A 57,671-nucleotide genomic window follows, 5' to 3' on the forward strand; every position below is an offset into this window, starting at 1 on the left:
GTGTATCCGGTATTAGCATCCGTTTCCGGATGTTATCCCAGCCTTGAAGGCAGGTTGCCTACGTGTTACTCACCCGTCCGCCGCTAACCCCGTTGAAAGCAAGCTTTCAACGAAATCCGCTCGACTTGCATGTATTAGGCACGCCGCCAGCGTTCGTCCTGAGCCAGGATCAAACTCTCCATAAAATGACTCATTACGTACTAGTATTGCTATTCTTTCACTTAAAAAAGTGAAAGGGCAGATCGCTCGTTGTTCAGTTTTCAAAGAACAAATTCTATCTTGCTGCCTGCCGTTTTAGCGGCCGGAATAAGAATATACCATGGCCCAGAAATATATGCAACCCCTTTTTTCAATAAATTGAAATTTTCATTAAAATTCCTTCTTTCCACAGCTGCCTGCGGAATAACAAATTCCATGGGAATGGCTAATGACAAGATGCTGTAGACGAAAAGGTCCGCCATGTTTTTGTGCAGGAGCGAATCGTATGAGCTTATATGTCAGATTCAGGGCAAGAGATAGGAGAATGCGTTCACCACTGTCACGAATCCTCTTCTATTATAGACATGCCAGATGCTGCCGGATATAGATGGAATTTTACCTTGCAGCTTTTCCGCTTATGAAGAAGCATTAGCTGGTATCTACTTTTATGGAAAAATAGAGTGTCGTCCCCTGCTCTTCTGAAATATCGACCCATATGCGGCCATTCATCATTTCCACCAATCGTCTGGAAATAACCCATTCTAGTCCCAGTGCCGCCTGATCGGTGCCTCGATGCGAAAAGCTCAATGCGGCGAAATTATGCAGCAGCAGCTCTATTTTCTCAGTTGGAATCCGGGTATGTGTTCCTCCTATCTTAATAAGCAGTTCCATCTCATGCTCGCTAACGTTTGACTCACCGGGTTCGATCGATAGTGATATTATGCCCTTGGTCGTATATTTAAGTGCATTTCCCACCGCCATGACCAGGATCTGGCAGATTCGCGCCTGATCCCCGAAAAGGGCAGCAGGCATGTGCGGGCTAATTCTGCTCTCCAACCTTATCCCGTTCCCCGTCAATTGACCGGCAAATCTGTCCATAATGTCATCGACACAGCCATACAGGTCGAAAGGAAGATGGTCCAGCAGCATGGTACCTGCTTCGATCTCCGCCAGATCCACCACATCGTTCAGAAAGACCATCAGCTCTTCGCCGCTGAGTTGCACGATTCTGGCATAATCCTGCTGCTCCTCCGACAGATCCGTATCCTGCAGGAGGCTGGTCATTCCGATCACTCCATTCAGGGGCGTGCGGATGCCATGGCTGATCATTTTCAGGTAAAGACTTTTTTCCGCATTTGCCTGTTCAACGCTTTCCCGTGCCCTCGCTGCCAGTTCCTTCATTAGCTGCAATTCTCCCTGCAAGAGATCCCATTCCACAGCATAGCCAATCAACGCGGACATGGAGCTTAACAGCACTGCATCCTTGTCATCAAAAACACGGGAGGAGCTGTCGTCCAATGCGCACAATGTGCCGAATATACGGCCGTCGCCGAGTGTAACACGCACACCGATGAAGGAGCAGTTCTTCAGCGCAGTAGTCAACGGCTTGGCGGACGTCAAGGGATGCTCAGATACATTCCCGATCATCAGTGCCTCCATGCTCCCTTCTATAAGAAGCGGACAATAGGAGTGCTCATAAGGTAGAATTACTCCTTCATCCAGCAGAGCTTCCTTGCGGTTGTGGACTTTCAGCATGATCGTCGATTCCTTGTCGCTTGCCGCCAAGTAAAACGTGCTTGCCTGGAGTAATTGATTCATGGTCTTCCATACTTGTTCTATTGTCTCATCCAGTCCACGATAATCCAATTCGTCACCTGCTTTCTTTAATTGTTAGCCGAAAAGCACACAAAAAAAAGCCAAAGAAAGCGATCACGCTTTTCTTCGGCTCCTGACTAGCGTATATGAAAAATATATCTTGTCAATTTGACCACGTATTTAATTTTTAAATGTATACACAAGAATGCTTTTGTCCCTCTCAAATTTCCAATCGAGGAACAATCCTTCAACGGTTTTCCCAAGAATCTGCTTCATATCCACGTCATGGGCAAAGTGATGCTTCTCCAGCACGCGTTTGGATATCCGAAGCGTTCCTTCATAGCCCAAATCCAGCAGCTGCTTCTCGATCTTGATCAGCAATCCATAGCGGATAATGATCAGCGTCCGGGAATTCGTCCAGTAAGAATGGATGCGGTCCGGAATTTTCTCGCAAATTTGGGTTATATGCCCCACTCTTTCATGAATTGCATCTTTGCCTTCGTAGCTGTCATCTTCATTATTTTTTTCACCGGAAAACAATCCCACCATAATTCCCGAGTGATGCTCCAAATCCCAGTCATAAAAAAATTCCTCAATTTCCTGATGAAGCGTGTCCTTAATATATTCATTCAAATCGGGGATTATCGAATCCATTACCAGCTTGCGCGTGTCCCGAAAGGCCTCTTCCTTCTGCTGATGGAGCATCAGCTTCTCGACCGGTCCGATAAAATTGCGAAGATGCATGGTAATGCACCGTGAATCATAAGAGATATGGATGGATTCCGGTCCTTTGCCAAAGCGATCGCGCAGCAGCTTGCTGATAAAACTTGATAATTGGCTTGATATCTCTTTTTCTTCCAAGAATATCCGTCCTTTAGCTCCAGACTTATGCCCCGTGCCATCATTCAGTATACATCATTAATGGGCTGACAACCAGATCCGTCATTTCGGCCCTGTCCGGATATCTGTCGCGCGAAGGCGTTGGTGGCAGATTTTGTGTTTCTACTATAAATCGATAGGTTCACGTTTTTAAATTTGGAAGTGACGGCCTGCCACTATCATATCTCCCCTTGTCCCTGTAACCAAATAAGGGAAAACTGAATAAACTGAAGGATCGCGCAAGCATCTTACAGCAGCTTCACCAGATTGGAAGTTTCATATGGATAAGAACTAATCATAGAAAGGAGACTTCATTTGAGCAAAGTTTCAGTCATCATGACAAGCTATAACAAACCGGCCTTTGTCGGAAAAGCCATTGAAGGCATTCTTGGTCAGTCCCACGCGGATTTCGAACTCCTTTTAATGGATGACAATTCAAATGAGGAAACCGATCAGGTCATCGCAGCTTATCTGCAGGACAGCCGGATCCGCTATGTTAAAAGTCAAACAAAAGATATTGCCGAAAGGGCGGCTACCATCCGGTATGCTTCTCTTATCAATCAGGCAATTGACCTGTCAACAGGAGATTATATCACGTATATTACGGATGATAATGTGTATCGTCCGCAGAGACTTGAGAAAATGACAGCTTTCCTGAGCGAGAATCCCGAGGCGAACATCGTCTACTCCTCATCCATTACCAATCATATTAAAGATGACGGCACAATCACCAAATCGGTGTTCCGGCCTGCCGGGCGTCTGACCTGGCTCGCTCCCTGTGCGGTGGATCATTGCTCCATTATGCATCGCAGCTCCATCCTGCCCAGGATTTATGAACGCTGGGGCTCCTATTGGGATGAGAATCCTGAATATTACCGGATTGGCGATGCCAGATTTTTTTGGAGACTGAATCATTATTGGCCTTTCCATCCTTTGGATGAAGTACTGGACGATAACTATATGACGGAGGGATCCTTTCACAGCCAGTTGTTCTCCAGGGAAAAATCGCAATTTATTCAGCTTCTCCCCCAGCAGCTTGACTGCAGGGAGCTGCGTGAGTCGCTCAGGCAGCAGCAGTCAGGAAAAATCGGATGAGCATCTATCTGCGTAATTATTGGGCATTGTTCAACGAATTCATCGAAGCCTTTGAGAGCATCAAATATAAGCATATTCCTTTGGGACTGTTATCCAATTTCTATCAATATTTGAGCGATGACATCAAAAGGTCAATGAGTGAAGCACAGTTTCAGGCCGTTTTGAAAAATCCCGTTACCGGTGACCAGGAAATTCAGCCTTTATTTGACCGGTATATGACGCCGTTCGTGAAACAGGAGGCTCCCTGTGAAGGCGGGAAAATTCTTGTGAACGGCACGTATCACCGTTTTCAGCCCAGCGTTTTTCTGGAGCGCTTTGACCCGCAAACCACCATGCTGTTATCCCGCGGCAAACCCTATCTGGGAATTCCGGTTGTTACCTTGAGTCATTATGAAACGGATGTGTCCGATACAGTGCGGGAATTAACGGAGGCTTGCGCCGGCCTGTTTGCACAATATGCCGATCATCCGATCTTTCGCGACCAGCAGTTTCAAACCAGAACGCTGGACGATATTCCGCGGATGATTAAAGCGATGTCGTCTGTGGAAAAGATGCTCCAGAACGTTCCGGTGTCCTGCGCAGTCGTCGGGACGACAGAGGATCTTACAAGCCGTGTTCTCTGCCTGGTCGGGGCATCCATGGGAGTTCCCTCGGTATGTCTCCAGCACGGAGTCATTATGGGAGAAGAAGCCTTCCTTCCTGTATTTGCGACTGTCCAGGCGGTTTACGGGCAGTATGAAATGGATTGGTATGCCGGCAAGGGGACCCGTCCCCAGCAAATCAAAATGGTGGGGCATCCCCGTTACGATGTCATTTATACGCGGGCCCGCATGCCGGCTTCGAATATTATCCATTCGTTGTCGTTGCAGCCGGATACAGCCAAAATACTCATGATTACGCAGCCGCAGACGAACAAAGCCTTATTCACCCGGTCGGTAAAACTGATCGTGCAGTCCCTGAATGTGGAAGTCTTGATCAAGCCGCATCCCTGGGAGAAGAAGAAAGGCCTGATTACGGAATATCAGCAGTTGGAAACGGAATTCCCCACAGTCCGGATCGTCCCTTCAGAAGTGGATCTATACGACCTGATTCCCCACACTGACATCGTGGTTATGGAAAATTCTACGGTGGGACTGGAAGCCATGTTATTCGGCAAAGCCGTTATCGTGTTCAGGGACCCGGATGCTGAAAAACAGTACAGCTATTACGACGATATGCATCCCTTCATCCAACTGACGCCGGAGGGTCTTGCCGGTCAGATCAAGGAAGCGGTCGGCAGTGCAGCATTGCGGAAGCAGCTCCAATTGAAAATAAAGCAGTTTGCCGATTATGCCTATCCCCTGAAATTAGCGGGACCTGAGCTTCTGAAGCTGCTTCATGAATTATCAGGACATCCCCCTTCACCTTCACCTTCACCTTCCAATCCTATAGTCAAGGAAGGAATGCTGGTCAAGAACGGCAGTCAGCAGGCAAGCAAAATTGAAAACGGCTGTTTGCGGCCCTTCTCATCGACCGATGTATTTCAGCAATCCGGATACAGATGGGATGATGTGTATCAGATCGACGATCGGCTCCTGTCGCAAATACCCGCCGGTGAAATGATTTATGCGGACAGCACCGGGACAGAACCATCCGATACGCACTGTGAGCTGTTCCCTGCAGAAGGGTGCTTGATCAAAGGTTCGGGGCCTGAAGTCTATCAGATCGAATCAGGTTTGAAGCGCCTGCTTGTGGATGCGGATTTGCTTCGCTTGGACGCTCCGGGGGAGGTCGTCTATCACATCGACGACCGGATTCTGCAGCGGATACCAACGGGCTTACTCCTCCGGAAATAAAAAGAGGAAAGAATGTGTTTGCGATCGATAAATTAGCCATAACGGGCGGGAAGCCCGTAAGAAAAAAGCTGTTGAAATATGGCGGCCAGTGGATTGAAGAGGATGATATCCGCGCGGTTATGAACATCCTGAAAAGCGACTTTCTCACCACCGGCCCCTCCGTGGCGGAGTTTGAACAGATGCTGGCGGAGTATGTCGGCGCCCCCTATGCCGTAGCCTTCTCAAGCGGAACAGCCGCTCTCCACGCCGCCTGCTGCGTGGCGGGAATCGGCCCCGGCGATGAAGTCATCACCACTTCCCTGACCTTCGCCGCAAGCGCCAATTGCATCTTGTACTGCGGGGCAAGTCCGGTATTCGCCGACATCGACGAAAACACCTATAATATTGACCCTGCCTCTATTGAGACCAAAATAACGACTAAGACCAAAGCGATCCTGCCCGTGCATTTTGCAGGCCAGCCCGTTGATTTGTCAGCCATTATGGACATTGCCGCAAGGCATGGCCTGATCGTGATTGAGGATGCGGCTCATGCGCTTGGGGCCGAATACGGCAGCCAAAAAATTGGCAGCGGGGGAAATATGGCCTGCTTCAGCTTTCATCCGGTCAAGCATATAACAACAGGCGAAGGGGGAGCCGTCACCACCCATGATGCAGCTTTGTACGAGAAGCTGGTTCAGTTCCGGAGCCACGGCATTATCAGGGACCCCGGCAGCCTTACGCTGCAGTCCGGAGCATGGTATCACGAAATGCAGTTTCTCGGCTATAATTACAGGCTTACAGATTTCCAGGCCGCTCTCGGAATCAGCCAATTCCGCAAGGTCGACCGCTTTCTCAGCCTGCGCCGCGAATATGCGTCTCTATATACGGAGGCTTTCAAGGATATGAGGGAGCTGAGCCTCCCTTCCCAGTCTCCAGCTTCTCTATCGTCCTGGCATCTCTATACGATACGCTTGAATACCCGTTGCTTGAATGCGGACCGAAGGGATATCTATGACGCTTTATGGAAGGAAAACATTGGCGTTAATGTGCATTACTTACCAGTTTACCTACATCCCTACTATAAACAGCTCGGATATGAGACGGGCCTTTGCCCTAAAGCGGAGCAGCTGTACGAGGAGCTGCTCACTCTACCCTTATTTCCCAGAATGTCGCGAAAGGATGTTAATGATGTGATCACGGCACTAAAAAAAGTGCTGCATTATTATTCTAAATTGTGAGCAGGGGAGCAGGTCCTATGAAAATAGCGGCTATTGTCCAGGCAAGAATGAATTCCACCCGGCTGCCCGGAAAAGTCCTTCAGGAGGTACTGGGCAAACCCCTGCTCCGCTATCAGCTGGAGCGTGTGAAAGAATCGGCATTCATCAGCGATTTGATCGTCGCCACGTCTGTCTCAGCTGCGGATGACCCGATTGCCGCGTTATGCCAATCGCTTGGAGTCAACTTTTACCGCGGCTCTGAATCTGATGTATTGGAGCGCTATTACGAAGCGGCTTTGCAAAGCGGCGCTGATATCGTCGTCCGTCTTACGGGAGACTGCCCGCTGCACGATCCCGGCATCATCGATCAGGTCATTCAAGCTTACCTGGACTCGCCCGCTTCCTATGATTATGTATCCAATACTCTCCAACGGACCTTCCCGCGCGGTCTTGACACAGAGGTGTTCTCAATCGATGCCTTGACCAAGGCCCACGCGGAAGCCTTCGAGGAATCGGATCGCGAGCATGTTACCCCGTACATTTACAGGCATCCCGATTCCTTTGAAATCCTGCAGCTCACCAACAGGCAGGATTGGAGCCGCTACCGCCTGACCGTCGATACGCCAGAGGACTTTCGACTCATTCGGCTGATTCTGGAGGCGCTCTACCCGTCAAATCCCCTTTTTGGCATGGAGGATATTCTGCAGCTTCTGGACCAGAACAAGGATTGGAGCCGATTAAACTCGCATATTGAGCAAAAAAAATGGTAAACAGGCCATTATGGAGGTGAGGATACATGTTTATCCGTGCTGATGCTTCCATTGAAATGGGAACGGGTCATATCATGAGATGCTTGACAGTGGCTGAAATGTGGAGGGATTCAGGAATTCAGTGCCAGTTTATTACCCGGGCATTGCCGGGTGATTTGAATCATTTCATTACACAGCAGGGGTTCACGGTCATTTCCCTTGCCGGTCTCGATGCTTCGGCAGGATGGGAGGAGGACGCGGATCAAACCCTTGCCATACTGGCTCCTTATGCTCCCGTCGACTGGATTCTGGTGGACCATTATAATCTGGATCTTGCATGGGAGCTGAAGATCAAGCCCTTCGTAAACAAACTGGTTGTCATTGATGATTGGGCGCACAGGCGGCATGCATGCGACCTGCTTATTAATGCCAATATTTACGATGAGGCTGCAGCTCATACACAGAGAGCGAATGTGCCTCCCGGCTGCCTGACCTTACTCGGCCCCTCCCATGCCCTGCTGCGGAACGAATTCAGGGAAAGGGCCAAGATACCCCGCGTCAGGGACGGCAGCATCCACCGGATTCTTGTAAGCTTCGGAGGCAGCGACCATACGAATCAGACAAGTAAAATATTAAGAGCCTTCAAGCAGCCGGGATTTTCTTCTATCCAAATTGATGTCGTCATCGGCCGGGCCAATCCGTTCCAGGCGGAAATTCAGTCTTTATGCGCCGGTCTGCCCCAGGTGCAGGTACACCTTCACAGCGATGACATGGCCACCCTGATGCAGAAGGCCGATCTTTGTATAGGCGCTGTGGGGACGACCTCATGGGAGCGGTGCTATCTGGGACTTCCGGCACTTTGTTTGACGGTGGCCCATAATCAATCGGATGCAGCGGCATTCCTGCACCAGGCAGGTGCCGTTATTCATCTTGGATGGTTTGAGAACGTCACAGAGGACGATATCGCCCGATCGGTGAGACATGTCATGGAGCAGCCTTCGATTGCTGCTGACATGTCTGTCAAAGCCAGACGCATCATGAAGGACTACGACCGGCATGCAGCCATGCTCATTCCTGCATGGTTATCCAACGATAAGGCGGTGAACACGGATGAATGAAATCATGATCGCAGGCAGAAAAATCGGCTCTGCTGCGGAGCCCTTCATCATCGCGGAAATGTCCGGCAATCATAATCAGTCACTGGACCGCGCCCTCCAAATAGTAGAACAGGCCGCAATGTCCGGCGCGCACGCGCTGAAGCTCCAAACCTACACGGCAGACACGATGACCTTGAATATCCAATCCGGTCAATTTCATATTAATGACAAGGCGAGCTTATGGAATGGTCAGTCCTTATACGATTTGTACAATCAGGCCTATACCCCCTGGGAATGGCATCAGGCCATCTTTGAATACGGGCGCAAGCTGGGCTTGATCGTGTTCAGCTCCCCGTTTGATGAAACGGCGGTTGATTTTCTGGAGACGCTTGGCGCCCCCTGTTACAAAATTGCTTCTTTCGAGAATACGGATCTCCCGCTCATACGCAAAGCAGCATCGACCGGGAAGCCCGTTATTATTTCAACCGGAATGGCCACTGTCTCTGAATTGCATGAAGCTGTAACGGCATGCAGGGAGGCGGGCTCGGGGCAAATCATTTTATTAAAATGCACCAGCGCTTATCCGGCGCCGGTCGATCATTGCAATATTGCGACAATTCCCCATATGCAGCAGCTGTTTGACTGCCCTGTCGGCTTGTCCGATCATACGCTTGGCATGGGCGTAGCCATTGCCAGTATTACGATGGGAGCCTCTGTTATCGAGAAGCATTTCACGCTGTCGCGGCAGGAGGGCGGAGTGGATTCGGCTTTTTCCATGGAACCGGCTGAGATGAAGCTGCTGGTGGAAGAGTCCGATAAAGCCTGGCGGGCGATGGGAAAAATTGCATATGGCCCTGATGAAGCCCAGCAGGCATCGCTCCAATTCAGAAGATCCCTGTACGCGGCTGCGGACATTAAGAAAGGGGAAGCTTTCACCAGGCAAAATACAAGAATTATCCGGCCGGGATACGGCCTTCCGCCCAAATATTATGAGCTCATTCTGGATTCCAGGGCTGTGGCGGATATTGATGAAGGGACCCCTTTGAGCTGGGATCTGATAATAGGAGGCTGAAGCGGTATATGGATATCCGGGAGGCGACGGCGGAGGATGCACAGCAGCTATTCGATTGGCGCAATGAACCTGCGGTTAGAGAAATGTCCTTGGAAAGCGGTCCGTTGGATTGGGAGACCCATCTACGCTGGCTTAATAAGGCACTCCTGAACGAAGATCTGAAAATTCTGATGGTTATGGAGGAACAAGAGCCGATCGGCACTTTCAGACTGGAGCGTCTGGCCCCGTCGCTTGTCCTCATCAGCATCATATTATCGCCTTCATCCCGGGGGAAGGGTTATGGATCTTCAATCATTCAGGCTGCATCGGCAGTATGCGAAAAATATTTCGGCAGCGTGACAATCCGGGCTTGTATTAAAGCCGGGAACAGCATTTCGCAAAAAGCTTTTGCCAAGGCGGGCTACCAGCTGGATGCTTATATTATGGAATTCCGCTGCTGAATGCCTTATAGGTGGATGAACCAATTCATATAGACGAGTTCCCTGAGCATGACCCATAGCATATTCTGTCATTATCTGGACTATCCACCAAAAAGGAGTGGTGAAAAACATGGGTTTGCGTAAGTCACGTCTCCATTCCACTTGCCGTAAACCAAAGGGCTATCGAAAAATAAGGATTGTCTCCAGCTGCCATAAATCAAAATTGCGCAGGAAAAGAAGTAAACAAACCTGCAATTCAAGCCTGAGAAGACTTCAGGCGCAGGTGCTTGCTTCGTCGGCCAGCCTGGAGCAGCTGACTGCAAGCGTTTCGTCCATGACGACATTCGTGAACCAGACCCGCAATGACGTGAATGTATTGCAAAATGAGTTCACCGCTTTGTCGGCAACGAATCAGGATATAAGAGAACAGTTCATAGCCAGAATAGGCACGACGATTAATATCGAAACACCTGCCGGATCCGTGACTGGTCTGCTCATCGCCGTTGGCGACGATTATCTGGAGATTCTGGAAACTTCCGGAACGACTGCGATTGTCAGAATTGCAAAAATCAATTCCTTCAGCTGATTCCAATTAAGGAGAGAGGGTCTTAATCATGAATTTTTCCGGTATTATGACAACTTTCATCGGCCGGAACGTTGAGAGCTTTCAGGAGGGACAATTTCTGACAGGTAAGCTGGTCGGCGTTTCCGAAGGAAACTTGATCATTCAGGTGGTTCAGAACATCTACTCCCCGGTGTCGGGGCAGGCTCATGTGCTGATTCCAAATATCGATTTTGTCCGCATTCTTCCATAGCTGACCGAAACCAGTGCCTCCATTGCGCATAATTATCCTGGTTGGAGCGGGTGATGCTTGTATGGCGGAGTCTGCGGTGGTAGAGAACATTAGGGACATGCCGGGCGGAAAAAGAACGGGACATGCGGCTGAGCATCTGGAAATCCTCGTAAAGCCGCCCATCAAATATGCCTTCTTCCCACCAGCCGCCGATCTCTCTTAGAGCGGTCAGGCGATAGAGACGGGGAGCAATGGGCGCTGCTTCATCCAGGAGCCGCTTCTCGTCCAACTCGGACATGGATGACACGGTTCGCCTGAAAAGGAGCTCTTGGTTGGAGCGCATCAGCCATTCATCGTGGTTGGCGTAAAGAACGCTTATACCGTCTGCATCCGCAATGGATACAGCCAGGGTCTGCAAACAATCAAAAGCAAGCCAGTCGTCGGCATCCAGCTCCAGAAGCCAGCTCCCCCTCGCAGCTGCAGCCGCCTGGTTCAGGCAGCAGGATTTGCCCTGGTTATGTTCGCTGCGCAAAAGCCGCACACGGGGATTCTCCAGAAACTGCTCCAGCTTCTCGGCCGTCGCATCGCCGGATCCGTCATCCACGATGATCAGCTCCCAGGATGAAAAGGATTGTTCAAAGACACTGCGGATGGACCAGGGAAGGAAATCAGCGCTGTTATACGTGCAAATAACAATAGAGAAAATGGGGTCCTGTTCAACCGGGCTGACAGGCGAATTGTCCCTTGTCAGAAGCGGAGCAATGCGCGGCCACTGGTCCTTCTCTTTTCTCCAGGATGGAGAATATGAGATGGGCTGGCTCCTCAATCGCGCCGCGGGGAATTCCCTCCAGCTCCAGTCTGCCGACAAGCGATGCATCATTTCATACAGTACATAGCCGCCAAATGGAAGCCAGTCCCTGGCGGCAAAGCCTCCGGCGACCAGCACCGCAGCCTTGCGCCAAACCACCGGTCCCCTGGAAGCTGAATGCCTGTCATCTCCTGGCCTTATGGCAGTGTCTCCGCTGAGACAGAGTCCTGCATGATGGAAGGCAAGCTCATCCAGACAGGATTGAAGCTCCGACCGGAAACCGGATTCCATTCGCTCACCTGCCAATAAAGTAAGAAAAAAGGGCTCGGCATCCCATGTAATGGCTTCATTCAGGAATTCGCCGGGATGGCCTTCGATCTTATGAATGGACCAGGAGGGCGCTTCTTGTATAACCGTTTCCTCTGTCATTTCGGCCATAAGGGAACGGCCTTCCGGATTTAAGATGAACACGTTCACAGTCCCACTTTCCCTCCGATGGCAGAAGGCATAACGGCGGCTTCTTTCTTATCTAATATATGGCTATCTGCGGAGATTGGTTCACTATTTCTTTTAACCCTAAGCTAAAGCCAGTGCGGGAATAAACAATCCTCCAACCGCCATGGGTTAAAGCTTGACCATTTAATATTCCTTGACAGGAATATTCCAAAAGGGGTATATTTAGTATATAAATTCCATCGATCAGTCCCGGTAAGCTTGTGCTGGAACACCAGGCCTCGCTATAATGAATACTTGGGCAAATTAAATCGTTTGAGAGTGGGTTGAGGCTATGAATGCATTGACTTTCAGTGCTCTTGCTGAGCCCAACCGTTTAGACATTGTCGAGCTTCTGCGCGACGCTCCTCTCCCCGTGGGGGAAATTGCCGATCGGCTTGGGCTCAACCAGCCGCAAGTATCCAAACATCTTCGCGTATTAAGCGATGCCGGACTCGTCGAGGTGCAGCCGGTCGCCAATAAGCGGATTTACAAGCTGCGTCCCAAATCGCTCATGGAGCTGGACGAGTGGCTGGAGTCCTTCCGCCATATTTGGGAGGAGAGGTTCGACCGTTTGGATGAGTATCTGCGCGAACTGCAAGAAAAGGAAAAGAACAGCAAAGAGAAGGATTAGTTCCAAATCAAACTGTTGTCCAAAAAATCACCCCGCCGGAGCACATCTTCTTCCTCGATGTCTTCTCGGGCGAGGAAGGCAAGGGCGAAACACGGGATTCCCTTACCGAGCATTTGCAGGAAATCCAGCGCGTATCATTACCCGGATTTCGCGCACAAATCAGGCTGCCGTCAACAACGGCAGCCTGATTTTGTCGTTACTGCAACACTAGTTGAATATAGGCAGATCTCTAAACCCGGTGCAGCTTGCCCTCTGCCCGGCGCAGCTTGGCTTCCTGCCACAGCGTACGCCACTCATCAGCTTGTGTCAGCACCAGCTCCGGCTGCTTCTCGCTTCTTACCGCAAAGGATGGATGGATGGAGCGCCCGGACTGCGCCCCGAGCTTGTGGTAGCGCAAATCAAGCGACCAGCGTACGATGTCCGAGGTATTCGTCGTCCCGCGGTGAGGGGTATATTTGTTCATAATGACAATGCTGCCCTTGCGGCATTCGGCCAGCACCGGCTGAACATGGGGCAGCTGCTCGGGAACAATCGTCGTCCCCCCTTCTTTGCGATGCTTCAGATATCCCAGCTTGGAGACCTCCGGCATCACTTCCATACAGCCCGTCTCGGCGGTTGCATTCACAAGCGGCAGCCAGAACGTGATGATTTCCGAAGCATCGGAGTCCACGCTCGTAACGGCGCAATCCTGGTGCCACGGCACATTCTGGAAGTAATCCGGCTCCGCATTCGCTCCCGGCTTCCAGGGCAGCTTGGCCCGCAGATGCTGAATCGGATTGCAGCTCAGCTCGCTGCCGAGCAGGCATTCCACAACGTCCAGCAAATGATCGTTCCCGAGAAAGCGGAAGATGGCATCGCCAAGGTAATCGCTGATGTCAAAGGCTTTGCCGATAGCGGGGCACTGCGCATGCAGCAGGGCAAAACGCCGCTCGAACGATTCATGCTCATGGAGCTCAGTGATTTTCCCCTCGGTATGCAGGGCCCTTGCCCGTTTATCGATCTCCTGCTCCAGCTCGTCAATAACCGGCTGCAGGTCTTCGTCCGTCAGCACATCCTCGGCAATCAGATAGCCTTCTGTCTGATAATGAATGATTTGATCAATGGTAAGTCCCTTCATTTCCTTCTCCCCTTCTCATGAAAGATGCGGTTATAATGGCATCATAACAAGTATGCGAGGGACGTTGAAGGTAAAATCTACCCGCATATGCGGACTATATTATCCTATAGTTCGTCGGAGCCCTGCCATGCTGCTGCCGGAAAACACGGGCAAAATAGGAAGCATCCTCATAACCCAGCATCTCGGCAATGGCATACACAGGCAAATCGGTATATAGCAGCAGCTTCTCGGCTTCGGTCATGCGTACCCGCTGCAAATAAGTCATGGGAGACTCTCCGGTATGCTCCTTAAATATCCGGCAGAGATAATTAGGCGTCCAATGCGCCAAATGAGACAGCTCTTCCAGCGTGATATGCTCCTTCATGTGGGCTTTCATATAATGCTTCAATACCGCAACGGTCTCCGCACCGGATCGCGCGCTTTCCGTATCGAGCCTGGCAATGCGCCAGAGCGTTTCCTCCGTCCGCAGCATCAGATCTATCACCATCAGCGACAAATGCTCGGGTGTAACATAGTTCAGCGAAGGCTCAAGCAGCCGGTGAAAGCCCTCCAGCAGGAATGGCTGCAAAAGCGGCGGCACCGGAACCGGCCCGTCTCTCATCAAGTCCGGCAGCGCCGAGCCTCTTTTCTCCGAAATCCAGTCCAAAAAATTGGCCTCAAATGGCTGTCCCTCACCATCGAGGACGAGAAAGGTGCATTCCAGATTGGAGAGCGGCCTTGCCTCGTCGCCTTGAAATTCATGCCATTCATTGGGATTTATAATATAAAGCAGCCCCGGTTCCGCTTTGCTGCGCCGGTCATCCACCGCAAAGCTGCCTTCTCCCTCCGTAATATACATGAAATGAAATACGGGATGCCGATGCCGTGTGGTAATACTGCCTGTGCGATGCTGCTGCTTGTCTGTCGTAACATGTTCAACCCGCAGTTCCCTGCCGTTCATTAGAACACGAATGCTCATTTTTCGAATAAACCTCCGCATCGGGAAAGGATAAGGATCATGGCCAGACGTTCTTTCCTTACTCTAGCATAAAAGAGCAGGGCACGAAAACTGCGTGCTTCATGCCGAGGGCCGCGGCGAACAGAAATAAAAAAAGTCCTGTCCCTGGAGGAGGGCAGGACGGATTCAAACGCTCATGCGGCCGACCGCCGTCATGCAGCGCCGCACCGCGCGCTGGGAGCTGCGCGCGGTGCTTTATTGGCATTGCTTCATTATAGCTGCGAACATGGCCGCAGCGGTCCCGCTGCCAGCCGTCATATAATTATCCCTGCTGCTGGTATCGAAGCCCATCCATATGGAAGCCGTCAGTTTGGAGGTGTAGCCGACAAACCACAAATCACGGTTGGCTTGTCCCGTTAAGCCGTCAATATCCAACTGGGTGGTTCCGGTCTTGCCGGCTGTCCAGCTTCCGAGCTTCGCCTTCCGCCCCGTGCCATGATCGACCACTTCTGTCAGCAGCCGGGTCATATCGGACGCCGTCTGACGCGTCATGACCTGCTTGTTCAGCAGTGGACTGGCATAGACCGTATGACCATTAGCATTCTTGATCAGTTTGACAGCATGCGCTTCGTTGAAATTGCCGTTATTGGCAAATGCGCTGTAGGCCTGGGCCATGGCAAGCGGCGACACCCCGTCATGAAAGCCGCCCAGTGCGGCAGCCAGATTGCGGTCCTGATTCCCCAGCCGGATGCCCAGATTCTCCGCAAACGCAGCCGCCGCCGGTAGCCCTACCTGATTGAGCAGCCAAACCGCCGGGGCATTAATCGATTGCTCCATTGCCTGCTCCATCGTCACCGAGCCCAGATAACGGCCGTTAAGGTTCGCTGGCTTATAGCTGCCGTAAGCAACGGGCTTATCCTGCAGTCTGGTCTGCGGACGGAATTCACCGGATTGCAGTGCCGGCCCATAAACCAGAATCGGCTTGATGGCCGAGCCGGGCTGACGGGAAATATTCACCGCGCGGTTGAGATCGCCCTGCCTATAGTCCCGCCCTCCGGCAAGCGCCCTTATTTCCCCCGTGCTGTTATCCAGGATAACAGCCGCCCCTTGCACCTGCTGCGTCACTCCATCCTTCGGAAAATAACGATCCTGCCGGAAAGCCCCTTCTGCAGCCTGCTCATAGCCCGGATCCAGTCCCGTTACAATGGTGTAGCCTCCTGTCATCAGCTTCTCCCTGGTCAAGCCCGTTACAGCTTCCGCTTCCTGAAGCGCATAGTCCGTATAGGCGGCATAAGTACGATCCGGTGCGGCCGATTCAGGAGGCACATATTCCACGCTCTTTGCCTCCAGCATCTGGGCCTTGCTGATATATCCCTGCTCATGCATCAGAGTGAGCACTACAGCCCGCCTTTCCTTGTTCCGCATGGCGTCGTCAACGGGGTTGTAAACCGAAGGCCCCTTCGGAATGGCGGCTAGCGAAGCAATCTGCCACAGCTTCAGCTTGCGCAGATCGGCAGTGCCAAAATACCGCTCTGCCGCAGCCTTCACCCCGTACTGCTGCCTGCCCAGATAAACATGATTGAGATAGAGCGTCAGCAATTGCTGCTTGGAGTATGCCTTCTCCAGCGCTCCGGCAATCGCCGTCTCCAGAATTTTGCGCGAGAGCGTCTGATCTGTAGTGAGAAATACGGTTCTGGCCAGCTGCTGCGTCAAGCTGCTTCCGCCCTGTTCGATTTCTCGCGATGCCAGATTGACGCGCACCGCTCTGGCAATACCGATCCAGTCCAAACTGCCATGCTTATAGAAGCGGCGGTCTTCGGTTGCAAGAAAGGCCTGCTGCAGGAGGAGAGGAATTTCACCGTCCGCTGCTGCCAGGCGGTTGCCGTGCCCCGGGGAGATGAGTTTCTTGACAGGAGCGCCGCTGCGGTCCGTGATCACGCTCGTAGTCACCGCCAGCAAACGCTCCGATTGGCTCCGCAAAATATATCCGCCTGTCATCGTCATGCCCAGATAACCGAGGAGCATGACGACGATGCCAAGGATGCATAAATCAAAAACAAAATACCCCCGCCGCCGCTTGGCAAAGCTGCGGGAAATCTGGTTTACCATTGCCCGCCATTGATGCAGCCGCCGCAAATGCATATCCACCGGCTTAATGCAGCTCCTTCGCGTGATGCATGGGCAGTATGCGGATTTCGGTTAACTCATCCATTTTACCGTCTTCATCTGCGGCTGCAGGTTTATCCCCGCCGGCTGCATAGAGCTGGCAAAGCTCCGCCAAATCGGAACGAATTTTGCCTGAGCGCCAATAAAAGAACAACAGAAACAACAGGCTTCCGGCAAGCAAAGCAGTCGGGTACGCCCCGATATGATTAATGATCCAATTGAACAGTTTCACATAGGGCGCATCGTATTGCAGACCCGCATGATAAAAAAAAGCGGCTAAGCGGTATCCCAAATAGAGCAGTATCCCGCTCATCAGAGCGCTGGCTGCTCCGACATACAAGAATTTGAAACGAATTCTTCTGAAAATAAACTCCATACCTTCATCGCCCCCATCTCCTGCTTTTAAGGACATTTTACCGGAGCGATCTTAAGGTTATGGTTATGCAGTTCTTAACTTTTCCTTAAACCGGCAGGAAGAATGCGATTAATTCCCCATAGCTTGCGCTGCATTCACTGAATGACAAGAGGCTCCGCCGACAGCTTCCGAACTCCCGATACCCAGCCCATCTCCCTCAGACGACGTACTTTTGGAATCACCAGTCAGCTCCCATTCCGAAAGCTGTCGATAAAATGGAGGGCGCCCGCCGATAAATAGCGGTCCTTCATCCAGACCACGCCCACCTCGGACTGAAAGTCCGCGTCCTTGATCTCCAGCATCCGTACAACATCCGACGGGAAGGAAGACATGACCGATTTAGGAAAAATGGTGGCGCCGATCCCTTCGGCAATGAGCGACATTATAATGGCCACACTGGAGCATTCACAAATAATGTCCGGCGCGAAGCCGTGACGGAGACATTCATTCATTACCTGCTCATGCATCCATGTCGTTTGATCCGTCTTCAAGGTCAGATATGGAAAGTCCGCCAAATCCGCCATATGAATGGATTCCTCTTCCGAATAGGCCGTCCATGAGCCTGGAATTACAACAACGAACGGGTCGGAGGGCAGCGGAAGCACGTCGTACCGCCTGGGGTCGTGCAGCGCCTCGAAAGGCAGCCGGGCCACAACCAGCTCAATAGCCCGCTTCTCCAGCTGTTCCCCCAAATAAACATGATCCCCTTCCAGAATCTTGAAGGTTATCTGCGGATACTTGTCCCGGAACGACTGGATGCGCGGCGGCAGGAGTGAAATACAGGACACTACCGAGCCGATGGAGAGAAGTCCCCTTATGCCTTCCCCGGTTTCCTTCACTTCCCTGACCGCTTCCTCGAACTGGTTCAGCAGCAGCTCGCCCTTCTCCTGAAGCAGCTTGCCGGCCTCAGTCAGCTTTAAACGCTTGCCGCTCCGGTCGAACAATCGTACACCCAGTTCTTCCTCGATCAGCTTGAGCTGCCGGCTCAGCGGAGGCTGTTCCATGTTCAGCTGCCTGGCCGCGCGTGTAACCTGCCCTTCTCTGGCGATGCTTAGAAAATACCTCAGCTGGCGAATATCCATGATTTCACCCCATATATACCGATAAGGTATGATAAATCAATAAAATAGATATTTTTAATATATATCATGAGATGATAGCATTCAATTAGAGGATTAATGCGCTTTACATCTAAGGAGAGATGAATATGATTCAACCGATGGAGATCCAGCGGACGACTATGAAGAAGGAAAAACCGGATCAGCGGCAGCTGGGATTCGGCGTCCATTTTACCGATCATATGTTTATCATGGACTATACGTTGGAGAAAGGCTGGCATCAGCCGCGAATTGTGCCTTATCAGCCGCTGTCCATAGACCCTGCGGCAAAGGTCTTCCACTACGGGCAAACGATTTTCGAAGGATTAAAAGCCTACAAGACCGAAGACGGGCGGATCCTGCTGTTCAGACCGCAGAAGAATTTGCACCGCCTGAACACTTCCGCCGGGCGTCTGGGGATTCCGCCGCTTGACGAGGAGACTGCGCTTGACGCCCTGCAGCAGCTGGTCGCGGAGGATCAGGACTGGGTTCCTTCAGAGCCCGGAACCTCGCTTTATATCCGGCCTTTTGTCATCGCCACTCAGGCTGCTCTGGGCGTAGACCCTTCCGCGCATTATCAGTTTATCATTATCATGTCGCCAGTCGGCTCCTACTACCCGGAGGGCATTAATCCAGTCAGGATTCATGTGGAATCGGAGTATGTCCGCGCCGTGAAGGGCGGACTCGGCGAAGCCAAGACCGCCGGCAATTATGCATCAGGTTTGAAAGCCCAGGTATCTGCCAAGGAAAACGGCTACTCCCAGGTGCTATGGCTCGACGGCGTTCACCGGACCTATATCGAAGAGGTTGGCAGTATGAACGTGTTTTTCAAAATCAACGGGACTATTCTTACACCGGCGTTAAACGGAAGTATTTTGGACGGCATTACGCGCAGCTCCATTATCCAGCTCCTGAAGCATTGGGGGATCCCGGTCGAAGAGAGGAAAATATCGATCGAGGAATTGTACGAGGCCGGCGAGCATCTGGAGGAAGCGTTCGGAACGGGCACGGCAGCCGTTATTTCGCCAATCGGGGAGCTTAACTGGAATGACAATAAGCTCGTGATCCACGGCGGCCGGACCGGTGAGCTGTCAGCCAGGCTGTACGATGCTTTAACCGGCATTCAAAATGGCCAATTACCCGATCCCTTCGGCTGGATGGTCCAGGTCAACCGTGAACCTTCGGTTGCTGCGATCACGGAGACTACAGGATGACGGCAAAAATAGAGCAGACTCTGGAAAACGCTTTACGAAACTGGAAAGCCATGTCCAGATCCGGGAATGAGGGTGCGGAGGAAGCTGCCGATCAGTTTGAAGCCTCCTTTTACCTGTTCATTGATGCTGTCCGCGAGTGGTTTCACGGGCTGGATCAACAGCCGCAAACCTTGGAGGAGTTTCTGGAATTACCGGCGGTTCGGCATATTCTAGAACTGCTGCCGGCCCCGCTGCATCTGAATTTTGAAACCGAGGCTGAGCTCATCGTGGATCACATCAGCAGAATCGACGAAGACAAATATGATGAATAAGGTTTATAATGGAAGGTGTATTTTAATTGTATGGGAGGAATGATTCATGAGTATTCAACAAATCACGGACACAACAGTGCTGAACAATGGTGTACATATGCCATGGCTAGGAATTGGTGTATGGCAGGTTGAAGAAGGTGAGCAGGTCATTCATGCCGTACAATACGCCATCGAAGCAGGCTACCGCTCCATTGATACCGCGGCGGGCTACAGGAACGAAGCGGGTGTCGGCGCTGCAATCAAGCAAAGCGGCGTACCGCGGGAAGAACTGTTCGTGACCACCAAGCTGGCCAATTCGGATCAGGGCTACGAGGCCACGCTGCGCGCATTTGAAGAAAGCCGCCGGAAGCTTGATCTGGAATATCTGGACCTGTATCTCATTCACTGGCCCGGGAAGGACAAGTATAAGGAAACGTGGAAGGCTTTTGAGAAGCTGCATAAGGATGGGTATATCCGCGCTATCGGGGTGAGCAATTTCCAAGTTCATCATCTGGAGAGCCTCAGGCAGGACAGCGATACCGTTCCGGCGGTCAATCAGGTGGAGTTCCATCCCCTGCTGAGCCAACGGGAGCTGCTGACCTACTGCAGACAGAATCAGATCCAGCTGGAAGCATGGAGTCCGCTGATGCAGGGCAATCTGGATCTTCCGCTGATCACGGATCTGGCCAGTAAATATAATAAAACGCCTGCACAAATTATTTTGCGCTGGGATCTCCAGCAGGGCGTTGTCACCATTCCCAAATCCGTCCGCGAGGAACGTATCCGGGAGAATGCCAATGTGTTTGACTTTACCCTCTCGGCAGAGGACGTTCAGGCCTTGGAAGGCTTGAACAAGAACAGCCGTTTCGGTCCAAATCCGGACGAGCTACTTTTCTAGATCCATGCAGAGAACCTTATAACTGTTGATATTTCGAAAATAAGGCAGGCCCAGCAACGGCAACGTTGCGGCCTGCTTTTTTGTATTCCATCCATTAGCTTCCATCTGATCCGATCAGACCGCTCCAATAACCGGCCATTCCAGCTCAAACCCGTTATTGCGCAGGCGGGTCTGGAAATTTGCCAGCAGGTCCGGCGTGTTTCTCACTTCGCGGGGCTTTATATTTTTCTCTGCGCAGTAGGCTGCCAGCATGCCCGCCGCTTCTCCAATATTCCACTCCACCGGATGCAGACGGTAGCAGCCGTTGGTGATGTGGGTTGTACCGATATTTTTGGCAGCCGGGATCAAATTATTGACCCGGACCGGAATGAGCGCGCCCAGCGGAATCTGGAACGGCAGCGAGGGGATATCGATAAATGTCCGCAGCGCGGTGCTGGGATGCAGATCGATCCGGTAGCTTCCGATGCCGACGGTATCACTAAAATTCTCCGCTTTTCCGTCGGGGCGGTTTTCCGGACTGACATGCTGCTCCAGAATGGTAAATTCGGCGCGAATACGGCGTCCTTCCCGGATATACGGCGCCTGGGCCAGACCATGCGATGCACCGGTGACATCAGGACGCGGCCGCAGGCCGGGATAACCAATCCCTCCGTCAGGGCGGGGCGCTTCCTTCTGCATCCAATACAGAAAAGAAAGGCTGAGCTGCTTGGCATTTTCCAGATGGCGGTGTCTTTCTTCAGGGGAAACGTCGGTAATGGCGCCCAGCCAGTAGTCGTTTTGCGGCCAGTTGACTACACTGATGTCCGTCGGATAGGTCCCCGGCAGAAAATTGCTACGGTCTGCCAGTCTGCGGTAGGTGAACAAGGGGTTCGCACCCTCGCCTGGCATAAGCACATAGGTTACAGGCTCAAGCGTGGATGGCGAAGGGACCGTCCAGCCCAGCTGCGGAGCTGGCCAGAAATCTGCCTGATAATTCCTCCAGAAGTCATATTCTCTGGGCCTTGCGATCGTGTAATCTTCCCCCTCTGCATAGTCGAGTGCCAAACAATGCGTAAACGCCTGAATATCCTGCGGGTTTGCCGGACCTGAGAGCGCATGGGCCTCTCCTGTTTCGTCTGCCGATTCTGCTCCTGTCACGTATTCCACACCGGCGAGCGGCAGCAGGTCCCCTTCCTCCGTTGCATCGAGAAAATAACGGCCTGTCAAAACCAGATGATCCCCTTCCCGGCCGCGTACGGTCACCGAGATGATATCGTCCCCATCCGATTCGGCTTTCACAGGCTCGTAACCGGTCCAAATCTGCAGCCGTCCGCTGTGCACATAAGGCGCCAGCATATCTCTCAGCACAGCAAGAGCTGTGCGCGGCTCATGGGACAGCCTGCTGACCCATGCATTCCCCGGGTTGAAGGCCGCCCGGGACCTGGACTGCTCCGTCAGCGGGAAGTTTCTACGGTAATAGTCCCGTACTGCATTCCGATAGGACCGGTAGCTGGCCGTGCAGCCAAACTGCTCTATCCAGCGGGGCTCATCCGGAGGCACCACCTGACTGGTCAGCTGCCCGCCAATCCAGTCCCAGACCTCGGTCATGACAACCGAGCGACCCGATCTCGCTGCTCCCAGCGCGGCTGCGCATCCTCCCGTTCCTCCGCCGATAATGACAATATCCGCTTCAATATGCTTTTTCATGTGACTCCTCCTCATGAATTTGGTAACTTTTTACAGCATAACCCACTAACCTCTATTTGTACCCCAAACCATTCATTGTTCAATCAGTTGGAGCTTACTTGTTCTTGGATATGAAGGAAGAGACCTGAAGGGGAATAAGCCCTCCTGTCTCCAATATTTAAATCACTACAATCCATTTGACAATGCCCTGTCAATTCGTCATACTACTGTCATATGAACAATCTAAGCCCACATGGAGAAACATTCACTGAACTTGTTCTAGCCGTATTCCGGGTGAACGGTCTTCTGCTCGAGGCAGGGGACCGCATTACGCAGCCCGTTGGTCTCACCAGTGCCCGCTGGCAGGTGCTCGGCGTTGTCGAGCATGGCCCGACTCCAGTCGCTCACGTTGCCCGCATCATGGGATTATCACGCCAGAGCGTGCAGCAAACCGCCGATACGCTGGAACGCGACGGTCACATTATGTATCACGAGAATCCGCATCACCGCCGCTCCAAGCTGATGGAGATCACGCAGAGAGGACGTGAAGCACTTGCTTATGTGGAGCAGCGGCATGCGGACTGGGCCAACGAAGCAGGAGGGAGTTACACACTCGAAAATCTGCAGGAGGCAGCCAGGCTGCTGCTTCAGGTAGCTGATCGTCTTGAGCAGAATGCCGCTCCATCACAGATTGAAGAGATTTGAAAGGGGATAAACCATGACACAGGCGAAGCCGCTTAAAGAAATTCTTCAGGAATCCAGGGGGAACCGCATCGATGCGATCGCGCAGCATATTGTGGAATATATCGACGGAAACTGGCAGGCCGTGCTCAGGAACAATGCGGAGCAATTGCTCAAAGCCTATAACGAGGCGGGCGATATGGCGTACGGAACGTATTTGAACCTGCTTTATCTCCCTGTCCACAAACAGTTCAAGGAAGCCGGAATCCGGCCTGAGCCCAGACTCCCGGGTGAATTCGACATCTCCAGAGAATGGGGCAATGCGGAGGAAAGCGACCAGCAGCGCTGGATGTGGAGTTCCATTCATACTCAGGACGGGGAAGCGCTTGGCACCCTCGTCACCATTGTGCATCACGACCATACGCGGTTTCACATTCCCCGCAAGCCTGGGATGATCGCTCTGATAGAGACAGCGAAGGCGGACGTCACATCAGCCCTCTCTCTCCTGTCCGAGGATTTCAGGCATGCGCAGGAGTTTACGGTCGAATACGCAGAATATCTGCGCAAGCAGCAAAGCGGCGGGTAACAACGATTTGCTGTAATGATATGCCGGAGCGGGAGCAGCCACGAAAGCGGCTGCTCTTTTTGCTGTGCTGTTGTTGGCGTTTATTCGGCGATTAATGTCAACAGGCAATCATTAAGCTCAAGCTACCTGGAAGAAACAGAACCACCGTTCATGATCGCGCCGTACAGCGCACCTAAGATATACTGCATATTGAATAACAAAAGCCCGTTCCTCCCGGAACAGGGCTTTTGTTATTCATTCACGGTCGGGCCGCGGCTTCCCGGCTATTTCTCGCAAGCGATAAGGTCTTTATCCCGGTCGCTTTTCTTGTTGGCGTCGTACAGCTCCTTCGAAACAAACGGCTTGTTTTTCGTTTTGCCGCCTTTATTCTTAACCGAGGACGTACGGGCAATGCCGCCTTTGTACGTCTTGTTCATTTCCGTACAATTTTTGAACGTTTTGGCTGTTGTTTTTGCTTCTGCCGTTCCCGTTGAACCTATAGATAAACCAATGACGAGTGCTGAAGCCAGTAAAATAGCAGCAATTCTTCTCACACCGGGCAGCCACCTTCCAGAATATTCCTTTTCAGAACAATAATAAGGCAGGGGGCTGTAAATATCAACCGTTTTAACGCAATCTTCACAAGATTCCGACCATCCATTTGATCCAATAGGCCGCAGGAACAAGCAGCAGCTGCGCTAACAGTGTACCGGTCAACCGCGAGAGCATCAGCAGTCCGAACATTTTGTTCAAGGCCTTGATTTCCTTCTCTCCCCTGAGCACCTTGTCGGTCACAAGTCCAATTTGCGGATCAATCAGAATGGTAAGCAGGATTGTCGCAAACCCGTTGATTAATCCGGACGCTTGTGACGCAGCTGTGGAATTCTCCGCCGTCAGGGTCGACGCCAGCAGCGCCGCCAATACTCCGATCGTATAAATGGCCGTTACGAGAACGTTCATTGCAACCAGTCTCTTCGGAATTCCTCCAATTCGAAGACGCGACAGCATTTCCAGTCTGGGATACCGCAGATGGGCCCGCGCATGCTTCAATTTCTGGATGGATACCGATGAGCGGACCATGAGCGGGATGGAGCCGGCCACTTCCAGATGGGCAATAACTCTGGAGGAGAGAAAGACCGCGGACGGAAACAGCAGAATCGCTGCAAGCGTACCCAGGGTTGAAGCGCCGATGACCAGCCGAAAATGCTCAACCAGGTTGAACTCCGGATGATTCCTAGAATAGTCGATGATTTTGCCCGTCAAGGGCCCCTGCAGCATGTTCGCTGTCCGCGAAACCAGAAGAATGATTCCCGAGAGGGACAAAGCAACCGCCAGCTTGCCCAGGCGGACGCCTGCCAGACGCAGCGAGTAGGTGAGCGTTTCGGACAAATGAATAATGAATGTAAACAGGAACACAACCATAACCTGCTGGAGCACAAGGATCCTCCCCGCTTATTTCGTAAAATCTTGAGAGCCTATTCCGCTTTTGGAAACTGCCGGACGTTATTGTGCCATGTGCAATAGAAAGTAATTATATCATCCGGCATTTGGCAATAAGAATCAAGAAAGAATCAATCAGCTCCAATCACTTCGTATGCTGCCCGTTGTTTCTCCACCGGAGAGTTCCTGTTCTGGTAATCGTCACATCGGAGTGAACCTGAATTTTCATATCCGGATATATTTCGGCCAGCCAGTCCCGATCCAGCTTGAACCTGGAGCTCATCGACCAGTATTTTAACCCTATAAAAAGCGGATCAACCTGATTGGCCTGCATTTTTAAAAGTAGTCCGGAAATATCCGCATTCAATTTCTTCTCCGCCATCTGTTTCAGATCCGCAGGGGTATAGTCCGACTGATCCGAATCTTCTATACTGGCTTCGATCTGCACATGCACATCGCATACCAGAGCGTTTTTCTGTTTTTTTATATGAAAATCCGCTTTCCCGCGCCTGATGCCAAGACCGTTTTGCTGCTCGGGTCCCAGTACGATAAACCCTCTTTCCAACCCCCTTCTCAAGAGGTTGAAATATTTCGTTTCCTCCCCGTCCAGCTTGATTATCATCCGGTTATTGCGGTCAAACAGCGCGGTTGCGCCGGAAGTGATCTTGTTTTTTTCGACATGCAGGATCGGACAATAATAGGTGAGTCCAGGCGTCAATGAATATTTGTAGATTTCCTGCAATTCGATGGCAGGCGTATATTCGGTGTTCACCCCTTCGCCAAATTTCATGAACAGATTGTCTCCTGCCGTACGTTCCCCTTTTTGATGGAGGTTTATAATCTCCTCTGCGTTCTCGGCTATGGCAACCATGGCCAAGTCTTGAAAGTCCCGGCGGCGGATGAAAAAATCGATATATTGCAATATATTGTCCGATCTGGCTAATTCCTCGCTGAATATCACGCCTTTCAAATGGGAATAATCGGGCTCCAGGAAAAACTGCTGTGTGATCTGCTGAATGGCTTGACCAATAGAAGCTGCGGAGGTTTCGTAGCTTTCAAATGTATCCGCCGATGTGACGGATCCCGGATTCTGCGATTGCGGAATAGCACCTCTGAGCGTCATATGGAATTCCCCTTCTTCCTCGTCTTTATCCAGCCCCATGGTCACAACGAACTGCCTGCGGTCAATATCCTTGTAATCAGAGCGGCAGCCTTGCAGCATAACCAGACAGCTCAGGCTGATTGCGACTGCTCTGCTAAGACGCACGCAGGCCACGCTCCTTTCTTTTGGCAAGCACATACCACAGAATGCCGATTACATTTTGGAGAATGATCCAAACAACCATGTATTGTTCCCGGTAGCTGATAATGACCTTAAGCTCATTGACGAACAAAGAGAGAACCACATAACTGAGCAGGACGCAGCCCATTATGATTTTGGCTGGCTTCTGTTTGTTCAGCATCAGATTAAGCAGACGGTATCCCTTATACGTATAGAGAAGCACTCCCATATACCCCGTTACTAAGAGAAGGGGAACAATGAGAAACAATCCGCGTTCCATAACGAACAAATCGAGGGAAAAGGTCTCAGCGGTCATGACCCAAATCAGATTCAGATTCTGAATCGCCCACGGCCCCCATACGGATAAAGGGATAACCGTGCCGCACAAGGTAACGACAAGCCCGACGGCAACAAAGATGATATAGGTTACCTTGAGGCTGGTACGTGCAAAATAAGGATTCCATATGGCAAGGCAGGTGTATCCTCCATAAACAAAAGCGGACGCTGCTATCCCCTGAAGCGTGGGAGACTTCCAGCCATGGACCATGACTCCCTTCAGCATAACGACATCGATTTCTTTGAAGCCCAGCCAGAAGATGATGAGCATCAGAATGAAAGCGAATGCGGTAAAAAAGGCGACCAGATACAAGATGGAGCTGTCGGTATGCAGCAAAGCGCATGACGGAACGGTGATTAGTAATACCGCCAGAAACCAGACAGGGGATTCGGGCATCAGAAACTCGATAATAACCTCCATCGATCCCCTGAACATGAAGAAGCCGATAACGACAGTCAAGAGCACATACGAGGCGGAAATGATCCCCCCGACAATTTTCCCGCATAAGTGGCGGTTAATTTCAACCATCGTCAATTTAGGATACCGGTTGTAAACAGACAGGAGCAGCCATGCATTGATTCCCGCGAGCAATAACCCTATTGGAACTGCCGTCAAACCGGTTTGCAGATAGTTTCTGGCCGTGACATTCGGGGCATTGAATATGGCATGATTAATCATATAATAGGTCAACAGAGCAATGTAGAAGAGAATATTCACTTATGTCTGCCTCCCGCCGGCTGAACGTTTTGGCGATCTTTGGGTGTTGAACTTTACCGGTGCTGTATAGGACTGGACCATCGAATATTTGGCATCATGCATGGTAAACAAGTAGCTGATCAGCAGTACGATGCCGATCGTAAGCCCGAAGAAGCCGGCGATGGTTCCAAGGAAGAGCAGGACATACTTCAAGACTCGGACGGTCAGCGACATCGTATTGATGGGGATCACAAAATTGGCAATGGCCACCGCCGCCACGACGATGATCATAATATCGCTGACCAGATTGGCCTGCGAGGCGGCTTCCCCCAGAATGAGCCCGCCAACAGTCGTAGCTGCAGGACCAATTGTTTTGGGCACACGCAGAGAAGCCTCCACCAATAACTCGGTCATAATCATCATAAAACCGACCTCAAGAAAAGCCGGATACGGGAGTCCCGCCCTGCTGCCTGCTATCGATAAAGCCAGCTGCACGCGGAACACTTCCGGGTTGAACGCTGTAAAGGCAACATAGGCTCCAGGCAAAATGACTGTGGCGAATAAGGCGAAATATCGAAGCGCAATCAGGAAATAGCTGTATACAGGAAGCATATAGGAATCATCCATGGAAGCCATGAAATCATGAAAATTAATAGGAGCCAAACTGGCAAATGGGGTCGTTTCGATCAGATAGGCGGATTTCCCCTTGGAAAGCGCCTCACTTACCCGGTCCGGACGCTCCGTTACGACTGATCTCGGAAATAACAGGGGTCTTTTCTTGGGCAAATATTGCTGCACTTTGGATACAGCCTGGGCATTCCTGGCATTCTGATTTTTGATTTGGGCAAGCTCACGATCTACGAAAGCTTGATCGGCCAATTCGCTGTCATACAGCATATAACCGGTAATTCGGCTTATGGTTCCTATTTCAAACTTAACAATTCTGAGCGTAGGACTCTGGTAATGCTTGCGGATCAAATTCATATTGACGGCCATGCTTTCCACAAAAGCCTCCAAGGGACCTACAATTGAAGCTTCAACCTGGGGAGTGTCCACATTGCGCGTTTTATATTTTAACGCTTTCTCGATGGTATAGACCTGATTGTTGTACAAAATAACGGCGCTGCCTTTGCACAATACGGCAGGCAGATCATCGGTTTTGCCGATGGTTTGGCTGATAGAATTGATATGCTGCTCGAACTGAATTCCGGAATAACGAAAAAAGGGAGCTTTAAGCTGATCGTCAATAAACGCCGAGTCGGTTATGGTCGAGATATAATACAAGATAAATTCCGGTTCTCCGGTGATTTGCTCTTTGCGCGCATCGGCATTATTCTCAACGAAGGTATCCAGGGAGCTGGCTATCAACTGAATCTGTTCATTCATCGGCTACTCCCCCTTTTCTCTTCTGACAGGTCTGGTTATTATGAGCAAAATTTCCATTTATATTCCGTTGTGCATCATAACATCGTTGTCCCTGCTAAGCGGATTACTGCCGGCTGGAGCGCTCCGTATGGAAAATTGCTTTTTAAATTTTCCATTAATGGATTGACAATGCTTAAGCTCGCGTGATAACTTACGTAGTATCGAAATCAAATCTCGGATCAGAAGGGAGCCACTAATCATGATCGCAATGCATCAGCACACTATCACCATGTATGATCGGCGCACTGCCCAATTGCATAATTATCGTGGCTCCCTCAAGGAACGGATCTGAAATCCGTTCGACGTTCGCAAGGCGTAACGTCATTCCGGGCGCAAGTCACGAATCCTCGTGGCGTGCGCTTTTTTATTGCCGAAGCAAAGCACACCGTATCCGCGCGGTGTGCTTTTGTTTTTTATAATATAAGCAAAATATAGGTTTTCTCCATTTTTTGCTTATATTTCAGAGAGAAGAAGCATGCCCCGCCAGAGGGCGGCGAAGCCATTTCTTCTTCATCCCAATTGTTAGAGAGAAGGTCGTTCTTATGCTAGCTGTTTTACAGAAATTAGGCTGGTTCTTCAAACTGGAGCGCAAACGGTACATTCTCGCCATCTCGCTGCTCATTATCTGCGGCATATTGGAGGTGCTGCCCCCCATGATGGTGGGCCGGTCCATCGACAATATCCAGCTCGGCAGCATGACGCATGGCAGTATGGTTCTTGTCCTGCTGCAGCTCGCCGTACTTACCGTAGTCACTTATCTGGTGTCCTACATCTGGCAGTATAAGCTGTTCGGCGCTGCATTCGTCGTGGAGAAAATGAAACGCTCCCGCCTGATGCGGCAGTTCCTGCGCATGACCCCAAGCTTCTATGAGCGGAACCGGACCGGCGACCTGATGGCACGCGCAACCAATGATCTGCAGGCATTATCGGTAACAGTGGGCTTCGGCCTCCTGACCTTTATCGATTCCACCTTGTGGATGGCGACGCTGCTGGTGACGATGTCCCTGCTAGTTTCCTGGAAACTGACCTTGGTGTCGATTCTCCCGCTGCCGCTGATGGCCATACTGGTCAGCCTCTACGGCAAATGGATTCACAGCCGCTTCTCCGATGCGCAAAATGCGTTCGGCGATATGAATGACGGAGTTCTGGAGACCATCTCCGGCATCCGGGTCACCCGCGCCTATGTGCAGGAGCGGGCAGCGGAGAAACGTTTTGCGGGAGTGACGGGCGATGTGCTGGCCAAAAATATTGCGGTCGTCCGCATCGATGCGCTCTTCGAGCCTACTGTCAAAATCTTCGTAGGCGCAAGCTACCTCATCGGTCTGGGCTACGGCGCTTATCTCGTCTATAACAATGAGCTGACTGTCGGCGGACTGGTCTCGTTCAATGTCTATCTCGGGATGCTGATCTGGCCGATGTTCGCGATCGGCGAGATGATCAACATCATGCAGCGGGGCAATGCCTCCCTCGACCGGGTAATCGAAACCCTTGGCGCCAAGGCGGATGTACCCGATCCGGCCGATCCGGTCGCCTCGGCCCGGTCAGGACGGATCGAATTCCGGGACGTTACCTTCCGCTATCCCTCTTCTTCCGTCGACAACCTCAAGGAGGTCGCTTTTACACTGGAGCAGGGTCAGACGCTTGGCATCGTCGGCAGAACCGGCAGCGGCAAAACGACGCTGATCAAGCAGCTTCTGCGGGAATATCCGCCGGGTCAAGGCTCCATCAGCATCGAAGGAACTCCGATTGAGCGGATTGATATGGACCGGCTGAAATCATGGTACGGTTATGTGCCGCAGGAGCAGTTCCTGTTCTCGCGGACCGTCCGCAACAATATCCTGTTCGGGCGGGATAACGCCTCGGAAGAGGATCTGGACGGCGCCATCGCCGCTTCCGCCTTCAAGAAGGATCTTTCTTTCCTCCCCGAAGGGCTCTCGACGCTCGTGGGAGAGCGCGGCGTGGCCTTGTCCGGCGGACAAAAGCAGCGGGTATCCATCGCCCGCGCGCTAATCGCAGATCCGGACATCCTGATGCTCGACGACGCCATGTCGGCGGTCGACGCCAGAACTGAAGCAGAGATCATCTCAAATATCCGCGGCGAGCGCGCCGGCAAAACCACCCTGATCGCCACACACCGGCTGTCCGCCATCCAGCATGCGGACTGGATTCTGGTGCTCGACGAGGGCGCAATCATCGAGCAGGGCACGCATGAAGGCTTGATGCGCCGGCAGGGCTGGTACAAAGAACAATATGAACGCCAGCAAATCGAGCAGGCGATTGAATAAGGCGGTGAAACGAAGTGGACAACGAGCATTACGATTTGGATATTGACGCAGCGGCCGGAGACAAGAAAGCCACGGTCAAGCGGCTGCTGAGGTATGCGCTGCAGGTGAAGCGCCCGCTTCTGTTTGCGTTGCTGATGCTGACTGTCGCGGTGGCGACCGATCTGGCAGGACCGCTGGTGGCGAAGCGGCTGATCGATGTACATATCACCGGCATCGAGAAGCCGTGGTATTCAGCTTCGGCGGGCGACCGCTTCGCGGCTGACTATAAGGAAGGCTCCTACAAGCGGGCCGACCATTTTGCCCCTGAAGAGGAACGGAGCGGCGAAGTCCGTGTGCTGCAGATCGGCCGGAGCTATTATTTTGTCCCGGGGCCTATAGCCTTCGATGGACGCAGGGAAGCTCTTGCAGGCGGCGGCATCGCCATTACCCGGGGAGCCCAGTCGGCCAATTACGAGGCGGAGAGGCTGAGCAACGCCGAGCTGTACCGGTTCTTCCAGCCGGAGCTTGGCGGACTGCTGCGGCTCTGCTGGTATTATTTTGGACTGGTGCTGATCTCCGCCCTGTTCGCATACGGGCAGCGTTATTATCTGCAGGCTTCGGCCAACCGGGTCATCCGCAAAATGCGAAACGATGTGTTCGAGCACATCAACCGTCTGCCTGTGCGTTATTTTGACAATTTGCCGGCAGGTAAAATCGTCTCGCGGATTACCAACGACACGGAGGCCATCCGTGAGCTTTATGTGACGGTGCTGGCCAATTTCTTCACAGGCGGAATCAATATGATCGGCATTTACGCGGCGCTGTTCCTGTTGAACGCACGGCTCGCCGCCATTTGCCTGTTCATTCTCCCTGTGCTGGCCGTCTGGATTTATCTGTACGGCAGGGTTGCCAAGCGCTATAACCGGATCATCCGCTCCACGCTGAGCGAAATCAACGGGCGGATCAATGAAACAATCCAGGGCATGGCCATCATCCGGGCATTCCGCAAGGAGCGGAAGATGGAAGCCGAGTTCGAGAATTATAATGAAGAGAATTATAACTACAAGAGCAAGCTGCTCTCGCTCAACGCCTGGACCGGTCATAATCTGGTCAATGTCATACGGAATATCGCCTATGTCGCGCTGATCTGGTACTTTGGCGCCGGAGCCATCGGCGGCGCGCAGGGAGCGGTTACGCTGGGCGTATTATACGCCTTCGTCGACTACCTGAACCGTCTGTTCCAACCGATCGTCAATATTGTGAACCAGCTGCCGAATCTGGAGTCGGCGCTTGTATCGGCGGAGCGCGTATTCGTTCTGCTCGATGAAGCCGGAGAGCCCGTATCCGATGAGCGCATACCTCGCTACAAGGGCAATGTGGCGTTCGAGAATGTATGGTTTGGCTATAAGCCGGAAGAGAAGGTGCTCAAGGGCATTACATTCGAGGCGAAGCAGGGTCAGACCGTCGCACTGATTGGCCATACCGGCTCAGGCAAAAGCTCGATCATCAACCTGCTGTTCCGTTTCTACGACGTGGACAGCGGCCGGATTACGATCGACGGTACGAACATCAATACCATGCCGCGGCAGACGATGCGCGAGCATATGGGGATCGTGCTGCAGGATCCGTTCCTGTTCACGGGAACGATTGCCTCCAATGTGTCCATGGACGATCCGTCCATCTCCCGCGAGCGTGTCGAGCAGGCCTTGACGGCAGTCGGCGCAGACCGGCAGCTGAAGCATCTCCGCAAAGGCATCGACGAGCCGGTCATCGAGAAAGGCGGCACCCTCTCCGCCGGGCAGCGCCAGCTGATCTCTTTTGCAAGAGCGCTGGCCTTTGATCCGGCGATCCTCATATTGGATGAAGCGACCTCGAATATCGACACAGAGACGGAAGCGGTAATCCAGGAAGCGCTTGAGGTCGTCAAGCAGGGACGGACCACATTCGTCATTGCCCACCGCCTCTCCACGATCCGGAATGCCGATCTCATTCTCGTGCTTGACCGCGGCGTCATCGAGGAACGCGGCAGCCATGAGGAATTGATGCGGCTCCACGGCAAATATTATCAGATGTATCAGCTGCAGCAGGGCGAGAAAGCTGGTGCCGCAGCAGGATAAATGAAATAAAGAAGCTTCCAGTTCCACTTTATCCGTGGCTCTGGAAGCTTCTTATTTATATTTGAATCGGAATGGGCCCTTCTTGTCCAAGCTTAGTCTATATCAAGGTGATGCAGATACTGATAAACTTGATTGAGCAAACTGACCAGCATCTTGCTCTGTTCCTCTCCCAATGTCTCGATGAGACCGGAGAATATGGTTGTAAACCGCTCGTATGCCTTCTGTGCGGCCGCATCCCCTTTATCTGTCAGCTCAAGCAGCGAGATCCGCTTATCCCTGGGATCCGCAGCCCGCTCCACATAACCTTCGTGAATCAAATGTTTGACCATTTGAGTGACAGTGGGAGAGGTTACGTCCAGCTTCCTGCTGATATCGGAAATATTGACGCCATGGCCATTTTCGGCAGCCACAACCTTGATGCTGAGCAGAACCCGAATTTCGCTCGATTTGATGCCAAAGGACGTTTGTTTGCGCCATTCCGCTCTGGCGAATCTCTCGAAGGTTTCTCTCATTTCCTTCACCAGAGGGGATACATGCTCTTGCTCCATAACCATCACCTCGATTTCGCAGAAGCAGGAAACCAGCTTCTTATTCCTGCTCCAATATGGATGCCTCGCGGTCGCGGATGATCCGCCTGAGGCCATTGGCAATGTCCCGGGTAATTTCTCCGCGCTCGTATAGGGCCTGTACCTCGTCCCGCTCCGCCTGGACCGCAATCCAGTGCAGCTCCAGCCGGACATCCTCATTGCCCTCATGATCTGTCTGCTCCATTCCCGGATAAGGCTTGGATAACCGTTCTTTCAGGAAATGGTAATGATTAATGATGTCTCTCCCTTCCTGACGGCCCGGATCAAAACGCCGGCTTTCAAAAGCTTCGATGACCGCAGCGCTGGTCCGCTGTTTAATCTGCCTGAGCACTTGGCGATCTGACATGGAGAGCTTGGGCAGGCGCATCTTGTTCAACAGGATTCCCTTCAGCCCTCTTGCCAATTTTCTCAGAATAACGAGCAAGAACAGACTCCGCTGTGATAATACGAGTTCCAGCTGTTCAAGGCTTTTGAGGAACAGAGCGGCGTGTTCACGGCTTATTCCCCCTTCCGCAAGCAAGCGCTGTATTTCTTCACGCTCAATTCCAAGAGCTTCGATACGCAGCTCTGTTTCTCTCCCGGAGAGACGCGGATTCCCTGATCTTCGTACGTCCGGCTGACGGATTTGCCGCATCCACCGCCCGTAGTCAGCCAGGACAGCTGCGGTCTCCGCTTCATTCACTTCGTTCGTCGCATGATGGAGCGCCTGGATGGCGGCGCCCATCATCTTCATCTCGCCCCGGTATTTCTTGTTTGCCAGTTCCTCTTCATCGCGGACTCCGTCGTTTTTGGCCAATAGGGGAAGCAGAATGCTTGCCGCCAGCAAAGACAGCAGGATGACGACTGTCGCCAGAAAGATAACCAGGCTTCGCTCCGGAAAAGGAGCGCCATTATCAATAAACAGCGGAATCGAGAAAGCGCCTGCGAGCGTGACAGCGCCGCGCACGCCGGATAACGAGGTCATGGCCAATATTTTAAATGAAAGCTTTACCTTCCCTTTGTCGGGACCGAATATTCGGCCTTGAGAGAACGCGAAGGTCCACAAAAATCGAAGGACAATCAGCAGAACGAAAATAACCAAAGCATACCCGATTGCCTCATAGTTGTTATAGACCGGGCTCTCAAATATAGTCCTGAAAACATCGGGAATCTGCAAGCCCAAAATGACAAATACGAGCCCGTTCAACAGAAACAGTATGACCGACCATGTATTGTCGGATACTTCGTTGGTCTGCGGCCTTACTTTGTTCGAGCGGTCACGTTCAACCGCATGCATAACCCCTCCCGCAACTGCCGCCAGAATGCCCGACACGCCCAGTTCCTCCGCAGCAAGATACAGGGCGAACGGGGTCAGAATATGGATGAGCATGTGCATCGTCTCATCTTCAAGCCCGGACCGGCGCAGCAGGTACCGGAACCCGGTAATCATGGATGCCAAAACAGCCCCTGCCACCAATCCGCCGATGGCGATGATCAGGAAGCTTACGCTTGCCTTGGGAAGTGAAAAGACGCCGGTCACGGCGGCTGCAATAGCGAATTTAAAGGCCACTAATCCTGAAGCATCGTTCATCAGAGCTTCCCCTTCGAGCAGATGCATCAGTTGTTTGGGCAAATGGATTCTCCCCGCAAGCGCGCTGACAGCTACGGCATCCGTGGGCGACAGAATAGCCGCAAGTCCAAATGCGACCGGAAGCGGGATCGTCGGAATCATCCAATGAATGGCATATCCGATAACGAAAACCGTTGCGAAAACAAGACCGACTGCCAGCAGCAGAATAGGCGCCCGCAGACGCCACAGCTCGCTGCGCGGCGTATGTTTGCCATCATTATAGAGGAGCGGCGCAATGAACAGCAGGAAAAAAAGCTCGGGCTCAAGGGGCATATGTATCCCGGATGGAATCAGGGTTACGGCAGCTCCCAAGGCAATCTGGATCAGCGGGACGGGAACGGCCGGGATACGGCGGTTCAGCACATGGGAAACTGCGATAAGTGCGAGAAGAATCAGAACCGTATAAAATAATTCCATCCTTGCGTGCTCTCCTTTCATTAAAAAGGCACAAAACCCTATTCCCTTGTTAGTTTGACCATGAATGAATTAAAACATAAATTAAATAGGTTGGCAACCTATCTATATGTTTATTGTCACCATGCCGCACTTCTTGATGTATGGTTCCTTCTATAATTAGTGCGTCAATTTCTATAACCGCGCTGATCAAATATTGCGAAACTAAGGATTGACAGAGCTTTTCAAGGGGAGTACTATTAGTTTACTGATAAACAATATATATCTAAATTATATTCTATTATATCTTTTACTAGTATACCGATAGTGGGAGATTTCAGGAGGTGTCGAGAATGCCGCTGAATGAACACGCGATGGAAATCCATGGTCTGTTCAAAACATTAGCGAAGAAAGTAACCGAGGAATGGAATAAACAGACGGAGAGCCTTGTTTCCTTATCCCATTTTCGGATGTTATATATGCTGAATTTAAGGGGCCCCCAGAAAATGGCCGACCTCGCAGAATGTCTGCATGTGACATCCGGAGCCATTACGGGGATCGCCGACAAGTTGATTGAACGGGGATATATAGACCGTAACCGGGATCTGGATGACCGCCGGGTCGTCTATCTGAATATTACGGATAGCGGCAAAGTGTTAATGGAAACACTAACAGAAAAACAGGTGCTGCTGTACGGCAGACTGGTTGACCAGCTTGATTCCGAGGATGTCGCCCATTTGAAGCGGATCTTTAGGCAAATAATTGAGACTTTAAATACGGCAGAAAAGGGGTTGTGAGCAAAGTAATGGAACACTTGACCGGTAAACAAAAAGTTACGATTATGATCGCCATTATGGCCGCAATGTTCTTCGCAGCGATTAACCAGACGATTGTCAGCACGGCAATGCCGCGCATCGCCGCTCTATTGAACGGCTTGAACAGCTACACATGGGTCGTCACCATCTATATGCTGACCTCCACCATATCGACGGCTCTGGTCGGGAAGTTGTCCGATATTTACGGGCGCAAGCCGTTCCTAATCGTCGGTATCATTTTGTTTATGATCGGGGCGTTTCTGTGCGGAACCTCTGCCAACATTTCGCAGATGATCACGTATCGCGGGCTTCAAGGGGTGGGCAGCGGTATTATTATGGCAAGCGCCATCTCCGCTGTGGGCGACTTGTTCGCTCCGCGGGAACGGGCCAAATGGACGGGACTGCTGATGTCGATTTTCGGCTTCTCCAGTGTTATCGGACCGTCGCTTGGCGGTTGGATGGTCGACCATATGGATTGGGAATGGATCTTCTGGATTTTCCTTCCTATCGGCATTATTGCCTTGGTCCTGATCATGATTTTATTCCCGAAACCTGTTCGCAAATTCAATCAGACCATTGACTATTGGGGTTCCCTATTTCTGACCCTGACCATCGTGCCGCTGCTGCTGGGCTTCTCTTGGGCCGGCACCAAATATGCCTGGGGCTCGGAACAGACGATTGGATTGTTCGCCGCTACCCTGGTGAGCCTGATCATCTTCATTCTCATTGAACGGAAAGTGAAAAATCCGGTTCTGCCGCTGTCCCTGTTCCGCAACAGCGTTGTAACGATAGCCAGCGTCGCCGGTTTCATGATGAATGCCGGCATGCTTGGGGCCTTGATTTATCTTCCTTTCTTCGTGCAGGGCGTTGAAGGCATATCCCCAACGTATTCGGGTTATGTGACCATGCCTATGTCCATCAGCATGATTATTCTCAGTACCCTGACGGGCAGATGGATTACGAAATCCGGAAAATACAAAAGGTTCGCCCTTATCGGGATGGCTATCATGTCTGCGGGCATGCTAATGATGGCCTTCATGAACAGCGTGCCTGTGGCGGTTGCCATTATGGTGTTCTTCGGTATGGGTCTCGGGTTCGGTATGCCAGTCTTCACATTGGCCGCCCAAAATGCCGTGAAGCCGACGGAAATCGGAGTTGTTACAGCTGCTTCACAGCTCTTCCGCAACATGGGCGGCACCATCGGTATTGCCGTTATGGGTTCGATTATGACGTCCCGACTTGCGAGCAATATTAAAGCCGCCGCCCCGCAGGGACCGGACTTGTCAAATGTGGATCCGGCGGTGCTCAGTAGATTGGCGCCTCTGCAAAATCCGCAAATCCTGCTGGATAAGCCCCAGCTGGAGCAGCTTCAGGCAAGTCTTCCTCAGGACCTGCAGCCGCTGGTTACCCAGCTGATTGATATGCTCCGCCATGCGCTGCGAAGCTCGCTGACGACGGTCTTTATATCCGGCACCGTTCTGGTCGGGATCGCGCTGGTACTGGTCATATTCATGAAGGAATTGCCGCTCCGCAGCTCGGCTCCCAAGCCAGCGGCGACTGATACGGAACCAGTGGAGCCAAAGCCACACTCTGCCGTGCCGAAACCATCCTGATCCGCAAATGAACAGCAAAAAAATCTTCCCGATGCCGTCCTCATCAGCCGGACCGGGAAGATTTTTGCTGTTTAATACAACGCCCTGTCCTTTTCCAAAGAGACAGGGCGATTATCTTTACCGAAACCTCCTGCCCACGTCGGTTAAAGTAAACTAGGCGCAGCTAAGCAACTCCTATCCCGCCGATCGAATCACTCTCCAGGCCGGTTTTTCCTGCTTCCATCTCGCCTTTACCGCTATTCCAACGCTCCAGCAAGGAAATACCTTGTTATAGCGGCCATGCAGCACCACAGCTCCTATCCCGCCGAATCGAATCGCTCCCCAAAGATATCAGAAAAGGTCAGGTCAGCTTTTAAGCTTTCTTATTTTCTAAATAGGCATCGATCTGCCTTTGCGCTTCCTTGAGAATAGCATCCAAACCGTTATTTTTTTGAATCCGGATATATTCCTTCACCGCTTCTTCAGGATTTGGGTTCATCCCGGACTCAATATTCCCATCCAGCTCCTCTATAGTCCGGTCTCGCCGCTCCAGCTCGCTCTTGATTCTGTCCTCCGAAATAAACAGCCCGTCAACCGGTGAATCGACATTGTTGGGCGCATTGGCAAATTCAGCTTCATTCGTCCAGAAATCCTTGCCGTACGTGGGATTCTCGCGCATGAACCCGGGCTTCCACAGCGCCCATTGGCCTCCCCACTCCATATAATTGCTTGTCGTCGTATCAAGCCCCTCCGGGTAAAGTGCCGAATGGCCATCCCGTACATAGGTTTTTCCTTCTATGCCGTATTGCACCAGATCGTACAGCGTCTGATCCGTCTCCAGCATATCCAGAAATCTCAGCACACGATCGGCATGAGCGGAATTCCTGTTGATGGCAATGACGTTGGCAAGCGGCGTCCGGTTAACGAATTTCCTGTCCGGGTACAGCAGGGAGCTCTCCTGGGTGAACGAGTTGTCGGCAAAACCCTGGTTCGCGAGGACCCATTCATGCGACTGCAGGGTGAAATACATATGGCCGCTGCGCCAAACCGCCGCTCCGTCTTCCTTGTCGAACATGATATCCTTATTGATAATTCCGGCGGTATACCATTCTCTGGCCATGATGGCCGCTTCCATGAAGAAAGGCTGCTGCTCAAGCGGCTTGATCTGAACCAGCGGATCATTCAGATAAAAGCCCATGCCATGAAAGCCCAGATCCACCCATTCGTCGCGCAGCTGAAAAAGCGGCATTGGCAGGGTGCGGGTCAGCTTTTCATTGGGATAGGCTTCTTTGAGCGCATGCAGGAACGCATCCACCTCTTCGATCGTTTGAATGGAAAGGGGCTCCGGATTAAGCCCGGCTTCCTTCGTCTTGTCTGAACGCCACTGCGCATAAGGCCGCTGGTTCATCTTCATTGTCCATGGGAGACCTACAATACTGCCATCCACGGTGGCAGCCGAGAGCGTACCCAGCTCCTGATATTTCTTGTACAGATGAGGAGCATACTTAGGAAGCAGATCGTTCAGCGGCATGTAGGCCCCCTTCGCCGCCATCTGCTTGTAGGACAACCAATCCGCATCAAAATTCATATCCCACCGGTCGCCAGCAGCGGACATCACGAGCATCTTGTCACGGTAATCGCCGACGGGAATAAAATAAACGTTGAACTTCACATTCAGCCCCTTGCCCCTGACATAGTCGCTAATGGCTGACCAAACCTCGTCGGTCGCGGACTTCTTGTCTCCGCTGAAATAAAGCTTGAGGGTCACCTCCTCCTCGGCAGGAGGAAGCTGCCCGTTTGAACGGGTTTGCAGCGCCGACTTATCGCTCATCTGGCATGAGATTAACATCATTGCCAGCAGCAGGCAGACAAGCAGCGGCTTCATCATGCTGCACCTCCCTGCCCGGACTCGCTGCTCAGGATGGGATGCCGGATCACAATCTTCGTGCCCGTGCCTGGCCCTGTCTCAATGATCAGCTTGCAGGCGTCGCCAAAGTACAGCTTGAGCCGGTCATTGACGTTTCGCAGTCCCACACCCCGATGCCCTCCTTCGCGCCTGTCTCCGGAACCGGAATCCTTGTCCAGACGGTCCAGCACCTCCTGCGGAATTCCCCTGCCGTTATCGGAAATCTCAATCACCAGATTCTCCTCTTCCCGATAGCCGGAGATGAATATTTTGCCTTTCTCGAAATTCTCGCGGATGCTGTGCTGGATCGCATTCTCCACGAGCGGCTGCAGCAGGAGACGCAGGAATGGCAGATCAAGTATATCCTCGTCAAAAGCAACCAGCATACGCACCGGCTTCCCCATCCGGGCCTGTTCAATCTGCACATAAGCCTTCACCTGCTCAAGCTCGCGGGCGACCGTTGTAATGTCCTTGCCCCCATTCAAGCTCAGGCGCAGCAGGTTGCCAAGGGCCGAGACCATCTCGCTGATATCGCTTCGTCCATGATTCTCGGCCTTCCATCTGATCGACTCCAGCGTGTTGTACAGAAAATGGGGATTAATCTGGTGGCTGAGCACCTGAAATTCAAGCTCCTTCTTATTCCGCTCCGACCGGGATGCCTGTTCGATGAGCCCTTCGATCTTGCGGCTCATGCTGCCGAAGCCGCGGTACAGCCAGCCGATTTCGTCCCGTCTGACAGACCAGGGGAAGAGAAAACGGAAATCGCCTGTCTCCAGCCTGCGCATATGACGCACCAGCTTGGCGATAGGCTGTGTGAAATACAGCGTAATGTACATGACAACCCCCAGGCAGCATAAAAGATAAATAACCAGAAACAGGACAAGCAGCCGGTTCAGCTCATTAATCGGACCGATGAGGGTGTGCAGCGGCGTCAGGCTGACGATGAGCCAAGGCTCGCTGTCCATCCTGACATAGGTGACCAGATGGGCATCCCCGCCGATGTCGATTGTCTTCGAGCCTTCCGCTGCCTGCCCCGTCCATGCCGGAAAACTGTCGGATGGAATGGGACTACCTGTCCAGGCATTGTTGGAGGAATCATACAGCACCTCCCCCTTGTCATCCAGAACGAGAAATTTCTGCCCCTTCATCTTCTCTGAAGGGGTGAAGAAGCGCTGCAGCTGGTTCTCTGACAAATCAGCCACAATGATACCCCGCGCCTTCCGATCGTACAAGCCGGAGAACCGCTTGATATAGGAGAGCAGCGGCCTTGCATATCGTCCCTTCTGAGGCATAAACAGATGCCATCTTGGCAGCGTTTCCATTTTGGACTGGATGAACCAGTCCTCCCTGCCCAATTGATCGGATTCCCCAATCGTACTCATATAAGTGGGGTACCGGGAAGGATCCAGCGGATATACGCGCACACGAAGCGCGTCGATCAGCGGCGTGTTCTTATATAACGTGGAGACCATACTAACGGTAAAATCCTCTTCATGAACCGTGGTACCCGGCATTTGCTCCAGCGCCTGCTGAAGGTCCTTGTTGCCGATCAGAGCATTGATCTGATCATTCAGTTCATGGAGATAGGCTTCGAAATTCGTCTTGGCCTGCTGCAAATAGCTCATGGAAAAGGTCGAATTCGCATTGGAGATACCTTCGATTGACTTGATATGCGCGTAGTAGGCAAACAGCAGGAACGGAACGATAATAATCGCAAAAAAAATAATAATCATCCGGTTCCGGAAGGAGTAGGCCAAACGCATATAAGTCTTACTCATCGGCTATTCCCTTCTGCCTGCGGTATTCCTTGGGCGTGCAGCCCACCTGCTTCTTGAACAGCTTGGAGAAATGCACCGGGTCCTTGTAGCCGACCTGGTAGGAGATCTGATACACCTTAAACCTCACGTCGCTCAGCATCTCTTTGGCCTGCTCCATCCGGATATCCGTCAAATATTCGAGGAACGTCTTCTGCTTTTCTTTCCGGAACAGCTTGCTCAGCCAGACCGGCGTGACATGCACCTCTGAAGCCACGCTCTGCAGCGTGGGTCCATCGGCAAACTGCTTGTGGAGAATCTTCTCGGCCTCGCTTACAATTTGGCAGGGATTGGACGAGAGCTTGCGGAAATCCCGGGCAATCTCAAGCAGGAAGGTCTCCGTCTGCACACGCAGCGAATGCAGGGTATCGTACTGTTCCAGCTCCTCCCACAGGGTGATCGGGTTTTTGCCCCAGCTTTTATTCTGCCAGCCGGCAGCGGCCGCACGCTTGAATACCTCGAACAGCCATTCGAAGATCCGCTGCTGGATATCCCTAACCTGTATCAGCCCCCAAGCCTGCACCATCTCCACAAAGCGGTCCATGGCCGCCGAAATCTCCGCATCCGTGCCGTATTTGACCAAATCAAGCACTTCATCGAGCTCCCTGAGTGAAAGGTCCTCCCTTTCGGATTCCATACAGAAGCCCTGCTCCGTGAACAGGCGGTTGCCGCCGTAAACTGCCTTCTGCTCCAGCATGTCAGAGGCTTCCACAAACATCTCATGAACATGCTTCAATGTTTTTGGGGACGCGCATATGCTGACGCTGGCCTTCACCTTGACGAATTCGTTAATCCGCTTGATGCAGGTCAGGGCCAGTTCCCTGCCTCTTTGCGTCTGCTCTGCATCGGCGCAGCTGAGCAGCACAACCCAGCGGCTTTGCGTATCGGTGAACAGCGCGAATGGATACGGAAAGTCCTCCTCCAGCGTCTGGTTTACAACATTGCCGATCCCGAAGACGACAAGCTCCTTCTCGCTCCGGTATCCTTTGCGGTTGCCGATAGCCTTCAGATCATCCGCCTCCAGCAGCATCAGCTGCAGCGGATGCTGCGCCGTCCATTCCAGCTGCAAAGTCTGCAGACGATGCTGCATACGCGTTTCGCGGTAAGGATCATAATCATGGACGATCAATTCCCGGAACAGCTCCTCGCGCATCTTGGGTACGGCGTACTGCACCTGATTCCGCAGCAGCAGCTGATTATGCCGGTCGAGCTGTTCCTTGTGGATCAGATCGATAGCCTTGACCGTAAGCTGACCCAGCTCTTCGATATTAATCGGCTTCAGAATATAGTCCATGGCCCCGATCTGCATAGCCTGCTTGACCAGTTCAAAATCATCGTATCCGCTGACGACAATCGCCTTCCAGGCATATTCGCCTTTTTCGGAGAGAGAGCGGAGAAAATCGAGACCGGATAACCGGTTCATCTTAATATCGGTCACAATCAGCTCCGGCCGCTTCTCCAGAGCAAGGGCCAGAGCCGTATCTCCATCATCGGCGGCATACACCTCATCAATACCAAAGCTGTTCCAAGGAAAGCGCTTACGCAAACCTTCACGGATTTCAAACTCGTCATCGACAATCAGTACACGCAGCATAATTCACCTTCCCTTTATGAGTGTCCTCCAACTTGTACAAGGCTATTTTATCACAGGGAATTAATTGGGAAATGCCCTTTCATTCATACTAGCCTACCTTGTTTAGGATTACACTGGGGCAATCCTAAAGTTTATGGTCTGCCATTAATCACTGGCGCGCAAAAGACCAGTCGTCCCAAGGCGGCAGCTAACGCCTTCTGGGTGACTGGTCCCATTATTAAACCGTCTGCTCCTTCATTAAAACTCGAAACAGGTATAACTGAATGTGCCGAACTGATAGCCCCGGTACAGCAGAACAGGCTGGACCGCGTTCGAGCTGTCCGCGCTGCCCATCGCCTGAAGAAGGGGAATAAAATGCTCGGCCCTTGGAACCGCGCGCGAAGCATAAGGCGCAAGCTCCGCATAGTGGAACAGCGATTCAAGGTCACGCCGCTCAACTTTATCAATCAGCCAGTCATCGAACTGCTCCGCCCAGGGCTCGGCATCCGTTTGCCCGAATTTAATATAATTAAAATTATGCACCGTCGTGCCGCTGCCAATAATCAGAATATCCTCTTCTCCAAGACCCTTCAGCGCTTCGCCGATCCGGAACTGCTCGGCAGCCGTCTGGAAAGGATTCACCGAGATCGTCACAACCGGAATATTGGCTTCCGGATACATATAGCGGAGCATAATCCATGAGCCATGATCCAGCCCGCGCTTATCATCTCTTCTGGTCTGAATGCCATGCCCGCTGTACATCTGCTCAATCCTCGCAGCCAGCTCAGGGTCCCCGGGGGCCGGATAGGTCAGCCGGTACAGCTCATCGGGAAATCCGCCAAAATCATAAATGGTCGCAAGCGGTCCTTCCGCAAAGGAGATGGTCGTAACCCGCTCCTCCCAATGGGCACTGAATACAACAATTGCCTTGGGCGTGAATCTTCTTCCCGTTTCTTCAAGAAAACGGGTATAATCAGATTCCTGCAGCGCCATAAGGGGCGAACCATGGTTAATAAACAGGGACGGTATCAATTTGGAAGCCCTCCATTTTTATCAGAAGATTTTTTCTTACTAGCCTGCTATTTACTTACTTTATGTAATTAAGTATATTTAAATAAGTATAGTTCGTCAAATTTTTGATTTAAAATACGCAGGTTTATTTATTTCAGGGTTCAAAGAGGTATAATGAAAGTCAGATGAGGTGATGAAGATGATAGATCAGCAGGATTGTCCCCGGTTCGCAAAGGCCATTGAGCTGTTAAGCAAACGTTGGAATGCCATGATCGTCTACCAGCTGCTTTCCGGCCCGCACCGCTTTGTCAATCTTGAGAACTCGGTCACGAATTTGAGCGGGAAGGTCCTCTCGGACCGGTTGAAGGAGCTTGAAGCTGAAGGCATTATACGTCGTGATGTTTATCCTGAAACACCTGTTCGGATTGAATATAAATTAACGGATAAAGGTTATGCCCTTGCGCCGCTCTTCAACGTAATATCCACCTGGGCTTCCCGATGGGTCGAACTCCCGGATGATAAGCAGGACTTGAAAGACTCCTGCGCTGCCGCTTCAGAAGCGGACTGCACATGCAGCGAAACGCCGCCGCATTGATTAGCGATTAATACCAGGCTTGTCCCCAATATAGTCCAACCGCACGCAAACAGCGGCCCTCTCCACATGGAGAAGGCCGCTGCCTGTGTAATCTTCAGCTTTATTTAACCGGCACTTCCGGAAGTCCCCACACCGACACGCTTTCCCCATTCACCGGAAAATTCGCATTTCCGTCCTGCTCAATGGCAATATGATCCTTCCGCGTATTGGTCAGATCTACCCATATCTCGCCGGCGCGGCGCTCACCGACAAACATCCGTTTGAATGCTTCCGCTTTATTGGAGATGACGACGGCGCAGCCGGAGCCGGCAAATTCACTCACGCCCATCCGCACCCAGCCCACAACATGGGGATCGTCAAAATAATCCTTTTGTTCCCCGTACGCTTTATGGTAACGGGCATACAGAAGAGGATCGATCGCCTCCTTCTTCCCTTCGATCGTCTCATCCCCGCCGATTTTGAAATAATCGCCATAGAACACGCACGGATAGCCATCCTTCCGCAGCAGCACCAGGGAATAGGCGATCTGCTTGAACCAGTCCTCGACCCAGGATTCAAGCGCTTCATTGGGCTGGGAATCATGATTATCGACGAACGTCACCGCGTTAAGCGGATGAGTGGCCACCAGCGAATTCTCGAAAATTTTGGTCAAATCAAATTCGCCCTTGGCCCGCGAGGCTTCAAACAGCTTGTAGTGCAGGCAGACATCAAACAAGTCAAGCCCATGGTTCACCTCTTCAAGAAATTCCTGGCAGGCGCCGGGATCGGAGTTCCAGAACTCGCCCACCACGTAAAAAGACTCCCCATGCTCCTGTTTCATTTGCTCCACAAATTCCTTCACAAAATTGCGGTCGATATGCTTGATCGCATCCAGCCGGTACCCGCTGCACTTCAGTTCATTCGCCAGCCACCTGCCCCAGGAAATCATTTCGTTCCTGACTGCCTGATGGTTGTAATCAATGTTGGCAAACATCAAATAATCATAATTGCCAAAGGCATCGTCGACGTTATGATTCCATACCTTATTCTCGCCGGTGATCCGGAATATGCCCGACCGGTTGGCCTTGGCATCATAGTCCGTCCCGTTGAAGTGCTCGAAGCTCCACTTGAAGGAGGAGTATTTGTCCCCCCGTCCCGGAAAGGTGAATTTCGTCCAGCCTTCGATGTCGAAGGGCTTCGAGATTTCCTTCAACCGGTCGTTGGGATCGACCTCAATTACCTGGAACACTTCCTTCTCATCGGCGCCCGCTTTATGGTTCATCACCAAATCCAGATAGATGGCGATGCCATGGTCCCTGCAGACCGAAATAGCTTCCAGCAGCTCCTGCTTCGTGCCATATTTCGTGCGGACCGTCCCCTTCTGGTCAAACTCTCCCAGATCGTACAAATCATATACCGCGTACCCCGTATCGTTGACGGAGGTTCCTTTGGTTACAGGAGGGATCCAGACCGAATCGATCCCCCGCTCCTTCAGCTTGGGGGCAAGCTCCTTGAGCCGGTTCCAATGCTTGCCGTCGGACTCGACATGCCACTCGAAAAATTGCATCATCGTATGATTTCTATCCATCGCGGCTTCGGCTCCCTCATAAATTGATCATCTATTTATAAGAGATTATACCCAGTCCGAATTTCCCCCAAACAGCGGTCATCGCAAGCTGTATTGCATCCATTATCCTTTAATCCCGGTCAACGCGATTCCTTCCATAAAATAACGCTGCCCAATCGCAAATACAATCAGCGCAGGGAGCAGCACCAGCAGCGAGGCCGCCATCAGAACCCCCCATTCCGCATTGTACATGCCCCGGAACTGCTGAAGTCCAAGCGCAAGCGTAAACTTCACTTCATCATTCAGGTAAACGAGCGGCCCCAGAAAATCGTTCCATGTCCCCAGGAAGGAAAACAGACCGATAACAAGCACGGCAGAACGGGAAAGCGGCAGAATGATCCTGCTGAAGATTGTGAAATGCGAACCCCCGTCGACGAATACGGCTTCATCCAGTTCCTTGGGGATCGACATATAAAACTGGCGCAGCAGGAAGATATTGAACGCCCCGCCGCCAAAAAAAGCCGGGACAATGAGCGGTGCATACGAATTTACAAGACCCAGCGCCTGCCAGCCAATGAAGGACGGAATCAGCGTCACCGCAAAGGGCAGCATCATGCTGCTCAGCAGAAGAGCGAACATCTTGTCCCTCCCCGTCCATTTCATCCGTGCAAAGCTGTAGGCGGAGATGGTGCTTGAGAGCAGTACCCCGACCAGAACGCCGCCCACCACGATAAAGGTGTTCAGAAAATAACGCTCAAACGACAGCACCTCGAAAGGCTGTCTGAAATTATCAAAGTTGAACGGCGACGGAATCCATTTGGGCGGAACCACGAAAATCTGGCTCAAATCCATCAGCGAGCTGCGCAGAAGCCAGTAGAAGGGAAACAAACAGATCAGGGAACCGATAACCAGAACCCCATACAGCAATGTTCGGTATAAACCGCGTCTGAGTGCCATATCCGGCTAAGCCCCCCCATTCTCGTAATAAACCCATTTCTTCGACGACTTGAAGAGCAGGACGGTAAAGAGCATGATGATGATAAACAACACCCAGGCGATGGCGCAGGCATAGCCCATATTCGAGAAGGTGAAAGCTTCCCGGAACAAGTAGAAAATATAAAAGAGACTCGAATCGTTCGGGCCGCCTCCGGTCATCGTATACGGCTGCACAAACACCTGGAAGCCGCCTACAAGGCCCATAATGGCATTGAAGAAAATGCTGGGAGTCGCAAGCGGAATGGTGATATACACGAGTCTGTGAAAAGAGCTGCCTCCGTCAATTTCGATCGCTTCATAATAATGCTTCGGGATATCCTGAAGGGCAGCCAGGAATATGATCATCGTGCCGCCGACGGTCCATAAGCTCATCATTACCAGTGTAGGAATGACCGTGGTCTCACTGTAAATCCACTGGCTCTCCGGCAAATGAAAGGAGCGCAGTATCGTATTGAGGAATCCCAGGTCCGGGTCCAGCAGCCACAGCCATACCATCGATGAGGCCACAAGCGGAACAATGGTCGGCAGATAGAAGATTACCCGGAACGCGGCAAGCCCCTTTACCTTCTGATTGAGCAGAACAGCCAGGAAGAAAGCCGTGATAATCTGGAGCGGCACGCTCAGCATGACATAATAGAAGGTAACGCCGATCGACTTGTAGAAGAAGGTGTCTGTGCCATTGAAAAGGCTGGCGTAATTATCGAAGCCGACAAAATGAGGGCTGCTGGCCACCTGGTAGTCGGTCAGACTTAACCAGAGACTGGCAGCCATGGGGCCGAGCACAAAAATGGCAAAGCCCAGAATGGCAGGCGAAGCGTACAGCCAGCCAAGACGGTTTTCTTTTCTCCTTAGCGCCGATAGAGATTGCACCCTCATCCCCCGCTTTCTATTGAATGAATTCATGTAACAGCCAGGCATTCGCCCGCTGCGGGCGAATGCCTGACGTCCTTATCCCTTGGGGTAAGTTCCTTTAAATTCTGCATTGGCCTTGGCCGAAACTTCCTTGAAGGCCTGCTCGACGCTTTTCTTGCCGAGCCATACCTGATCGAGTGCCGGCGTAAGAATGGCATTGATTTTATCCGAGTTTTTCAGATAATAGTCGAATGAATTCTCGCCGTTCTCCAGCGTCTGCCGCATGACGGCATCCTTGAAGCCATCCTGATGGCCCGGCTTGACCTCAGCCCACTTGGCAATCAGGTCCGACTGCGTGTACCAGTCCCGCATGACCGGCATCCATAAGCCGCTCGAATGCATCTCGAGACCGCTCTCGGCATTAAGCAGGAATTTGTAGAACATCCATGCTTCTTCCGGGTGTTTGGTTGTCGCCGACATGACCTCGGGCTCGCCGAACAGAATCGTTTTGCTTTCCTTCAGCTTTGGCAGCACGCCTACCCCGTAATTGACCTTGGCCGCGCCCAGATCAAGCTGTACCCACTGGCCGTCCAGATCCATGGCCACTTTCTTGCTTTGCAGCGCAATGGCCGGTGAAGGCATATTCTTCTCCTGGGTCGTCGAAGGCGCTACATGATGCACATGCACCAGATCGGCAAGCTTCTGCACGGCCTCGATAACGGCAGGATCCTCCAGATTCAGCTTGTCACCGCCAGGGGCAATAACGCTGGTATTATTGGAGGGAACCATCAAATGCCACATCCATGTGTTGAAACGGACGCCATACTGTTTGATATTCGCCGGATCGAATTCCGCGCTAAGCGCATTATTTCCTTTATTGTCAATCGTCAGCTTCTTGGCTGTATCCAGAAACTCATCCCATGTCCAGGCCTGCTCGGCCGAGGTTGGCGGAAGCTCCACTCCCGCTTCCGTGAACATATCCGCATTGTAGAATAGAGCAAAGGCTTCCTCCGCCACTTTGATGCCTGCTACCTTATCCTGGTCCCAATACATGATGGCATTGGGAATGAGAGAATCCTTGTTCAAGTCTGGATCGCTCGCCAGAAAATCATTCAGGTTATACAGCTTTCCCTGCTCCGCCCACTGCAGGGTTTGGGTTTTGTACAGCGGGAATACATCCGGCGCATTATTGCCCGCAAACATCGTCGTCAGCTTGGTGACATAATCGCCGGGGATATGCATGTATTTAATTTTGATATGGGGGTGGAGCTCCGTGAATTTCTTGGCCATCTCCTCCTGAACCTTCTTCTCGTTCGGAGATCCCCAGGTTGCATAGGTCAACGTAATCTCTTCCTGCTTCCCGGCGTTTGCCGGCGCATCGGCATCCTCTCCATTCGTGGATGCAGCGCTTTCACTGCTTGGATCGGTTGAATTGGATGTTCCACATGCCGCCAATAACAGCACTATGCTTAACACGAGAACCCACCTGTTCATTTTCCATATTCGTTGCATTCGCATCCGCTTTCGCTCCCCCTCCATCGTCAACGTACATTGCCATCGCTGCAGCCTTTGGCCTCTTCATGTTAGCAAGCGTTTTCATCATGCTCAATTCGAAAATCATTGGATTTGGAGCTTTTCATTGGATTTACGGGAATAGCCGCTGATACGGACAAGAATGGTGGCTCCCCTTCCCGGGGGTGAAATGACTTCGACGCCAAACTCCGGTCCATAAAGCAGTCTGATCCTCTTATCCACATTTTGCATGCCCGTTAAGCGGCTTTGCCCATTTCGAAAGCCTTCCAGGCTGGGCTGGTCGAACCCTTTTCCATTGTCTTCGACCGAGAACAGGAGCGAATTCCCCTCCAGCCATCCACTGATATGAATAGATCCGCCGCTCTCCATCTCCTCGAAGCCATGGATGATAGCATTCTCCACAAAAGGCTGGAGAAACAGCTTGGGAACCTCAGCCTCAAGCATGTCTTCCTCCATCTTAATCGTTACCGTAAACTTGTCCTCAAAACGGCTTCCCATAATGTAGATGTATCTGTTCAACCAGTCCAAATCCGTACACAGGGGCCAGGTTTCGTTCTTGTTCCGGGTCGTGCTCTTCAGCATCTCCGCCAGACTGAGCATGATCCGGCTGATCTCATCCTGCTTGTTCTCAACCGCAATCCAGTAAATGGTCGTTAAGGTGTTATACAAAAAATGCGGGTTCAGCTGCAAATTAAGCGCCATCAGCTCGGCATCCTTTTCCCTGATCCGGGAGGCATAATTTTGTTCGATAAGCTCGTGGATCCGCTCATTCATTTGATTGAATTTCTGGATCAGATGGCCGAACTCATCCCGGCCTTCGCCTGGAATAAATACCTGGAAATTGCCCCTTTCCATCAGCTTGATTCCTTTCTTGATGCGGATAATCGGCCTCGTGATGAAGATCGAGAGCAGATACGCGAATAGGGCGGATACGAGCAGCATCAGCACCAGAAAAACGATCGAATACAGCTTCAGGGCGTTCAGATCATGCAGCGCGTCATCGACGGGGATTTGGATATAGGAAAGCCAGTCCGTGCTTTCCATCAAATCGAAGCAGATCAGCGTCTTCCTGCCATCGACGGATTTGATAAAGCTGCCCTCCCGCATGGAACGGGCCTCGTTCAACCAGGAAGGGGCGGAATTGCCCGCTCGCGGAATGCCTTCTTCATTGGAATCGGTTACAACGGAGCCTTCCCTGCTGATCACGCCGAAGGAAACATTGGCATATTCATTCTTGCGGGCATAATCCTCGAATACCTCCCGGATAAATTCCGGCTTGAAATTCAACAGCAGAATAGGCTTCTCTACACCAGCCGGCAGCGTGAGAAAAGCTCCATCATTGTCGATATAAGTCTGGTAAAGCTCTTTGACTGCGGAAAACAGCTCATTGTAATCGAAGCTGAGCGTTCTCATATCGCTTTGCTTATAGATGTCGGCGAAGGAGTAGGTGGGGATCCAGATCAGGTTGCCCTGCCCGCTCCGGGCTTGCCGGACCATATCCGTTCCATAAAATGCGTCCGCAGGCACGTACATTTGGGCATTATTGCCGAAGTTGTAGAAACGGGTCATGACAAACGAGGAGTACACTTCCGGGCTCCGGCCGAAATACTTGTATAGGATTTGCGTGATGCGGCGGTCTGTTTTCAGCAATGATTCCGTGTTCTTCGGATCGACCCCGGCAAGGACTTCGTAGAGTTCATTATCGATCGGCAGCACGTCGGTATTATCCCGAATGGCCTGCAGCTTGCCCTCCAGCAGCAGATTATTGTTCATCACGACATTGCTGACGCTCTCCTTGACATTATCCAGCATGTTGCGGGCACTGGTCTGATAATAGGCGAACCCGAGAATCAGAATGATGAAGCTTACCAGGAAGAAATAGGACAGCATTAATTTGATGCGAAACCTGGAATTGACGATCCATTCGGCCAACTTGCGCGGCAAGGACATAGCTGTCAGCCTCTTTCTCTTAGGGTTGATTAAACATTCTGCGGAATTCCTCTGGCGCGCACAGGAACGATTTTTTAAACACCTTGTTGAAATATTTGATATCCTTATAGCCTACCTTGCGCGCGATCTCGTTAATTTTATCTTCGGATTGCAGCAGCAGGCTTCTCGCCTTTTGCATACGCGATTTGACCAGATAATCGGTGAAGGACATCCCGAAATGATGCTTGAACAGAAAGCTGAAATAGGAGGGGTTATAGAAAAACCGCTGCGCGACGATATCCAAACCCAGATCTTCGTGAAGATTTTCCTCCAGGAAGACCTTGCATTTCTGCATAATGATGTCCTTGCGCGATTCTCTGTCCGTCTTCATTCCCCGGAGCGCGACATTCAGCAGCTCATGGGCGATTCTTCTTACATCCGCATACAATTCCGCACGCATGATTCCCTCCTCCAACTGCGAGATCAAGCTTCGGTAGGCAGCCTCCTCCATAACGGTCTCAGCCGATTGCAGACAGGAGAGAAGCCTCTGAATCACATCGCATTTCAAATGAAAGGGCGCCGGGAATGCCGCAGACAGTTTGTCCAGAAGCATATCCAGCGCATCAGCCGCCTTCAACGGATCAGCTTCCATGACCGCTTCAGCCAGCACCTGGGCTTCTTTTCGCGCAGAGGTATTATTGTTTTTAGCAACCGCTTTCATAAGTTTCGTCTGCAGGAGCTCTTCATTGAACCAAATCTCCTCATGGAGGTAAAAGCGGTTTTCCAGCATGGACTTGGCTATCTCATAGGAGAGGCTGCCTTCGGCCTCCACTTGATCGCATGCGGTTCCTTCTCCTATCCGGATCGTTTCCCCGTATAAAGCCTGCAGCTGCGGCAGCATGGTACGAATGCGCTGCAGAGCTTCAGCCGGGTCGGCATCCTGCTTCCATTTCAGAATGATAATCAGCTGGCGCTTCTCTTCAGGAGGAGTGAACATGATAGGGTCACAACTGTGTTCCACGTTCTTCGCGAGCATTCGTCCGAAAACATATTTCAATTCCTCGGTATGATCGCTGCTTGCGTTTACAGATATCTCGGCAATGAGCGTGGTTGCTCGTCCCCTCAAGTCAAAATGCCGCTGGAGCTCTTGCCAATCTGCGGGCTGCAGCCGGTTCGTAATCCATAGATACAAGAGACGCTCCAGATAAACAGGCAGGGTTTGCGCCAGCTGTGTGGTCAACTGCTGCTTCTCCAGCCTCGCGGAGAATTCATCGGCAATCACGCTCTCCAGCTTCCCGAGCAGCTGGATCAGCTGTGTGGGATCAAGCGGCTTAACCAGATAGTCCGCTGCTTCCAGACGAATGGCCTGCTGCGCATAGCCGAACTCGTGAAAAACACTAACAAACACAAGCTTAGGCTGCAGGCAGCCCTCCTTCTTCACTAGCTCCGCGAACCGGAATCCGTCCAAGAGCGGCATCTGGATATCTGTGAAGACGATTTGGAAGGTCCGCACCTCACAGAACTCCAAGGCTTCCCGGCCGTTCCTGGCTTCCCATATCCGGTAGTCCGGCCTCAGCGAACGGATCATAGCCGCCAGCCCCCGGCGCTGCTTGGGTTCATCGTCCACAACAAGCACATTCATGGCCGCTTCATTCATTCGTTATTCCCTCCTTCAGCCTTAGCTTCCAAGTTGCTTCCTTGTCTGTTAACTTCCATCTTAAATGAATTCCGGCACACGGGAAACGGACGCAAGCGGGGAAAATCATGAGAAAGGAGTAATCTAATTGGGTCATGGCTGACTATATGCAGAAAAAACCACACTTCAGCGAAGTGTGGCTTAGGTGTAACTATGAAATCTAATCTTATCTGCTTGTCTTGCTTCCTTTTCTAAACCATTCCGAGCGGGGCTTGAGTGCCGGATTTGCCTTCGGTTTGGCGGGTCTTGCCGGTCTTGCCGGTTTCGTCGCAACAGCTGATGCCGTTGATCCTTGCACTTTGGCAGGCTGAGCCGTCATCTGCATCGGATAAGGATGATCCTTTACTTCGGGAATGGTCTTCCCGATCAATTTCTCAATATCCTTGAGAAACGGAATTTCATCCATTTCGCAAAAGGAGATCGCGACTCCGCTGTGTCCCGCTCTGCCGGTTCTGCCGATCCGGTGGACATAGGTTTCCGGGATATTCGGGAGATTGAAGTTGATTACATGAGACAGCTCATCGATGTCGATTCCCCTTGCGGCGATATCGGTCGCGACCAGCACCCGGGTTGCGCCGCTCTTGAAATTGCTCAAGGCCAGCTGGCGCGAGTTCTGGGATTTGTTCCCGTGGATAGCCTGAGCCGAAATGTTCACTCTCATCAGGTCGCGCACGACACGGTCAGCGCCGTGCTTGGTGCGGGTAAATACCAGTGCCGAAGCGATGGATTTATCCTGCAAAATGTGAATCAGCTGATTCTGCTTGTTAGCCTTGTCCACCATATAGATCGATTGCTGGATCCTATCGACCGTATTGGACTCCGGAATGATCTCCACCTTCACTGGATTCACCAGCAGCGCTTTGACCATTTTGGTGATTTCCGGCGGCATTGTAGCCGAGAAGAACAGCGTTTGCCGTTTGGCGGGAATTTTGGCGATGATTTTCTTCACATCATGAATAAAGCCCATGTCCAGCATTCTGTCCGCTTCATCCAGAACCAATATCTGGACATGCTGCAGATCAATACGCTTCTGATTCATCAGGTCGATGAGCCGGCCGGGAGTGGCAATAATAATATCCGCACCTTGATGCAGCGCACGCTCCTGGGCTTTTTGCGAAACGCCGCCCACGATAGCCGAGCAGCGCAAAGTGGTGTATTGGCTGTAAGCCCCGATATTCTCCGCAATCTGAAGAGCAAGCTCTCTTGTCGGTGTCAGGATCAAGGAGCGGATGCGGCGCTGTGTATGGGTTTTACTTTGCTGTTGGCTTAATAGCTGGATAATCGGCAGAGAAAATGCGGCCGTCTTCCCCGTTCCGGTTTGGGCGCAGCCCAGTAAATCTCTGCCGGCGAGCACCGCCGGAATCGATTGCTCCTGTATCGGCGTAGGCGTCGTATAGTTCTCTTTGGTTAAGGCTTTCAGAATCGCAGGTATAAGGTTCAATTCATTAAATGTCATTTTATCTCCTTAGTTCAACAACGATATATTCTTCATTCATTCTTTACGTTGTGACATATAAGGATAACACAAATGTGTGTATAAAAAGAAGCGGGATTTTAATTACAGTACTTCCTAAAGCGCATAAGCAGCATTTATGTATGCATAACATCCGCAATCCAGGACATCATAAAATGGAATTTATGAAGCATTGGAGGAATTACTTTGGCCAAACCGGATAATCGTGAGGATAATGAGGTTCACCTGCAGAAACATATCGATCACACTGAGGCTACTTTGAAAGAAGCCGAGGATTACCTTGACGAGCACGCAGAAGAAATTACTTCTGAAGAGAAGCAGCAAATTGAAGCTAAAAACGAACGTCGTAAAAACAGTATCGAAGGCTTTATAGAGGAAAAGAAAGACGAAGCCTAACCGTAAAAAAACATCAAGCAATGAAAATGCAGCCCTGGAAAAGGGGCTGCATTTTGTTTTTTTTGACCCGTTTGATGAGACAAGTTTCGAACCGACGAAGACATACGAAAACTCATTTACTTGCTCCTGGCAGTCAACAATCAGTAATCCCAATTTTTAAAAAATACCCGGCCGCCTCGTGCTTGTTTTAATTTCACACACAACTAGCCGGAAATTACATAAAACGAATCGGCCCCTGTCGACAATCAAGTTTTCATAAGAAATAGATATTTGTCTATTAATCGCAAGACAAACGTCCGTGCCCCCTACTAGACAAAAGGAATAGTATACAGAAAATTTATAGGAGGCGGTTGCATTGGGTCGTCCTCATGTTAATCAACAAAAAATCTGTAAAGAAAAAAAAGCTAAAGCCTGCCCTTCAAAAAGAAAAAAACGTCCGAGGAGTCGAAGACAAATTGTCGTAAAAAAACAATTTTTAAAGGTAATTATTCCGGAACGGGCCTTGAGCTCCATAGATTCGGTAGGTTCGGTAGGTTCTGTTGGCTCGGCGGGCAGCGTCGGTGCCATAGGTCAAGCAGGCTCAGTAGGAACCGCAGGGGCCGTAGGGTCAGGAGGCAGCGTTGGATCAGCCGGTACAGTTGGCACCGCAGGGGTAGTTGGAGCAGCCGGGGCTGTTGGCACCGCAGGGGTAGTTGGAGCTGTCGGCCCTATAGGACCAGCTGGTCCTGCAGGAATTGTTGACGTTAGATTTACAGGAAGCAATGACCCTGTTCCTTTTGTGAGTAACCCGGATGAAATACCATTTGCAATGATTGAACTTATACTACCACCTATTATTCTGGAATCGAATCAAGTCGTGAAATTAGACGCTTTTTCCAATATTGATTTTATCAATGTTCAAAGTTATTCGGTGAATAGCTTTATTTCGAGAAATCCCGGAGAAATTGTCACGGTTGATGATGACGCGGTATTTCAAAGTGCAGGTCAGCCGAATTTTGAACAAGTAACGGTTACGACCAGTCTCACTTGGGTGGATACCCCTGGACCAGGAACTTATAATTATTCATTTACAATTATTGCTTTAGCTCCGTTTGGAATATCTCAAGGTTCAATTAATAGTCGTGGATTCACAGCTTTGGTGCTTAATACCAATTGAGCTGCCTATTCTCAATCTAAAGAGAAAATGCGCCGGTGAGAGAATGGTCATGCTCTGTACCAGCGCCTATATATAACACATCGTCAAATTATACATGTAAATCCTGCCTGGATAAAATCTGACAATGGGCTATGGCGACCTAACCAACCGCCCAACAATAAAGTCGACAACTGGACCCGGATCTTCCAGGCTGTGCGGGTGATGGCCGACTCCCGGTTTCACGATCATCTTCACGGTTCCGTTCAGCTGCCGGTAATGCCTCTCCAGTATGGCGGCATTTTCATCCAGAGGGACTGCCGTATCGGCGTCTCCCGCCACAATGATAATCGGGATGCCAGCAGCCGCAAGCGTGGCAGCTCCCTCCAGAGAATTCTGCAGATAGGCCGCGGAGCTCTCCTCCGTCATTCCGTAAATCGTCAGGCACTCCTCCCATTCCCGGGGAGAGTGTATGCCGGATCCCAATCCCCCCGGCCAGCTGCGGATGTCCGTCACAGGAGCATCCAGATACAGGGCAGCCACGCTCTGAGGATAAGCCGCACTGTAGTTTAATGCGTACAACCCTCCCCGGCTAAAGCCAAACAGCACCGTCTTCTCCGCCAATTGGCAGACGCTGACGAGGTAGCTCTGGAACCTGTGCATCAGCTGGACCGCATACGGGCACCCGTACATATTGCTCAGCCGGTAATAGGCAATACACCAGCCCTGCTCCAGCATCGCCATATCCACGG

The 57,671-nt window shown here is 51.6% G+C and carries 49 protein-coding genes and 1 rRNA gene (1 of these 50 running past the window's edge); 21 read left to right on the forward strand and 29 right to left on the reverse strand.

Translation table 11 applies throughout. The annotated features are described in order from the left end of the window. From AC0YOA_RS19395 to AC0YOA_RS19405, 3 genes are all read right to left on the reverse strand, one after another. Positions 1 to 185 (reverse strand): 16S ribosomal RNA (locus tag AC0YOA_RS19395); the annotation flags it as partial. Positions 186 to 627: 442 nt separating this feature from the next. Continuing rightward, positions 628 to 1,845, reverse strand: a complete 1,218-nt coding sequence (locus AC0YOA_RS19400; RefSeq protein ID WP_475787989.1) for a sensor histidine kinase — start codon at positions 1,843 to 1,845, stop codon at positions 628 to 630. 129 nt (positions 1,846 to 1,974) lie between these two features. After that, a complete protein-coding gene (locus AC0YOA_RS19405; RefSeq protein ID WP_475787990.1) occupies positions 1,975 to 2,655 on the reverse strand; it encodes a Na-translocating system protein MpsC family protein in 681 nt (226 codons plus the stop codon). A gap of 333 nt (positions 2,656 to 2,988) precedes the next feature. Here AC0YOA_RS19405 and AC0YOA_RS19410 point away from each other — a divergent pair, with 333 nt between their 5' ends. From AC0YOA_RS19410 to AC0YOA_RS19445, 8 genes are all read left to right on the forward strand, one after another. Beyond that, positions 2,989 to 3,768 (forward strand): glycosyltransferase family 2 protein, encoded by a 780-nt coding sequence (locus AC0YOA_RS19410; RefSeq protein WP_475787991.1) that lies wholly within the window; start codon positions 2,989 to 2,991, stop codon positions 3,766 to 3,768. Next, the gene (locus AC0YOA_RS19415; RefSeq protein WP_475787992.1) at positions 3,765 to 5,603 is read left to right on the forward strand and encodes a capsular polysaccharide export protein, LipB/KpsS family; all 1,839 of its coding nucleotides are present in this window, start codon (positions 3,765 to 3,767) and stop codon (positions 5,601 to 5,603) included. The genes AC0YOA_RS19410 and AC0YOA_RS19415 overlap by 4 nt, the downstream gene beginning before the upstream one ends. 14 nt (positions 5,604 to 5,617) lie before the next feature. After that, a complete protein-coding gene (gene pseC, locus AC0YOA_RS19420; RefSeq protein ID WP_475787993.1) occupies positions 5,618 to 6,820 on the forward strand; it encodes a UDP-4-amino-4,6-dideoxy-N-acetyl-beta-L-altrosamine transaminase in 1,203 nt (400 codons plus the stop codon). 17 nt (positions 6,821 to 6,837) lie between these two features. Next, complete coding sequence (locus AC0YOA_RS19425; protein WP_475787994.1) at positions 6,838 to 7,569, forward strand: cytidylyltransferase domain-containing protein; 732 nt, start codon at positions 6,838 to 6,840, stop codon at positions 7,567 to 7,569. 26 nt (positions 7,570 to 7,595) lie between these two features. After that, positions 7,596 to 8,666: a UDP-2,4-diacetamido-2,4,6-trideoxy-beta-L-altropyranose hydrolase gene (gene pseG, locus AC0YOA_RS19430; protein WP_475787995.1), complete on the forward strand. Its 1,071-nt coding sequence runs from the start codon at positions 7,596 to 7,598 to the stop codon at positions 8,664 to 8,666. After that, positions 8,659 to 9,717: a pseudaminic acid synthase gene (gene pseI / locus AC0YOA_RS19435; protein ID WP_475787996.1), complete on the forward strand. Its 1,059-nt coding sequence runs from the start codon at positions 8,659 to 8,661 to the stop codon at positions 9,715 to 9,717. The genes pseG and pseI overlap by 8 nt, the downstream gene beginning before the upstream one ends. A gap of 8 nt (positions 9,718 to 9,725) precedes the next feature. Beyond that, positions 9,726 to 10,157, forward strand: a complete 432-nt coding sequence (locus AC0YOA_RS19440; protein ID WP_475787997.1) for a GNAT family N-acetyltransferase — start codon at positions 9,726 to 9,728, stop codon at positions 10,155 to 10,157. Between the two features lie 262 nt (positions 10,158 to 10,419). Next, positions 10,420 to 10,722, forward strand: coding sequence for a DUF2642 domain-containing protein (locus AC0YOA_RS19445; RefSeq protein WP_475787998.1), 303 nt, complete (start codon positions 10,420 to 10,422; stop codon positions 10,720 to 10,722). Between the two features lie 137 nt (positions 10,723 to 10,859). Here the strand turns inward: AC0YOA_RS19445 and AC0YOA_RS19450 are convergent, their stop codons facing one another. Continuing rightward, a complete protein-coding gene (locus AC0YOA_RS19450; RefSeq protein ID WP_475787999.1) occupies positions 10,860 to 12,176 on the reverse strand; it encodes a glycosyltransferase family 2 protein in 1,317 nt (438 codons plus the stop codon). A gap of 349 nt (positions 12,177 to 12,525) precedes the next feature. On the opposite strand from AC0YOA_RS19450, the gene AC0YOA_RS19455 reads away from it, so the two are divergent. Next, entirely contained in the window at positions 12,526 to 12,864 is a 339-nt protein-coding gene (locus AC0YOA_RS19455; protein WP_475788000.1) for an ArsR/SmtB family transcription factor, read from the forward strand. A 229-nt stretch (positions 12,865 to 13,093) separates the two neighbouring features. Here the strand turns inward: AC0YOA_RS19455 and AC0YOA_RS19460 are convergent, their stop codons facing one another. The 5 genes from AC0YOA_RS19460 to AC0YOA_RS19480 all read right to left on the reverse strand — a co-directional run bounded on the left by AC0YOA_RS19460 (position 13,094) and on the right by AC0YOA_RS19480 (position 18,581). Then, complete coding sequence (locus tag AC0YOA_RS19460) at positions 13,094 to 13,981, reverse strand: phytanoyl-CoA dioxygenase family protein (RefSeq protein ID WP_475788001.1); 888 nt, start codon at positions 13,979 to 13,981, stop codon at positions 13,094 to 13,096. Positions 13,982 to 14,075: 94 nt separating this feature from the next. After that, positions 14,076 to 14,939 carry a helix-turn-helix transcriptional regulator gene (locus AC0YOA_RS19465; protein WP_475788002.1) on the reverse strand — a complete coding sequence of 288 codons (864 nt, stop codon included), beginning with the start codon at positions 14,937 to 14,939 and terminating at the stop codon, positions 14,076 to 14,078. A gap of 234 nt (positions 14,940 to 15,173) precedes the next feature. Continuing rightward, entirely contained in the window at positions 15,174 to 17,060 is a 1,887-nt protein-coding gene (locus AC0YOA_RS19470; RefSeq protein ID WP_475788332.1) for a transglycosylase domain-containing protein, read from the reverse strand. A 10-nt stretch (positions 17,061 to 17,070) separates the two neighbouring features. Further along, positions 17,071 to 17,460, reverse strand: a complete 390-nt coding sequence (locus AC0YOA_RS19475) for a hypothetical protein (protein WP_475788003.1) — start codon at positions 17,458 to 17,460, stop codon at positions 17,071 to 17,073. A gap of 224 nt (positions 17,461 to 17,684) precedes the next feature. Further along, a complete protein-coding gene (locus AC0YOA_RS19480) occupies positions 17,685 to 18,581 on the reverse strand; it encodes a LysR family transcriptional regulator (RefSeq protein WP_475788004.1) in 897 nt (298 codons plus the stop codon). A gap of 125 nt (positions 18,582 to 18,706) precedes the next feature. On the opposite strand from AC0YOA_RS19480, the gene AC0YOA_RS19485 reads away from it, so the two are divergent. The 3 genes from AC0YOA_RS19485 to AC0YOA_RS19495 are packed head-to-tail and all read left to right on the forward strand — an operon-like array spanning position 18,707 to position 20,998. Continuing rightward, positions 18,707 to 19,810, forward strand: a complete 1,104-nt coding sequence (locus tag AC0YOA_RS19485) for a branched-chain amino acid aminotransferase (RefSeq protein ID WP_475788005.1) — start codon at positions 18,707 to 18,709, stop codon at positions 19,808 to 19,810. After that, positions 19,807 to 20,121: a hypothetical protein gene (locus AC0YOA_RS19490; RefSeq protein WP_475788006.1), complete on the forward strand. Its 315-nt coding sequence runs from the start codon at positions 19,807 to 19,809 to the stop codon at positions 20,119 to 20,121. The genes AC0YOA_RS19485 and AC0YOA_RS19490 overlap by 4 nt, the downstream gene beginning before the upstream one ends. Positions 20,122 to 20,167: 46 nt before the next feature. Then, positions 20,168 to 20,998, forward strand: coding sequence for an aldo/keto reductase (locus tag AC0YOA_RS19495; protein ID WP_210044920.1), 831 nt, complete (start codon positions 20,168 to 20,170; stop codon positions 20,996 to 20,998). A 114-nt stretch (positions 20,999 to 21,112) separates the two neighbouring features. On the opposite strand, the gene AC0YOA_RS19500 is transcribed toward AC0YOA_RS19495, so the two are convergent. Next, positions 21,113 to 22,684 (reverse strand): FAD-dependent oxidoreductase, encoded by a 1,572-nt coding sequence (locus tag AC0YOA_RS19500; protein ID WP_475788007.1) that lies wholly within the window; start codon positions 22,682 to 22,684, stop codon positions 21,113 to 21,115. 273 nt (positions 22,685 to 22,957) lie between these two features. Here AC0YOA_RS19500 and AC0YOA_RS19505 point away from each other — a divergent pair, with 273 nt between their 5' ends. After that, positions 22,958 to 23,368, forward strand: a complete 411-nt coding sequence (locus tag AC0YOA_RS19505) for a MarR family winged helix-turn-helix transcriptional regulator (RefSeq protein ID WP_475788008.1) — start codon at positions 22,958 to 22,960, stop codon at positions 23,366 to 23,368. A 13-nt stretch (positions 23,369 to 23,381) separates the two neighbouring features. Further along, positions 23,382 to 23,930, forward strand: coding sequence for a DUF6022 family protein (locus AC0YOA_RS19510; RefSeq protein ID WP_475788009.1), 549 nt, complete (start codon positions 23,382 to 23,384; stop codon positions 23,928 to 23,930). 263 nt (positions 23,931 to 24,193) lie between these two features. Here AC0YOA_RS19510 and AC0YOA_RS19515 read toward each other — a convergent pair whose 3' ends face one another. The 5 genes from AC0YOA_RS19515 to AC0YOA_RS19535 form a co-directional block, all read right to left on the reverse strand. Next, the gene (locus AC0YOA_RS19515) at positions 24,194 to 24,463 is read right to left on the reverse strand and encodes an excalibur calcium-binding domain-containing protein (protein WP_475771404.1); all 270 of its coding nucleotides are present in this window, start codon (positions 24,461 to 24,463) and stop codon (positions 24,194 to 24,196) included. Between the two features lie 85 nt (positions 24,464 to 24,548). Continuing rightward, positions 24,549 to 25,346 (reverse strand): lipid II flippase Amj family protein, encoded by a 798-nt coding sequence (locus AC0YOA_RS19520; RefSeq protein WP_475788010.1) that lies wholly within the window; start codon positions 25,344 to 25,346, stop codon positions 24,549 to 24,551. Between the two features lie 148 nt (positions 25,347 to 25,494). Beyond that, positions 25,495 to 26,616 carry a Ger(x)C family spore germination protein gene (locus AC0YOA_RS19525; protein WP_475788011.1) on the reverse strand — a complete coding sequence of 374 codons (1,122 nt, stop codon included), beginning with the start codon at positions 26,614 to 26,616 and terminating at the stop codon, positions 25,495 to 25,497. After that, a complete protein-coding gene (locus tag AC0YOA_RS19530) occupies positions 26,606 to 27,685 on the reverse strand; it encodes a GerAB/ArcD/ProY family transporter (protein ID WP_475788012.1) in 1,080 nt (359 codons plus the stop codon). The genes AC0YOA_RS19525 and AC0YOA_RS19530 overlap by 11 nt, the downstream gene beginning before the upstream one ends. Then, complete coding sequence (locus AC0YOA_RS19535) at positions 27,686 to 29,050, reverse strand: spore germination protein (RefSeq protein ID WP_210044913.1); 1,365 nt, start codon at positions 29,048 to 29,050, stop codon at positions 27,686 to 27,688. A 581-nt stretch (positions 29,051 to 29,631) separates the two neighbouring features. Between AC0YOA_RS19535 and AC0YOA_RS19540 the strand changes: the two genes are divergently transcribed. After that, positions 29,632 to 31,374 (forward strand): ABC transporter ATP-binding protein, encoded by a 1,743-nt coding sequence (locus AC0YOA_RS19540; RefSeq protein WP_475788013.1) that lies wholly within the window; start codon positions 29,632 to 29,634, stop codon positions 31,372 to 31,374. 14 nt (positions 31,375 to 31,388) lie between these two features. Next, the gene (locus tag AC0YOA_RS19545) at positions 31,389 to 33,470 is read left to right on the forward strand and encodes an ABC transporter ATP-binding protein (RefSeq protein ID WP_475788014.1); all 2,082 of its coding nucleotides are present in this window, start codon (positions 31,389 to 31,391) and stop codon (positions 33,468 to 33,470) included. A gap of 92 nt (positions 33,471 to 33,562) precedes the next feature. Here the strand turns inward: AC0YOA_RS19545 and AC0YOA_RS19550 are convergent, their stop codons facing one another. Together AC0YOA_RS19550 and AC0YOA_RS19555 are read right to left on the reverse strand one after the other, a co-directional pair. Beyond that, positions 33,563 to 34,018: a MarR family winged helix-turn-helix transcriptional regulator gene (locus AC0YOA_RS19550; protein WP_475788015.1), complete on the reverse strand. Its 456-nt coding sequence runs from the start codon at positions 34,016 to 34,018 to the stop codon at positions 33,563 to 33,565. Between the two features lie 40 nt (positions 34,019 to 34,058). Then, positions 34,059 to 36,083, reverse strand: a complete 2,025-nt coding sequence (locus AC0YOA_RS19555; protein ID WP_475788016.1) for a Na+/H+ antiporter — start codon at positions 36,081 to 36,083, stop codon at positions 34,059 to 34,061. Positions 36,084 to 36,412: 329 nt separating this feature from the next. Between AC0YOA_RS19555 and AC0YOA_RS19560 the strand changes: the two genes are divergently transcribed. Continuing rightward, a complete protein-coding gene (locus tag AC0YOA_RS19560; protein ID WP_475788017.1) occupies positions 36,413 to 36,856 on the forward strand; it encodes a MarR family winged helix-turn-helix transcriptional regulator in 444 nt (147 codons plus the stop codon). Between the two features lie 8 nt (positions 36,857 to 36,864). Beyond that, positions 36,865 to 38,487 (forward strand): MDR family MFS transporter, encoded by a 1,623-nt coding sequence (locus tag AC0YOA_RS19565; protein WP_475788333.1) that lies wholly within the window; start codon positions 36,865 to 36,867, stop codon positions 38,485 to 38,487. Positions 38,488 to 38,839: 352 nt separating this feature from the next. Here the strand turns inward: AC0YOA_RS19565 and AC0YOA_RS19570 are convergent, their stop codons facing one another. The 4 genes from AC0YOA_RS19570 to AC0YOA_RS19585 form a co-directional block, all read right to left on the reverse strand. Further along, entirely contained in the window at positions 38,840 to 40,354 is a 1,515-nt protein-coding gene (locus tag AC0YOA_RS19570; protein WP_475788018.1) for a DUF3502 domain-containing protein, read from the reverse strand. Next, positions 40,351 to 42,150, reverse strand: a complete 1,800-nt coding sequence (locus tag AC0YOA_RS19575) for a sensor histidine kinase (protein ID WP_475788019.1) — start codon at positions 42,148 to 42,150, stop codon at positions 40,351 to 40,353. Before AC0YOA_RS19575 ends, AC0YOA_RS19570 begins: the two co-directional genes overlap by 4 nt. Beyond that, positions 42,143 to 43,780, reverse strand: a complete 1,638-nt coding sequence (locus AC0YOA_RS19580) for a response regulator (protein WP_475788020.1) — start codon at positions 43,778 to 43,780, stop codon at positions 42,143 to 42,145. The genes AC0YOA_RS19575 and AC0YOA_RS19580 overlap by 8 nt, the downstream gene beginning before the upstream one ends. A gap of 237 nt (positions 43,781 to 44,017) precedes the next feature. Then, a complete protein-coding gene (locus AC0YOA_RS19585) occupies positions 44,018 to 44,791 on the reverse strand; it encodes a DODA-type extradiol aromatic ring-opening family dioxygenase (protein ID WP_475788021.1) in 774 nt (257 codons plus the stop codon). Between the two features lie 178 nt (positions 44,792 to 44,969). Between AC0YOA_RS19585 and AC0YOA_RS19590 the strand changes: the two genes are divergently transcribed. After that, positions 44,970 to 45,365 carry a winged helix-turn-helix transcriptional regulator gene (locus AC0YOA_RS19590; protein WP_475788022.1) on the forward strand — a complete coding sequence of 132 codons (396 nt, stop codon included), beginning with the start codon at positions 44,970 to 44,972 and terminating at the stop codon, positions 45,363 to 45,365. 100 nt (positions 45,366 to 45,465) lie between these two features. Here AC0YOA_RS19590 and AC0YOA_RS19595 read toward each other — a convergent pair whose 3' ends face one another. The 7 genes from AC0YOA_RS19595 to AC0YOA_RS19625 form a co-directional block, all read right to left on the reverse strand. Continuing rightward, positions 45,466 to 46,932 carry an alpha-amylase gene (locus AC0YOA_RS19595; RefSeq protein ID WP_210044902.1) on the reverse strand — a complete coding sequence of 489 codons (1,467 nt, stop codon included), beginning with the start codon at positions 46,930 to 46,932 and terminating at the stop codon, positions 45,466 to 45,468. Between the two features lie 102 nt (positions 46,933 to 47,034). Beyond that, positions 47,035 to 47,868: a carbohydrate ABC transporter permease gene (locus AC0YOA_RS19600; protein WP_475788023.1), complete on the reverse strand. Its 834-nt coding sequence runs from the start codon at positions 47,866 to 47,868 to the stop codon at positions 47,035 to 47,037. 6 nt (positions 47,869 to 47,874) lie between these two features. Further along, complete coding sequence (locus AC0YOA_RS19605) at positions 47,875 to 48,777, reverse strand: carbohydrate ABC transporter permease (protein ID WP_210044949.1); 903 nt, start codon at positions 48,775 to 48,777, stop codon at positions 47,875 to 47,877. 78 nt (positions 48,778 to 48,855) lie between these two features. Further along, positions 48,856 to 50,235: an ABC transporter substrate-binding protein gene (locus AC0YOA_RS19610; RefSeq protein WP_475788024.1), complete on the reverse strand. Its 1,380-nt coding sequence runs from the start codon at positions 50,233 to 50,235 to the stop codon at positions 48,856 to 48,858. A gap of 141 nt (positions 50,236 to 50,376) precedes the next feature. After that, a complete protein-coding gene (locus AC0YOA_RS19615; protein ID WP_475788025.1) occupies positions 50,377 to 52,242 on the reverse strand; it encodes a sensor histidine kinase in 1,866 nt (621 codons plus the stop codon). A 19-nt stretch (positions 52,243 to 52,261) separates the two neighbouring features. After that, entirely contained in the window at positions 52,262 to 53,878 is a 1,617-nt protein-coding gene (locus tag AC0YOA_RS19620) for a response regulator (RefSeq protein WP_475788026.1), read from the reverse strand. 205 nt (positions 53,879 to 54,083) lie between these two features. Then, positions 54,084 to 55,373: a DEAD/DEAH box helicase gene (locus tag AC0YOA_RS19625; protein ID WP_475788027.1), complete on the reverse strand. Its 1,290-nt coding sequence runs from the start codon at positions 55,371 to 55,373 to the stop codon at positions 54,084 to 54,086. Between the two features lie 204 nt (positions 55,374 to 55,577). Here AC0YOA_RS19625 and AC0YOA_RS19630 point away from each other — a divergent pair, with 204 nt between their 5' ends. Continuing rightward, positions 55,578 to 55,787, forward strand: a complete 210-nt coding sequence (locus AC0YOA_RS19630; protein ID WP_475771375.1) for a small acid-soluble spore protein Tlp — start codon at positions 55,578 to 55,580, stop codon at positions 55,785 to 55,787. A 355-nt stretch (positions 55,788 to 56,142) separates the two neighbouring features. Then, a complete protein-coding gene (locus AC0YOA_RS19635) occupies positions 56,143 to 56,943 on the forward strand; it encodes a hypothetical protein (protein WP_475788028.1) in 801 nt (266 codons plus the stop codon). A 129-nt stretch (positions 56,944 to 57,072) separates the two neighbouring features. Here AC0YOA_RS19635 and AC0YOA_RS19640 read toward each other — a convergent pair whose 3' ends face one another. Then, a protein-coding gene (locus tag AC0YOA_RS19640) for an SGNH/GDSL hydrolase family protein (protein ID WP_475788029.1) crosses the window boundary here: on the reverse strand, positions 57,073 to 57,671 show its end. Its footprint extends 1,069 nt past the window's final position; only the last 599 of its 1,668 coding nucleotides appear in the window; its start codon lies off the right edge, out of view; its stop codon occupies positions 57,073 to 57,075.

The organism is Paenibacillus sp. JT22N12 (assembly GCF_056269365.1).

Bases quoted from the DNA above. Each gene is read 5' to 3' on its own strand.
- AC0YOA_RS19475 (WP_475788003.1), bottom strand. From the start codon at position 17,460: ATGGAGTTTATTTTCAGAAGAATTCGTTTCAAATTCTTGTATGTCGGA.
- AC0YOA_RS19590 (WP_475788022.1), top strand. From the start codon at position 44,970: ATGATAGATCAGCAGGATTGTCCCCGGTTCGCAAAGGCCATTGAGCTG.
- AC0YOA_RS19500 (WP_475788007.1), bottom strand. From the start codon at position 22,684: ATGAAAAAGCATATTGAAGCGGATATTGTCATTATCGGCGGAGGAACG.
- AC0YOA_RS19540 (WP_475788013.1), top strand. From the start codon at position 29,632: ATGCTAGCTGTTTTACAGAAATTAGGCTGGTTCTTCAAACTGGAGCGC.
- AC0YOA_RS19485 (WP_475788005.1), top strand. From the start codon at position 18,707: ATGATTCAACCGATGGAGATCCAGCGGACGACTATGAAGAAGGAAAAA.
- AC0YOA_RS19495 (WP_210044920.1), top strand. From the start codon at position 20,168: ATGAGTATTCAACAAATCACGGACACAACAGTGCTGAACAATGGTGTA.
- AC0YOA_RS19570 (WP_475788018.1), bottom strand. From the start codon at position 40,354: ATGATGAAGCCGCTGCTTGTCTGCCTGCTGCTGGCAATGATGTTAATC.
- pseG (WP_475787995.1), top strand. From the start codon at position 7,596: ATGTTTATCCGTGCTGATGCTTCCATTGAAATGGGAACGGGTCATATC.
- AC0YOA_RS19560 (WP_475788017.1), top strand. From the start codon at position 36,413: ATGCCGCTGAATGAACACGCGATGGAAATCCATGGTCTGTTCAAAACA.
- AC0YOA_RS19600 (WP_475788023.1), bottom strand. From the start codon at position 47,868: ATGGCACTCAGACGCGGTTTATACCGAACATTGCTGTATGGGGTTCTG.
- AC0YOA_RS19490 (WP_475788006.1), top strand. From the start codon at position 19,807: ATGACGGCAAAAATAGAGCAGACTCTGGAAAACGCTTTACGAAACTGG.
- AC0YOA_RS19615 (WP_475788025.1), bottom strand. From the start codon at position 52,242: ATGTCCTTGCCGCGCAAGTTGGCCGAATGGATCGTCAATTCCAGGTTT.
- pseI (WP_475787996.1), top strand. From the start codon at position 8,659: ATGAATGAAATCATGATCGCAGGCAGAAAAATCGGCTCTGCTGCGGAG.
- AC0YOA_RS19625 (WP_475788027.1), bottom strand. From the start codon at position 55,373: ATGACATTTAATGAATTGAACCTTATACCTGCGATTCTGAAAGCCTTA.
- AC0YOA_RS19535 (WP_210044913.1), bottom strand. From the start codon at position 29,050: ATGAATGAACAGATTCAGTTGATAGCCAGCTCCCTGGATACCTTCGTT.
- AC0YOA_RS19470 (WP_475788332.1), bottom strand. From the start codon at position 17,060: ATGCATTTGCGGCGGCTGCATCAATGGCGGGCAATGGTAAACCAGATT.
- AC0YOA_RS19580 (WP_475788020.1), bottom strand. From the start codon at position 43,780: ATGCTGCGTGTACTGATTGTCGATGACGAGTTTGAAATCCGTGAAGGT.
- AC0YOA_RS19425 (WP_475787994.1), top strand. From the start codon at position 6,838: ATGAAAATAGCGGCTATTGTCCAGGCAAGAATGAATTCCACCCGGCTG.
- AC0YOA_RS19455 (WP_475788000.1), top strand. From the start codon at position 12,526: ATGAATGCATTGACTTTCAGTGCTCTTGCTGAGCCCAACCGTTTAGAC.
- AC0YOA_RS19415 (WP_475787992.1), top strand. From the start codon at position 3,765: ATGAGCATCTATCTGCGTAATTATTGGGCATTGTTCAACGAATTCATC.
- AC0YOA_RS19575 (WP_475788019.1), bottom strand. From the start codon at position 42,150: ATGAGTAAGACTTATATGCGTTTGGCCTACTCCTTCCGGAACCGGATG.
- AC0YOA_RS19620 (WP_475788026.1), bottom strand. From the start codon at position 53,878: ATGAATGAAGCGGCCATGAATGTGCTTGTTGTGGACGATGAACCCAAG.
- AC0YOA_RS19440 (WP_475787997.1), top strand. From the start codon at position 9,726: ATGGATATCCGGGAGGCGACGGCGGAGGATGCACAGCAGCTATTCGAT.
- AC0YOA_RS19510 (WP_475788009.1), top strand. From the start codon at position 23,382: ATGACACAGGCGAAGCCGCTTAAAGAAATTCTTCAGGAATCCAGGGGG.
- AC0YOA_RS19555 (WP_475788016.1), bottom strand. From the start codon at position 36,083: ATGGAATTATTTTATACGGTTCTGATTCTTCTCGCACTTATCGCAGTT.
- AC0YOA_RS19550 (WP_475788015.1), bottom strand. From the start codon at position 34,018: ATGGAGCAAGAGCATGTATCCCCTCTGGTGAAGGAAATGAGAGAAACC.
- AC0YOA_RS19595 (WP_210044902.1), bottom strand. From the start codon at position 46,932: ATGGATAGAAATCATACGATGATGCAATTTTTCGAGTGGCATGTCGAG.
- AC0YOA_RS19565 (WP_475788333.1), top strand. From the start codon at position 36,865: ATGGAACACTTGACCGGTAAACAAAAAGTTACGATTATGATCGCCATT.
- AC0YOA_RS19465 (WP_475788002.1), bottom strand. From the start codon at position 14,939: ATGAGCATTCGTGTTCTAATGAACGGCAGGGAACTGCGGGTTGAACAT.
- AC0YOA_RS19460 (WP_475788001.1), bottom strand. From the start codon at position 13,981: ATGAAGGGACTTACCATTGATCAAATCATTCATTATCAGACAGAAGGC.
- AC0YOA_RS19450 (WP_475787999.1), bottom strand. From the start codon at position 12,176: ATGGCCGAAATGACAGAGGAAACGGTTATACAAGAAGCGCCCTCCTGG.
- AC0YOA_RS19480 (WP_475788004.1), bottom strand. From the start codon at position 18,581: ATGGATATTCGCCAGCTGAGGTATTTTCTAAGCATCGCCAGAGAAGGG.